General features: G+C 40.3%; 42 protein-coding genes (1 of these 42 running past the window's edge). 22 read left to right on the top strand and 20 right to left on the bottom strand.

Annotation, left to right across the window (positions count from 1 at the left end; translation table 11 throughout):
- A protein-coding gene (locus tag H6G79_RS25360) for a glycosyltransferase family 39 protein (protein ID WP_190592885.1) crosses the window boundary here: on the bottom strand, positions 1–898 show its 5' end (the start). The gene continues 1025 nt to the left of window position 1, outside the view; 898 of the gene's 1923 nt are visible here — the first part of the coding sequence; its start codon is at positions 896–898; its stop codon lies beyond the left edge, outside the window.
- A gap of 171 nt (positions 899–1069) precedes the next feature.
- The gene (locus H6G79_RS25355; RefSeq protein ID WP_190592846.1) at positions 1070–1696 is read right to left on the bottom strand and encodes a hypothetical protein; all 627 of its coding nucleotides are present in this window, start codon (positions 1694–1696) and stop codon (positions 1070–1072) included.
- Between the two features lie 613 nt (positions 1697–2309).
- On the opposite strand from H6G79_RS25355, the gene H6G79_RS25350 reads away from it, so the two are divergent.
- Both H6G79_RS25350 and H6G79_RS25345 read left to right on the top strand, forming a co-directional pair.
- Positions 2310–2642, top strand: a complete 333-nt coding sequence (locus H6G79_RS25350) for a DUF565 domain-containing protein (RefSeq protein WP_190592847.1) — start codon at positions 2310–2312, stop codon at positions 2640–2642.
- Positions 2643–2679: 37 nt separating this feature from the next.
- Positions 2680–3723, top strand: a complete 1044-nt coding sequence (locus tag H6G79_RS25345; RefSeq protein WP_190592848.1) for a glycerate kinase — start codon at positions 2680–2682, stop codon at positions 3721–3723.
- 167 nt (positions 3724–3890) lie between these two features.
- On the opposite strand, the gene H6G79_RS25340 is transcribed toward H6G79_RS25345, so the two are convergent.
- The 4 genes from H6G79_RS25340 to H6G79_RS25325 all read right to left on the bottom strand — a co-directional run bounded on the left by H6G79_RS25340 (position 3891) and on the right by H6G79_RS25325 (position 12985).
- Positions 3891–4874 (bottom strand): diguanylate cyclase domain-containing protein, encoded by a 984-nt coding sequence (locus H6G79_RS25340; RefSeq protein WP_190592849.1) that lies wholly within the window; start codon positions 4872–4874, stop codon positions 3891–3893.
- Entirely contained in the window at positions 4871–9568 is a 4698-nt protein-coding gene (locus tag H6G79_RS25335; RefSeq protein ID WP_190592850.1) for a PAS domain S-box protein, read from the bottom strand. The genes H6G79_RS25340 and H6G79_RS25335 overlap by 4 nt, the downstream gene beginning before the upstream one ends.
- An 859-nt stretch (positions 9569–10427) precedes the next feature.
- Positions 10428–11885, bottom strand: coding sequence for a YdiU family protein (locus tag H6G79_RS25330; protein ID WP_190592886.1), 1458 nt, complete (start codon positions 11883–11885; stop codon positions 10428–10430).
- Positions 11886–12115: 230 nt separating this feature from the next.
- Complete coding sequence (locus tag H6G79_RS25325; RefSeq protein WP_190592851.1) at positions 12116–12985, bottom strand: endonuclease/exonuclease/phosphatase family protein; 870 nt, start codon at positions 12983–12985, stop codon at positions 12116–12118.
- A 548-nt stretch (positions 12986–13533) separates the two neighbouring features.
- Here H6G79_RS25325 and H6G79_RS25320 point away from each other — a divergent pair.
- The 5 genes from H6G79_RS25320 to H6G79_RS25300 all read left to right on the top strand — a co-directional run bounded on the left by H6G79_RS25320 (position 13534) and on the right by H6G79_RS25300 (position 19265).
- Positions 13534–14913, top strand: coding sequence for a CmpA/NrtA family ABC transporter substrate-binding protein (locus H6G79_RS25320; protein WP_190592852.1), 1380 nt, complete (start codon positions 13534–13536; stop codon positions 14911–14913).
- A 95-nt stretch (positions 14914–15008) separates the two neighbouring features.
- Complete coding sequence (ntrB, locus tag H6G79_RS25315; protein ID WP_190592853.1) at positions 15009–15848, top strand: nitrate ABC transporter permease; 840 nt, start codon at positions 15009–15011, stop codon at positions 15846–15848.
- 112 nt (positions 15849–15960) lie between these two features.
- Positions 15961–17964: a nitrate ABC transporter ATP-binding protein gene (locus H6G79_RS25310; RefSeq protein ID WP_190592854.1), complete on the top strand. Its 2004-nt coding sequence runs from the start codon at positions 15961–15963 to the stop codon at positions 17962–17964.
- 21 nt (positions 17965–17985) lie between these two features.
- The gene (locus H6G79_RS25305; RefSeq protein WP_190592855.1) at positions 17986–18306 is read left to right on the top strand and encodes a hypothetical protein; all 321 of its coding nucleotides are present in this window, start codon (positions 17986–17988) and stop codon (positions 18304–18306) included.
- A gap of 98 nt (positions 18307–18404) precedes the next feature.
- A complete protein-coding gene (locus H6G79_RS25300; RefSeq protein ID WP_190592856.1) occupies positions 18405–19265 on the top strand; it encodes a nitrate ABC transporter ATP-binding protein in 861 nt (286 codons plus the stop codon).
- A 177-nt stretch (positions 19266–19442) separates the two neighbouring features.
- Here the strand turns inward: H6G79_RS25300 and H6G79_RS25295 are convergent, their stop codons facing one another.
- Positions 19443–19685 (bottom strand): EF-hand domain-containing protein, encoded by a 243-nt coding sequence (locus H6G79_RS25295; RefSeq protein ID WP_190592857.1) that lies wholly within the window; start codon positions 19683–19685, stop codon positions 19443–19445.
- Between the two features lie 553 nt (positions 19686–20238).
- On the opposite strand from H6G79_RS25295, the gene H6G79_RS25290 reads away from it, so the two are divergent.
- Positions 20239–21378, top strand: coding sequence for a hypothetical protein (locus tag H6G79_RS25290; RefSeq protein WP_190592858.1), 1140 nt, complete (start codon positions 20239–20241; stop codon positions 21376–21378).
- Between the two features lie 896 nt (positions 21379–22274).
- Positions 22275–23189: an ion channel gene (locus H6G79_RS25285; protein ID WP_190592859.1), complete on the top strand. Its 915-nt coding sequence runs from the start codon at positions 22275–22277 to the stop codon at positions 23187–23189.
- Positions 23190–23262: 73 nt separating this feature from the next.
- On the opposite strand, the gene H6G79_RS25280 is transcribed toward H6G79_RS25285, so the two are convergent.
- Positions 23263–23541: a hypothetical protein gene (locus H6G79_RS25280; RefSeq protein WP_190592860.1), complete on the bottom strand. Its 279-nt coding sequence runs from the start codon at positions 23539–23541 to the stop codon at positions 23263–23265.
- A 539-nt stretch (positions 23542–24080) separates the two neighbouring features.
- On the opposite strand from H6G79_RS25280, the gene H6G79_RS25275 reads away from it, so the two are divergent.
- The gene (locus H6G79_RS25275) at positions 24081–29873 is read left to right on the top strand and encodes an ATP-binding sensor histidine kinase (protein ID WP_190592861.1); all 5793 of its coding nucleotides are present in this window, start codon (positions 24081–24083) and stop codon (positions 29871–29873) included.
- A 102-nt stretch (positions 29874–29975) separates the two neighbouring features.
- Here the strand turns inward: H6G79_RS25275 and H6G79_RS25270 are convergent, their stop codons facing one another.
- Positions 29976–30653, bottom strand: a complete 678-nt coding sequence (locus H6G79_RS25270) for a rhomboid family intramembrane serine protease (RefSeq protein WP_190592862.1) — start codon at positions 30651–30653, stop codon at positions 29976–29978.
- A 198-nt stretch (positions 30654–30851) separates the two neighbouring features.
- A complete protein-coding gene (locus H6G79_RS25265; RefSeq protein ID WP_190592863.1) occupies positions 30852–31571 on the bottom strand; it encodes a rhomboid family intramembrane serine protease in 720 nt (239 codons plus the stop codon).
- Positions 31572–31951: 380 nt separating this feature from the next.
- Between H6G79_RS25265 and H6G79_RS25260 the strand changes: the two genes are divergently transcribed.
- The 3 genes from H6G79_RS25260 (at position 31952) to H6G79_RS25250 (ending at position 34894) form a co-directional block, all read left to right on the top strand.
- A complete protein-coding gene (locus H6G79_RS25260; protein ID WP_190592864.1) occupies positions 31952–32572 on the top strand; it encodes a hypothetical protein in 621 nt (206 codons plus the stop codon).
- A 521-nt stretch (positions 32573–33093) separates the two neighbouring features.
- Complete coding sequence (locus tag H6G79_RS25255) at positions 33094–33894, top strand: SDR family oxidoreductase (protein ID WP_190592865.1); 801 nt, start codon at positions 33094–33096, stop codon at positions 33892–33894.
- 85 nt (positions 33895–33979) lie between these two features.
- A complete protein-coding gene (locus tag H6G79_RS25250; RefSeq protein ID WP_190592866.1) occupies positions 33980–34894 on the top strand; it encodes a TauD/TfdA family dioxygenase in 915 nt (304 codons plus the stop codon).
- 349 nt (positions 34895–35243) lie between these two features.
- Here H6G79_RS25250 and H6G79_RS25245 read toward each other — a convergent pair whose 3' ends face one another.
- Complete coding sequence (locus tag H6G79_RS25245) at positions 35244–35399, bottom strand: hypothetical protein (RefSeq protein WP_190592867.1); 156 nt, start codon at positions 35397–35399, stop codon at positions 35244–35246.
- An 82-nt stretch (positions 35400–35481) separates the two neighbouring features.
- On the opposite strand from H6G79_RS25245, the gene H6G79_RS25240 reads away from it, so the two are divergent.
- Complete coding sequence (locus H6G79_RS25240) at positions 35482–36840, top strand: AAA-like domain-containing protein (RefSeq protein WP_190592868.1); 1359 nt, start codon at positions 35482–35484, stop codon at positions 36838–36840.
- A 24-nt stretch (positions 36841–36864) separates the two neighbouring features.
- Positions 36865–38919, top strand: coding sequence for a carotenoid oxygenase family protein (locus tag H6G79_RS25235; protein ID WP_190592869.1), 2055 nt, complete (start codon positions 36865–36867; stop codon positions 38917–38919).
- An 81-nt stretch (positions 38920–39000) separates the two neighbouring features.
- On the opposite strand, the gene H6G79_RS25230 is transcribed toward H6G79_RS25235, so the two are convergent.
- The 5 genes from H6G79_RS25230 to H6G79_RS25210 all read right to left on the bottom strand — a co-directional run bounded on the left by H6G79_RS25230 (position 39001) and on the right by H6G79_RS25210 (position 44182).
- Positions 39001–39447, bottom strand: a complete 447-nt coding sequence (locus tag H6G79_RS25230; protein ID WP_190592870.1) for a thioesterase family protein — start codon at positions 39445–39447, stop codon at positions 39001–39003.
- A gap of 58 nt (positions 39448–39505) precedes the next feature.
- Positions 39506–40597: a T3SS effector HopA1 family protein gene (locus H6G79_RS25225; RefSeq protein WP_190592871.1), complete on the bottom strand. Its 1092-nt coding sequence runs from the start codon at positions 40595–40597 to the stop codon at positions 39506–39508.
- Between the two features lie 64 nt (positions 40598–40661).
- A complete protein-coding gene (locus H6G79_RS25220; protein WP_190592872.1) occupies positions 40662–41900 on the bottom strand; it encodes a phosphotransferase family protein in 1239 nt (412 codons plus the stop codon).
- 993 nt (positions 41901–42893) lie between these two features.
- Positions 42894–43760 carry an Rpn family recombination-promoting nuclease/putative transposase gene (locus tag H6G79_RS25215; RefSeq protein ID WP_190592873.1) on the bottom strand — a complete coding sequence of 289 codons (867 nt, stop codon included), beginning with the start codon at positions 43758–43760 and terminating at the stop codon, positions 42894–42896.
- A 104-nt stretch (positions 43761–43864) separates the two neighbouring features.
- The gene (locus H6G79_RS25210; RefSeq protein ID WP_190592874.1) at positions 43865–44182 is read right to left on the bottom strand and encodes a TMEM14 family protein; all 318 of its coding nucleotides are present in this window, start codon (positions 44180–44182) and stop codon (positions 43865–43867) included.
- A gap of 87 nt (positions 44183–44269) precedes the next feature.
- Here H6G79_RS25210 and H6G79_RS25205 point away from each other — a divergent pair, with 87 nt between their 5' ends.
- From H6G79_RS25205 to H6G79_RS25195, 3 genes are all read left to right on the top strand, one after another.
- Entirely contained in the window at positions 44270–45634 is a 1365-nt protein-coding gene (locus H6G79_RS25205) for an ATP-binding protein (RefSeq protein ID WP_190592875.1), read from the top strand.
- 154 nt (positions 45635–45788) lie between these two features.
- The gene (locus tag H6G79_RS25200; RefSeq protein ID WP_190592876.1) at positions 45789–47060 is read left to right on the top strand and encodes a tellurite resistance TerB C-terminal domain-containing protein; all 1272 of its coding nucleotides are present in this window, start codon (positions 45789–45791) and stop codon (positions 47058–47060) included.
- 55 nt (positions 47061–47115) lie between these two features.
- Positions 47116–48444 (top strand): ATP-binding protein, encoded by a 1329-nt coding sequence (locus H6G79_RS25195; RefSeq protein WP_190592877.1) that lies wholly within the window; start codon positions 47116–47118, stop codon positions 48442–48444.
- A 24-nt stretch (positions 48445–48468) separates the two neighbouring features.
- Here the strand turns inward: H6G79_RS25195 and H6G79_RS25190 are convergent, their stop codons facing one another.
- Both H6G79_RS25190 and H6G79_RS25185 read right to left on the bottom strand, forming a co-directional pair.
- The gene (locus H6G79_RS25190) at positions 48469–49464 is read right to left on the bottom strand and encodes a WD40 repeat domain-containing protein (protein ID WP_190592878.1); all 996 of its coding nucleotides are present in this window, start codon (positions 49462–49464) and stop codon (positions 48469–48471) included.
- 110 nt (positions 49465–49574) lie between these two features.
- Entirely contained in the window at positions 49575–50816 is a 1242-nt protein-coding gene (locus tag H6G79_RS25185; RefSeq protein ID WP_190592879.1) for an OFA family MFS transporter, read from the bottom strand.
- 189 nt (positions 50817–51005) lie between these two features.
- Here H6G79_RS25185 and H6G79_RS25180 point away from each other — a divergent pair, with 189 nt between their 5' ends.
- On the top strand, positions 51006–51917 hold the full coding sequence (locus H6G79_RS25180; RefSeq protein WP_190592880.1) for a cation diffusion facilitator family transporter: 912 nt from the start codon (positions 51006–51008) through the stop codon (positions 51915–51917).
- Between the two features lie 302 nt (positions 51918–52219).
- Positions 52220–52453 carry a Nif11-like leader peptide family natural product precursor gene (locus H6G79_RS25175; protein WP_190592881.1) on the top strand — a complete coding sequence of 78 codons (234 nt, stop codon included), beginning with the start codon at positions 52220–52222 and terminating at the stop codon, positions 52451–52453.
- A 71-nt stretch (positions 52454–52524) separates the two neighbouring features.
- Here the strand turns inward: H6G79_RS25175 and H6G79_RS25170 are convergent, their stop codons facing one another.
- Positions 52525–52758 (bottom strand): hypothetical protein, encoded by a 234-nt coding sequence (locus tag H6G79_RS25170; RefSeq protein WP_190592882.1) that lies wholly within the window; start codon positions 52756–52758, stop codon positions 52525–52527.
- 484 nt (positions 52759–53242) lie between these two features.
- On the opposite strand from H6G79_RS25170, the gene H6G79_RS25165 reads away from it, so the two are divergent.
- Positions 53243–54376, top strand: coding sequence for a saccharopine dehydrogenase family protein (locus H6G79_RS25165; protein WP_190595315.1), 1134 nt, complete (start codon positions 53243–53245; stop codon positions 54374–54376).
- A 285-nt stretch (positions 54377–54661) separates the two neighbouring features.
- On the opposite strand, the gene H6G79_RS25160 is transcribed toward H6G79_RS25165, so the two are convergent.
- Positions 54662–55960: a sodium:proton antiporter gene (locus H6G79_RS25160; protein WP_190595314.1), complete on the bottom strand. Its 1299-nt coding sequence runs from the start codon at positions 55958–55960 to the stop codon at positions 54662–54664.
- Positions 55961–56111: 151 nt separating this feature from the next.
- Here H6G79_RS25160 and H6G79_RS25155 point away from each other — a divergent pair, with 151 nt between their 5' ends.
- Positions 56112–57479, top strand: coding sequence for a cytochrome P450 (locus H6G79_RS25155; RefSeq protein WP_190595313.1), 1368 nt, complete (start codon positions 56112–56114; stop codon positions 57477–57479).
- Positions 57480–57671 lie beyond the last annotated feature (192 nt).

Here is a 57671-nt window from a genome sequence, read left to right as displayed (position 1 = left end):
GGTAGCCAAAAAACGAATTAATATAATTCCAGCCATTGCGCCAAATTACCAAGGCATACCAAGGAACTGCTAAAGCAAAGATTATTAACACCCCCACAAACGCCCGCATTTCGCGCATAACTTCGCGGAACTTGCCCAAGTACAGCAAAAAAGCCACAATTACGATCCCCGGTAAGACAATACCCACCGGGCCTTTAGTTAAGATGGCCCCAGCAATGAGAACATAACAAGCTAAATACCATTTATTAGGGAGTAGGGAGTGGGAAGTAGATAGTGGTGTAACTTCTCCTCCACTCCCGACTCCCGATTCCCGACTCCCAGTTTTACTTGCATAGCCCAGAAAGAAACATAACAAAGCGGAAGCTATGCAGCCAGTTAGTAACATATCTGAGACACCTGTTCTACCCCAGACAATCATCTCAGGATTGAGTGCCATGACAGCTGCTGCGATCGCGGCTGTGAGGTAACGACGGGTAGGACGCTGAATCTGTTCGGCTGCATCTTGCTTTGCCAGATGCCACTGTACAGTATAAAAAGCCAAACTAATAACCGCAATTGCGGCGATCGCCGAGGGGAGGCGCACCGCCCATTCATTGACACCTATGATTGAGTAGGCAAGTGCCTGACACCAGTAAATTAAAGCAGGTTTATCAAACCGAGTCACACCATTAAAAAAAGGTGTAATCCAATCACCAGTGACAAACATTTGTCGGGATGCTTCCGCAAACAGTGGTTCTGTTTCATCCACTAAGCCCACATTGCCTAAATTCCACCCATAGCCGATCCAACCAATCAGCATCAACCACAAAACCGATAAAGTCACTACTAGAGATGGACGCTGTGCTACCTTGTTGAACCATTGGTCAACAATGTGGAAATTACTCAATTTCATCCTCATTTGGTTATTAGTCAACAGTCAATAGTTATTAGTCGTTAAAAAGAGGGATTTTGTTCTTAACAGAGAGCAGTAAGTGTAGTCAGAACCCCAACTTTTTCAAGAAGTCGGGGTTCTAGCAACATCAAACAGTCATCAACTAAACACTATCATCTATAGACTATCGGCTTTTGACTATGGACTGAGTACCAACAGCCATTCTTTCGTTTCAGCATTCCAAGTTGGTAAGGAACTTTCCCCCACAACATAAGGCCCCCAGTAGCGCCGAGAACCATCTTGAGCAAACGCAACTAAAATATCGCCTTTTTCTAGCTTCAGGTTGCCATTGGGTAAAGAAAGCAGCAAACCTTTACTACTGCCTTCTTGTGGTGCAAAATCCCAATGGGCAGGAATATCGGTCTTACTAGTAGTTGGACTTTTACCTTTTAATTGCCTTGCCAACAAAGCTAGACGCACAGGCTGATCAGTTTGATTACTCATCCGCAAAGTACCTTGGTTTTTGGTATTACCAGCCCCATTCGGGCGATTGACCAAAATAGCCTGGACTTGACTAGTACTTGGTTCTACTTGGTTAATGGGAATCGTTGTATTATTAGAAACATTTGTCGAAGTAGTTGTAGCATCTAAAATCGGCAATTCTGCATCTTTGTTTGACTGCGGAGTATTAGTAGATGCTGTATCAGATGTATCAGGATTTGTAGTCTCAAATGACACACTTAAATCTAAACATCCCATCAGCAATCCAAGCAGCCCCAAGCAACAAGCCGTAACAGCAGCCTTACGATACACCTGAGATTTCATTTTGATATTGGTTAGAAATAATTATTTGTTTAGTCTTGGCCAAATCTTAGCCTATTCTCTACCTTGAGGAAGAAAGAAATTTGCTGACTTGTCTACAATAGATTCTCGTGAAATGACGTGATGCAATGTATCCTACTTATCATTTCTCTGAAATCACCATTGGCATGAATGATTACTTTAATTTTACTGAAAGACGCTGGCTATATGTGATTGTTCCGTGAGCTTTTCCCGTGGGTTCTCAATTTTAAGCAAATGATATTACATAAATCTAAATATGAAACAGTATAATTACAGATAAAAGTTTTTTGCTAGGGCGTAGTCTGAACAACAAGATATCTGTTGTCAAACCCTGAGAAATTTGGGAGGAAAAATATTTACATTTTTTAACAATTCTTGATTCAGGATGGCAGAGTCTTTCTGTTCAGCCTTTCTTCCCACTCCCCGACTATATTAATCGTATTTGATTGGTGAAAATCGAGAGGCTCAGATCCCCGACTTCTTCAAGAAGTCGGGGATCTTTTGGTTCAGTAATGATTTAGGACTGCTATATTAGGAAATCAAACCGGATTCAGATAATATTCAATTAATCTGAATAATTGAGAATATTTGATGAATGCAAAATACACGAATTAATAATTTACTAGATGCTATTGCTAGTAGTCTCAGCCAAATATTTCGGAATCCTTGGCGTAGATTGTCGCTACTAATTATTAGTTTTTTGTTTGGCTTTTTTCTAGGAACAGCTATTTCGACAATAGCAGGACAAAAAGCAGAATTAGATATTTTTGTTGCAGCGTTTCTAGTGATGTTAACCGAGGTTACTAGCAGAATATTTTACAGTCGGGGCTTGTTTAGCAGAAGGGCGCTTTGGGTAGATTCTCTAAATACTCTCAAGGTGGGTTTTACCTACAGTTTGTTTGTCGAAGCCTTCAAGTTAGGCTCATAGAAAAATTGGTCATTGCTGCTTTTGAGGAAAATTATCGATGTATTCTTGGTTGGGGGAGATTATAGCAGAGGAGGTCTCAGAATCAACTTGGCAGCAAGCAAAAGCCGCAGCACTAGCTGATATTTCAAGGGCGAAAGCATTTGGGATCACATCAGCAAATGTGGATGTGATGATCCAAGCCCGATCGCAGTTACTCAAATCTGTACTGCCAGATTTTCGGCAATTTTACCAAACTAACTTGCGTGCCGACTATGAAGCCATGTTAGCGGTGTTGTGGGATTTATGGCTACCTCTGGGAATGAAATTAGCCGCACACCGTCAAAGCCTCAACCGTCCTTTGATTCAAGGAATTTTAGGAGTCCAAGGTACAGGCAAAACTACTATGTGCCAAGTTTTATCCTTGATTCTCCAGCATTTGGGATACCGCAGTTTAAGTTGGTCGTTAGATGACTTATATAAAACTTATAGCGATCGCCTAATTTTATTACAGCAAGACCCCCGCTTGATTTGGCGGGGGCCTCCAGGAACCCATGATGTAGATTTGGGGTTAAATGTTTTAGAACAAATTCGTCAAGGCAAAACTTCGGTTACGGTTCCTCGGTTTGATAAATCCCTTTATGCAGGCGCAGGCGATCGCACCACTGCCGAAATTGTTACCAATATAGATATCGTATTATTTGAAGGTTGGTTTGTTGGTGTCCGATCCATCGATCCCAAAGCCTTTGAGAACGCACCACCACCAATAATTAGCGATGCAGACAAAGCATTTGCTCGTGATATGAATCAGCAACTGAGCAATTATCTGCCATTGTGGGATTGCTTAGATAGCTTGATTTTGTTGTATCCTACCGATTATCGCAGTTCCTTAGAATGGCGTAAACAAGCAGAACAACAGATGGTAGCGGCTGGTAAATCGGGAATGAGTGACTCACAAATTGAAAAATTTGTCAACTATTTTTGGCGATCGCTCCATCCAGAATTATTCCTCAAACCGATGCTGCGATCGCCTTCAGTTGCTGATGTGGTAATTGAAATTTGTCCAGATCGGACTTTTGGTGCAGTTTACCAAACTGAATGCTGAGTTGTGAGTGCTGAGTGCTGAGTGCTGAGTAATAAACTATTTACTTCTACCTTCTGCCTTGTAAGGATGGTGAAGAAATCTTTCCCCCCACACTTCCCACACTTCCCACACTTCCCACACTCCCCACACTTCCCACACTCCCCACACCTCCTGCCTTCCCACAAATATCATGCACCCCAACGAGGCAGCGAAAAATTAGCAGATACTTGCTTGGTAGACTGGCGAAAGCGATCGCGTCCTTCAATTTTGGCTTGATATAAAGCGCGATCGGCGGCAGAAATTATCTCTTGAAAGTCAGAACCCGGTTGAGGGATATCCTCAGCGACACCAGCACTAATGGTTACATAACTACTAACTTGGGAATTGCAATGGGGAATTGCCAACTGTCGCACCACGGAGCAAATTTTGTCTGCCAAAATTGCGGCTCCCTGCATCTCGGTTTTGGGTAGAATCACAGCAAATTCTTCCCCACCATAACGAGCGACTAAATCGGCGGGGCGTTTCACACTGTCTTTGATAGCTTGTGCTACTTTTTGCAGACAGCGATCGCCTGCCCGATGTCCATAGGTATCGTTGTAAGATTTAAAGTAATCCACATCACATAAAATCAAAGATAACGGTAATTGCTCCCGCGCCATTCGCTGCCACTCTTGGGAAAAATATTCTTCAAACTTTCTCCGACTGGCAACTTGAGTTAAACCGTCAATGGTGACTAGTCTTTGTAATTCTTGGTTAGCGGCTTCGAGTTGTTGTTGTAGCTGAGATTGTTTAATCAAGCGTTTGACTCGTTGGCGCAACACAGGCCAGTGAATTGGTTTAGTCACATAATCAATAGCACCTGCATCAAAGGCATGATCAACTGATTCTTGATCTTCCAACCCCGTAATCATTAATACTGGTGTATGCTTGCCTGGCTCGAAAGATTGCAACCGCAGACAACACTCAAATCCGTCCATACCGGGCATAATGGCATCTAGTAATACTATCTGGGGTTGCAGTTGCTCAAACAAGATTAATGCTTCCACACCATCACGGGCTTCGGCAATTTGATAGCCTTCTCGCTCTAAAGCTAGTCGTAGTTGGGTACGGATAAACGGTTCATCGTCAACAATCAAAACTAGAGATTGGTTTTTTTGAAAGATGGTTGTCACGATCCCGCCTCCAGTTCTAATTGCAATTCTGTTTTGACTTGCTCATACTCTTGCTGAAGTTGTGACAAGATGTCTGCACATCCTGAAAAATCATGACTTCTGCCTTTAGCTTCTAACTGCTTACACAGTCGGCTAAGATTGGTTGCGCCCACAGAAGCACTACTAGACTTGAGTTTGTGAGCAGTTTTCCACAAAGTTTCGGCATCTTCAGCTACTACAGATGCTTGAATTTCTTGGATGAGTTTGGGGGCTTCGGAAAAATAACAGTGCAGAAGTTCCTGTAATGCCGCCTGATCTCCTGCTAACATCTGACGCAAAGACTGTAAAACTTTGTGATCAATTGCAGATATTACTAAATTTGGTGTTTTGGGTTGGCGGGGGCTGAAATTTTGGATTTGTTTTGGTGCTTTGATCAACGCGCTCGGCTGACATTTACTCAGGGCTTGGACTAACTCTGCCATTTGTATGGGCTTGCTGATGTAATCATTCATTCCCGCCGCCAAACAAGCTTCGCGATCGCCGCGCATCGCGTTGGCTGTGATTGCAATAATATAAGGACGAACACTCGCTGCCCATTGCTGAGAAATAATTTTACTGGTTTCTAGTCCATCCATTTCTGGCATGTGAATATCCATCAACACTACATCATAGGGTTGATGTTGTAAGGCTTGAATCACTTCGCGCCCATCTGCTACCACATCTGCTTGGTAGCCCATTTTTTGCAACATCAATATTGCTACTTTCTGGTTTACCAAGCTATCTTCCGCAACTAAAATCTTGAGAGGGACTTTTTTTGCTAAAGCATCACACCCGTAACTCTGAGAAGGTGCAGTATCAGCTGTTAGCAAGCGATCGCCACAAGTATGAGTCAAAATGTAGTGGAGTTGGGATTGTTTGATTGGTTTAGTCAAACACACTACTAACCCCAGATCATCAAATTCTGGACTAATTTCTGGTGAGCCTAAAGCAGTTAATAATATTAAGGGCAGATTTTCTCCCCCAGGCTGTTGCCGAATTGTTTGTGCTAATTGAAGCCCGTCAATATTGGGTATGGGTAGATCCAGAATGGCAACATCAAACTGAGTTCCCTGGGACAGCAAACTTAAAGCAGCCTCACCGGATTCGGCAATATATGTTTGCATTTGCCAAAACTGCACTTGCAAGCTGAGGATTTTACTGTTGGTAGGATGAGCATCTACAATTAACAGCCGCTTACCAGCCAACGGAGTCAAGGCTGTTGTGATTTCTCGTGATGCGTCATCGGTAATAATTTTGCTGGTAATGGTGAAGTAGAAGGTAGAACCATCATCAAAGGAAGTCGCAGAAACAGGCTTGTTACTCTGCCATCCAGAATCGGGATGACCACCAATACAACCACGACTCTCCACCCACAAACTACCATTCATCATCTCACTTAGGCGCTGGCTAATCACCAGTCCCAGCCCTGTACCGCCATAAAGTCTCGTCATTGAGGGGTCAGCCTGGGTGAAGGGTTGAAACAGCCTTGCCATTTTCTCTGGGCTGATCCCAATACCTGTATCTTGGATGCTAAAGAGAATTGAGCAGCTAGTTTCTTGATTTTGAGTTTCTATGTGGTTGGCGTAGACAGAAAGTACCACTTCTCCTTGTTGGGTAAATTTAATGGCATTGTTGAGCAAGTTCATTAAAACTTGGCGCAAGCGGGTGATGTCGCCAATGATTTGTGTGGGAACCTGGGGATGGATGAGATAAATTAGCTCAATTTGTTTTTGGGCGGCTTTGGGCGCGAGAATGTCAATGACTTGTTCTACACAAGCTTTTAAGTCAAAGGGTTTTTCTTCGAGTTCTAGTCTGCCGGATTCAATTTTGGAGAAGTCCAGAATATCGTTGATGATGGTGAGTAACGCGTCTCCACTGGTATGCACTGTTTCAACAAAGTCGCGTTGTTGGGGATTTAAGTCTGTATCTAATAACAGTTCTGTCATCCCAATGACTGCATTCATGGGGGTGCGAATTTCATGACTCATCATGGCCAAGAATTCACTTTTGGCTCGGTTGGCGGCTTCGGCTTGACGTTTTGCTTGTTCTAGAGCAGAGTTTTTCAGGGAGAGTTCTTGGCGTTGGCGGGTTTCTTGTTCTAATAAATGGGCTTGGGCGAGGGCAATGCCGACTTGGGCGGCGACTGCTTCTAGTAATTCAATTTCTGCGGTTGTCCATTGGCGAAAATAGCTGCACTGATGTAAGCCGATCGCACCATTGGGTTCTCCTTGATATGATGTGCGGACTGCTAACATAGACTTTAAGTCCATTTCTCGACACATTGCTTGGGCAGTTTGGAGTAAAGGATCAGCGTACACATCATCAGAAGCGATCGCTTTATCCTCTCGCATCATCTGTTCAGTATGAGGATTACCAATGACAGCAATTTCCACTGTTTCCTGACAAGTGTAGGTGGGAAAATTATTATACTCTGCAACCAAGGGAATATTTGGTGTAGGTTCACTTATATAAGCGTGAATTAGGCAACGTTCCACTTGAAATGCTTGGCCAATCTGCACGGCGGCGGTGGCAAAAATGGCTTTACTATCGAGGCTTTGGCGGATTTGTTGGGTGATTTGTTTTAATAGCAGTGTTTGATGCAATTGTCGTTGCAAGGCTTGTTGGGCTAATACTCGTTCGGTGATGTCATGGTTAAAACTCACAATGGCAATGGGTTCGCTTTGCTCATCTTGTAAGAAAATGACTGTAGTTTCACAAATGCCTTGACTGCCATCTTTACGGATAAATTCGATTTCTCCAGACCAACGGCCATGTTGGTGAATATCTGGCAAAATCTGGGGTATGACTTTGGCAAAGGCGGCTGGTGTATACAAAATACTGGTGGTTTTGCCTAAAATTTCCGCTTTGCTATAGCCAAACATCCACTCAGCTGCACCGTTCCAGTCGATAATTTTGCCTGTTAAATCGGTGATGATTACGCCATCGTACATGTTCTCAAAGATCAGGGCTTGGCGCTGTAGGTTTAATTCGGCTTGTTTGCGATCGCTAATGTCGGTGTGAATCCCAATAAAATGAGTTAGCCTACCAGTCTCATCGTGAATTGGGGAAATACTCAATTCATTCCAAAATAAGCTGCCATCTTGGCGGTAGTTCCGTAACAAGACTTGGCAACTCTTACCTGTTTTCATCGATGCTTGCAGCTGTTGAATGGCTGGCTGTTGGGGGTCTGTACCAGGCAAAAAGGCACAGTTATAGCCAATAATTTCTGTCGCACTATAGCCTGTGATCATTTCAAAGGCCGGGTTGACGTAGATAATTGGTTGATTGGGCAGTCTCGCATCTGCAATTGTAATCCCATCACTGGCCGCCGCTAAAGCACGTTCCCGTAATCTTAAAGTTTCTTCTACAAGCTTTAAATCGGTAATCTCAAACATAAACCCCCTAAGTATCACGGGGGTTCCAATGTTCTTGACCACATTCACAATATTTCGCAACCACACAACTCGCCCATTGGCGGTTAACATTCGGTATTCAAATTCCCGATTTTCTCCCTTAGCTACAGTTTCTTGATAAATTCCCATCGCTTGTTCCCGGTCATGGGGATGCAAATGATTTAGCCAAAAATTTTCTTGGTACCATTCTTCTATGGGATAGCTTAATAAAGCTTCTACCTGTGGCCCTACATAGGTAAATCGCCAAGTTTTGATATCAAATTCCCAAGGAATGACTTTGACGGTTTCCAGCAATTCTCTGAGGTGGTTTTCACTGGCGCGTAAGGCAATTTCGGTTTTTTTCTGCTCACAAATGCGGTTGGCTAGTTCTTGATTGATGTTGGCTATGTGCTGATTGCGTCGTTCACTACTCTGAGCAAAATAAATCAATAATGTTAATGTGCCAGCAATTATTAGCCCAGAAACTAAGACAACTAATGGCAGTGGCGATCGCAAGTTAGTTAATAATTCTAAAGAAGGATAAACTATCAGTTGCCAGTTGACTCCATATAAGTCCAAATTAACTGTTTTTTGCCAATCTAATAGCTGTGTTGGTAAAAAATTCTGTCCGTAAATTAACTTGCTATTCTCGAAGATTTGAATTTGATAACCTTGGGGTAAATGCAATATTGCATTTATTAACGATTGCACTTGAAAAACTCCAACAATCAAGCCATCAAACTGCTCCCCAATCCACAAGGGTAAATATGCAAAAAATCCTGGCTTGTCTTCAAAAAGCTCAAATGTCGGTGTAAAAATTGTTTGGCGGCTGTTGCGTGCTGTTTCTAGTGCTATGCGGATTTGAGGTGTTGGGCTGGTTATGAAAGTCTGGGTAACTTGATGGCTGACTTCGGGTACAGTCCATTGCAGACGCAATAATGGATCAATCCATCCCAAGGTTTGATAGCCACCGAAGTCTTGTATGTAAGCTGCTGCTTCGGTTCGCCAATTTTGCCGATCTAAAGCCTCATGCAGTTGCCAGTGTTTTCCCATGCGCTCTAGTGCTAAAATCCGCATATTTACTTGGGCAGTTAATTCGGTTTTAATGGCGATCGCTTGTTGTTGAACCATCTGCTGAATATGGTATTGCTCTTCAACCACTAGCCTCTGCCAAAGCACAAATACTGCAATTGATACAACAATCCCCACTAGGAATGGCAGCAACTCTCGTTTGCTGAAAATTTCTCTTGCTGGAAATTGATGATATCTGTGCTGCCTAACCACTTATTCATCCTCTAGCACTTTCAGCATTTGTTTGAATGATTATTACTTTAAAATTTATGAATATTTATTTTACAATATCGACATTTTTTAAAATAGAATTTTATTGTATTTTTGTAATCCAATAATTAAATTTTGCTTACATTTTTCCGTCGGAAACAACCGAATTTTCCTCTGGTAAATAAAAAGATTTATTTTTAATAAAAAAATATTAACAAAACTTTATTGTTCGCAATTAGTATTTTTTATTTTTGTTAAACTCGGCATTTTCACAACAATACCTATCATGTTATTAACCATATATTTGCTCAGTTTGACTAATAAAACTGAGTGAATTGAGTTTATCAACTTGATAATTGCTGTTAAGTTAAAAGGTAAAACATGAAAAGCAAATTTAAGAGTTAAGACGCAAAATCCATGAAAAAATTGTCTTGATGTCTAGCATATTTACTACATAATTTACCAGACTATTCCGATTTATCATACCTAAATTCATATATTTTGAAGAAGAAAGCATAACAATAAATCTTTGTAGTGAGTTCTTAGCTTTCTACCTCATTACTTGGGAAAATACTGTAGCATTAATAACAATATACATATAACATCCGGTGTGATTGCCAAATTTACTTGTGTATGTTTAAGAAGTCAGGAGTCAGAAGTTGGTAAATCAAGGTTTATCTAGACTATAAGTCATAACACTTTGACTACTTCTGACTTCTGTATCTGTGTAAGTATTCAGTACCCAGGAGTCAGAAGTCATAATTTAGAGGTATTTAGTAGATTAGTAAATTGATTCATCAAATAATTCACATCATTCTTCAACCCTTCTGGCTTCTGGATTCTGACTCCTGAATTCTTACTTCTATTGTTTAGTTTGAATTTGATCAATTAAATCTCTAAAAGATTGCCAGTCATCTGCCTCAACTATTGGTTGCCAAATCGATTCAATTACAGGTCTAAGTAGTACAGTTTGAGGATTGTGCTGAGATAGATTCTGGGCTATATTTACCATTTCATCTAAATCAAAATGATTTAAGATTTTATGGTAGAGGATACACCAACTATCAAAAATACCTGAAGTATCTGCGGTGGGTACAATTTCTGAATTGTTAAGTACACCTGCTGGGTCATCTCGCCATTTAGCAGAAAAAGTCCGAGCCATTTCAAAGAAAAATAGATGATAACCAACTTGACTTTCTTTTAAGAATTTTATTGTTAATTCTAAAAGCTCATCAGCTTCGGGATGATTCAACTCCTCAAAACCTAACTTTTTCAACATTAAACGGCGATATTCTGCACCATAATAATGATCAAAGCTGGCTAATCCCGCTTGCATATCAGCTATATCAATAATTGCCTTTAATGGTTCTTGCAACATTTCTAAATTCCATTGACAAATACCTGGCTGATAACCGTAACAATAGCGTTTGTAATAGTCGAAATATGCCGCAGTAAAATAGGGGTCGTAGGTGGGAATAAAAGCATAAGGGCCATAGTCAAAACTTTCCCCAGTAATTGACATATTGTCAGTATTCAGCACACCATGACAAAAACCGGCAGCCATCCACTGCGCCACTAGTTCAGCAACTCGCTGGACTAACTCTGCATAAAATAAGGCGTATTTATCTGTTTGATTGACTAAGTGGCGATAGTAATATTCAATTACATGGTCTAAGAGCTTTTGAGTTAAATCAGGACGCTGTAAATAATGGAATCGCTCAAACGTACCGAAGCGAATGTGAGAACTACTCATTCTCACCATGACTGAGGAACGGGTGGGGGAAGGTTCATCACCACGCCACAAAGATAAACCAGTTTCAATCATACTGAGACAGCGTGAGGTACGAACTCCCATTTGATGTAAGGCTTCGGCTGCTAAAACTTCCCGCACCCCGCCTTTGAGTGTCAGCATTCCATCACCACCACGAGAGTAAGGTGTTCTACCAGAACCTTTAGTCCCGAAATCGTATAATTCGCCGTTAGTAGCGCGGACTTGACCGTAGAGAAAGCCTCTACCATCGCCTAGTTGCGGGTTATAGGTACCAAATTGATAACCGTGATAGCGTAGTGCTAATAAAGGTTTGCGTCCTTGAAATTTGCCAAAGGCGGTAATAAAATCCTCATCGGTCACGGCTGGAGGATTTAGCCCTAAATCAGATAACAGTGCATCATTCCGCCAACGCAAAATATGTTGGGGAAATTCCTCTGCTGCTACTTCGTCGTAGTAATCATCACCCAAAGATTCTAAGGCTGGTTCGTAGTTGAGGGTGAGCAAAGGATTAAGAGAATTTTCTTGGTTGGGAGTTTCAGCCAGAGTCATTACGCGCCAATTTAAAAGGATTATTCTCTTCATCCTACCTCTAGCTTGAAAGTGCTGAGTGCTAAGTGCTGAGTGCTGAGTAAAAATGCTAGTCCCACTTTCAGGCGATGAAACTTGTTTCATTGGAACTAGCTTAAAAGTGCTGAGTGCTGAGTAAAAATCCTAGTAGCCAATTCTTTCATGTTTGGTTGTGAGATTTTCTCATGAGTTGCTGACATCAGCAGAGGGTGTTATCTCGTTGCTTTGAGAACTGCACGCAGACCAAAATGATCGGATGGATAGATTTTCCCGGCTGTACCTGGGACTGGTTCACAAGCGAATAAGTCAATTGACTGTGGTTGCCAATCATGGTTTTGATTTCGCAGTAAAATGCGATCGAGCCTGGCGGGTATTCCTTGTAAACTCATCAATGCTGCTAAGGCGTTGCGTTGGGGATCAAATGTGTAACCTGGTGTATGGGGGTTGAGTTGTTGCCAGATATCGATACACCCAGCACTTGTTATTATGTCTTCTTGTTCGTTACCGCGCGTATTAAAGTCACCAGCTATTAAGCTACTTCCGGGGAGGGTTTGGAGATATGCAAGTATGGTGGTTAGCTGATGTTGGCGTTTTTCTAGGGCATTTTGAGAGCGATCGCTTGTTAAATGCACAACGGCAATATGCAATAATTGGTCATTAATTTCACAACTCCCTACCAATACCCGCTTGCGTCCCCAAAATTGATGCTCAACCATTGTAAAAGGCAGACGCGATAATAATAAGTTACCGTAAGGTCGCACTGTTACGGCTGCACTGGATTCAGAAATGTAATAATTGCTTACCCAAGTTTGTGATAAAAGTAACTCTAATAAATTTGGTGTCGCTTCTTGAATAGCAATAATGTCAGCGTTACATTGACTTAACTCCTCAACAATTACTGGTAATCTTTTTTCGATAGCGATTTTATCTTTTTCGTAGAGGTCACAAAGAACGTTAAAACTGGCAATTGTCAAAGTTCCTAAATTGACGGCGGTGGCTTTTTGTGTATTTGGTTGCCAACCTGGAATATCGTATTTATAAACGGGTAGTGGCGTGAATATCTGCTTTGCTGGTTTTGACATCTGCGCTTTTTCCCCATTATCTATAGACAGAAAGCAATCATTAGCATCAATAATTATCAATTATTTCAAGTACATTTCATTGTGAAGCCAAAATATAAGATTTAGACAATAGTACGCATTATAAATTATTGATGGTTAATGACATAAATTAAGCTTTTCTAGGTTCATCATTGAATCAAGTGAATTGTTATCATCAATAACCTCCCATACATTGCCATTATTCGTTGACTTGGCCGCCCATAATAAATTTTTACTTATATGATCAATCTAATATTTATTTAAGAATCAGGGGTTAAGAGTTAACCAATTTGGTTTTAAAACCTGTAAACTAAGTTTCAACGAATCAAGTGATACCCAAATCACCCTCTGAAAACCAAGTAATTATTTCTAGTTAGTTATCTCAGCCTTTGATTAGAAATAGTCGGTATGAGTTAACTAGTTTGAATATAGCTCGAAATTATTTTGTAATTACCACAAGCGAGATTATCTTCGACTTGCGTTAATTGTCATGCCTAAAAAATTTTAAATTCACTTTTGAGGAGACATATATGACAGAATTTTTTAACCAAATTTCGCGGCGAAAATTTATCGTCACTGCTGGGGCTTCTGCAAGTGCGGTATTTCTCAAAGGCTGTTTAGGAAACCCCCCAGATAGCTTGACTGGTGGTAGTTCTCAGTCTGCGCCAACTGCTCAAACTGTGGCAAATATTAGCCCAGACCAAGCACCAGAAACTGATACTGTTAAGTTAGGATATGTGCCGATTGTCGAGGCTGCACCATTAATTATTGCCAAAGAGAAAGGCTTTTTTGCGAAGTATGGGATGACCAAAGTAGACCTTTCTAAACAAGCTTCTTGGGGTTCTGCGCGGGATAACGTTGAAATTGGTGCTGCGGGTGGTGGGATTGATGGTGGACAATGGCAAATGCCCATGCCACATTTAATTACCGAAGGTTTAATTACTAAGGGAAATCAAAAAATCCCGATGTATGTTTTGGCGCAGTTAATTACACATGGAAACGGGATTGCGATCGCCAGTAAACATGCTGGTAAAATTGGTCTGCAAGTTGCTCAAGCTAAGTCTTTATTTGCAGAACTCAAATCTTCTACACCATTCACGGCTGCATTCACCTTCCCCCACGTTAACCAAGATTTGTGGATTCGTTATTGGTTAGCGGCTGGTGGTTTAGACCCCGATGCAGATGTCAAACTCCTGACTGTACCTGCGGCGCAAACTGTCGCCAACATGAAAACCGGGACAATGGATGCGTTCAGCACCGGCGACCCCTGGCCTTATCGCATTGTCAGAGATAAAATCGGTTTCATGGCAGCGTTAACCGCAGAGATTTGGAAAAATCACCCAGAAGAATACCTAGCCATTCGGGCTGACTGGGTTGATAAAAATCCCAAAGCCACCAAAGCAATTTTAAAAGGCATTATGGAGGCGCAACAGTGGTTGGATAACTTTGACAACCGCAAAGAAGCCGCCGCAATTCTCGCAGGGAGAAATTATTTCAACTTACCCACACCGGAAATTTTAGCAGACCCATATCAAGGTAAATATGACATGGGTGATGGTCGGAAAATTGACGATAAATCAATGGCTGCTTATTACTGGAAAGATGAAAAAGGTAGTGTGTCTTATCCCTACAAGAGTCATGATTTGTGGTTCATAACTGAAAACGTGCGTTGGGGATTCTTACCCAAAGATTACCTCGCCAACAATGCAGCGAAGGCTAAAGAACTAATCAATAAAGTTAACCGCGAAGACATTTGGAAAGAAGCGGCAAAAGAAGCAGGTATCGCGGCGGCGGATATTCCCACAAGCACATCTCGCGGCGTAGAAGAATTTTTTGATGGGGTGAAATTTGATCCTGAAAATCCAGAAGCATACCTCAAGAGTCTCAAGATTAAAAAAGTAAGTGTTTAACAATTTTAGATTTTAGATTGAATAGTTCCTCAATCCAAAATCAAAAATTTAAAATCTAAAATTCGGAGAGTCATTAGTTAATTGAGAGAAAAATCATGACAATTGCACAGAAAAGACCAAGTAGCCCCAGATTAGATAATAGTTTTATCGCGCAACTGCAAAAACAATTGCCGAATATTGTACCGCCGACGATCGCAATATTAATCTTCCTCGGACTGTGGCAATTATTTGCTTGGACTCCTGGTGCCACATTGCCAGGGCCAATTCAGGTAGTGCAAGATACTTGGGTACTCATTTTCTGGCCTTTCTATGACAGAGGTGGTATTGATAAAGGTCTATTCTGGCAAATTTTAGCTAGTTTGCAACGGGTAGCTATTAGTTACACATTAGCGGCGATTGTTGGTATTGGTTTGGGCATTTTGATTGGTGTGAATCAAACCATGTCCAAAGCTTTAGACCCACTGTTTCAACTATTAAGAACTGTACCGCCTTTGGCTTGGGTTCCTATTTCTTTGGCTGCATTGCGCCAAAACGAACCAGCAGCATTATTCGTAATTTTCATCACTGCAATTTGGCCCATCTTAATTAACACTGCGGTTGGTGTAACTCAAATTCCCCAAGATTACAACAACGTTGCTAAAGTTCTGCAACTCAGCCGCAAAGAATACTTTATTAACATTTTGATTCCGGCAGCGTTACCTTACATCTTTACTGGCTTAAGAATTGCGATTGGTTTGGCTTGGTTAGCGATTATCGCGGCAGAAATCGTTATGTCTGGTATCGTCGGTATCGGTTTCTTTATCTGGGATGCTTACCAAAACAACGACGTGAGTGAAGTAATTTTGGCTCTGGTTTATATCGGTGTCGTTGGTTTATTACTCGACAAGTTCATGGCTTGGTTACAAAACCTGATTTTACCAGCAGAACAAAAGTAGGTTACAGGTTAGAGGTGACAGGTTACAGAGCAAGAATCTATAACCTGTCACCTGTCAACTGTCACCTTTCCCCATTTCACACTTCAGACTTTATACTTCAGACTTTAAAGCCATGTCAGTATTCGTTGCTGTTGATCAAATTGATAAGGTATTTAATTTAAGTGGCGGTGGTCAATATATTGCTTTAAAAGGTATTGACCTGCAAATTAAAAAAGGTGAGTTTGTTTCTTTAATTGGTCACTCTGGTTGCGGTAAATCCACATTATTAAATATGATTGCGGGTTTGGATTTGCCGACCGAAGGTATTGTGACACTGCAAGGACAAAAAATCACCAAGCCAGGGCCAGACCGGATGGTGGTATTCCAAAATTATTCGCTGTTACCTTGGCGGACAGTGAGAGAAAATATTGCCTTGGCGGTAGACTCGGTAATGAATGGTTTACCTGCGGCAGAACGTAAGGGAATTGTTGACAAACATATAGATATGGTGGGTTTGCGTCCCCACGCCGACAAACAGCCAGGAATGTTATCCGGGGGACAGAAGCAACGGGTAGCGATCGCACGCGCCTTGGCAATCCGTCCTAAACTATTACTGTTAGATGAACCCTTCGGTGCGTTAGATGCTCTAACACGGGGTAACTTACAAGAACAGTTAATGCAAATCTGCGAAGAAAATGAAGTCACTGCGGTAATGGTGACTCACGACGTAGACGAAGCTGTGCTGTTGTCTGACAGAATTGTGATGTTGACCAACGGCCCCGAATCGAAAATCGGCGACATCCTAGAAGTTGATATCCCCCGTCCCCGCAAACGCATGGAAGTAGTGGAACACCCAAGCTACTACAGCTTGCGGAGTGAAATGATTTACTTCCTCAACCAGCAAAAACGCATTAAGAAACTCCGGGCGCGGAAAACAGCCGCCATTTCTCGCCACGGTTTAGAAAAAGTTAACTTAGAAATTGGCTTCCTACCCCTCACCGCCTGCGCCCCCCTCGCTGTCGCCAAAGAAAAAGGTTTCTTTACCAAGCATGGTTTAGATGAAGTTAACTTAGTCCGGGAAACTAGCTGGCGGGGTATCGTTGACGGGATCACAGGCGGTTATATAGATGCAGCCCAAATGCCTTCCGGGATGCCAATGTGGTTAACCTTGGGCGGGTATAAAAACCAACCCCTCCCCGTTGTTACCGCCCTCACCATGACCCGCAACGGTAACGCCATCACCTTAGCCAAACGCTTTTATGATGAAGGTGTCCGCACCTTATCAGACTTCAAAAATTACCTCCTCCGCACCCGCGAACAACGCCACACAATGGGCGTAGTTCATCCCGCCTCCATGCACAATATGTTGCTACGTTATTGGTTGGCGGCTGGTGGTATTGACCCGGATACGGATGTGGATATGCACATTATTCCACCCGCCCAGATGGTCGCTGACTTGCAAAACAAGAGTATTGACGGTTACTGTGTGGGTGAACCTTGGAACTATCGCGCCGCCGTGGAAAATGTCGGCTTTACCATCGCCACAGACTTAGAAGTTTGGTTAGGACACCCCGGTAAAGTTCTCGGTGTGCGGGAAGATTGGGCAGAAATGTATCCTAATACCCATATTGCTTTAACAAAAGCATTGTTGGAAGCCTGCCAATACTGTGCAGATCCCCAAAATACCGAAGAAGTTAGAAGAATTGTGGCGGGGAGAGATTACGTCAGTACTGATTTAGACTACATCCAGCTAGAAGACCCGGATAACCTGACTTGTGACATAGATCATCCCCTACGAGACTACGCCCACCACCAGTTTTACTCTGATTCGGCTATTAACCGCCCCAGCCGTACAGAACAAATTTGGATTATGACTCAGTTGGCGCGTTGGGGTGATACTCCCTTCCCCAGAAACTGGGTAGAAGTTGTAGAACGAATTTGTCGGGTGCGCGTCTTCAGTACCGCCGCGCGGGAATTAGGTTTAGATATCAGCTACACTCGCCAACCAATTCAATTATTTGATGGTATGCCCTTTAATGCTGATGACCCTATCGCCTACCTCAACAGCTTGACCATTAAACGCGACTTTTCTATTGCTGAAGTCATCCTCGATGCGCCCATTAGAAGAATTGCGTAACTGACGGTTGAGCCTCCGAGCTTGAACGATGAACCTCAGAACCTCATCGTTGAACATAAAAGGTTCAACAATGAGCCTCAAAGGTTGAACGATGAACCTTGGATCTTCATCGTTGAGGATAAAAGGTTGAACGATGAGCCTTGGAACTTCATCGTTGAAGATAAAAGGTTCATTCACCAAGCTCAGAACCTCATCGTCGAACCTCAAAGGTTAAACAATGAACCTCAAGACCTCATCGTTGAAGATAAAAGGTTCATTCACCAAGTTCTGAACTTCATCGTTGAAGATCCCCCCGCCTACGGCGACCCCCTTAAAAAGGGGGTAATCAAAAAAGATGATTAGCCCCCCTTTTTAAGGGGGGTTGGGGGGATCTAACAAAAATTAAAACGTTACGCTACATTCCCCCAACCTACTTCACCCTTCACACCCCATTCCCCGCCATGCAAAACCGCAATTTGTCCACCGTCACCGGCACTTCCAGAAGACCATTACCAACTATCAGCGATAACAGCAGAGCTTTCCTCGAAATCAGAGATGTTAGCAAAGTTTACCCTACCAAGAAAGGCCCCTTCACTGTTCTTGATGGTGTTAACCTCAGCGTTAACCAAGGTGAATTTATTTGTGTGATTGGTCACTCTGGTTGTGGCAAATCTACACTGCTAAACATGGTGTCTGGGTTTAACTTTCCTACAACTGGACAAGTGTTACTGGAAGGTCAACCCATCACTAAGCCAGGCCCAGACCGGATGGTTGTGTTTCAAAACTACGCCCTGTTACCTTGGCGGACTGCATTTGAAAATATTTACTTAGCGGTGAATGCAGTTTACCCCAACAAAATAGAAGCGGAGAAAAGAGCAATTGTTCGTGATCATTTGGCAATGGTGGGACTGGCTGACGCAATGGAGAAAAAGCCAATGCAAATGTCCGGCGGTATGAGACAGCGCGTTTCTATTGCACGGGCGTTGGCAATTCGTCCCAAGGTGCTAATTTTAGATGAACCTTTCGGGGCGTTAGATGCGATTACTAAAGAAGAATTACAGGAAGAACTGCTGAAAATTTGGAATGATAACCGTTGCACAGTGTTAATGATTACCCATGACATTGATGAAGCGTTGTTTTTAGCAGACAAATTAGTGATGATGACCAATGGCCCTCACGCCAAAATTGGTGAAGTCATGGAAATTCCCTTTTCTCGTCCCCGCGATCGCGCCCGCATCATGGAAGATCCACAATATTACAAGCTGCGTAACTATGCCTTAGACTTCCTCTTCAACCGTTTTGCTCACGATGATGTAGGTTAAGAGTCAAGTTTTTTTGGGGTGGGTATATTATGCCCACCCTACTACTATCAGGTAATAAGCAAGATTTGGGGGATTCTCCCCCACACCCCCTGTTTTACCGTAGGTAAAACAGGGGGTGTGGGCGTTTCGTTTTTGACTCGCTTACATCCCCTCCCTGCTGATGCTGAGGAAGGGAAATTACGCGAAATCTGTTAAATTACTTGCTTCTTGGACTGCTTGCTTTAACTCTTCAAAGGTAATACTACCGTCTTTGTCTGAATCATACTGTACTATCAATTCTTGAGGACTAGTGGCATTTGTTTGTGATGAGATGACTGCACTTAAGCCAGGACTTAAAAAAAGCTCATTCAGGGATATTTTACCGTCTTGATCTCCATCTAGGGTATTAAAAAGAGATCGAAGTTCTTGCTCGGTTGTCATAAGTTTTTATCTGAATTAATCTTTTACTTTAATCTTTCAAAAATAAACAAACTTATATCAAAAGGCTGAGAAATGGGTATCGCTGGGGCTGATACTAATTCACAATTCGAGGCAGACGCTCCTTCTCCCAAAGAGAGACGCTACGCGAACGTCGCTAACGCTGCGAAGATCGCAATTAAAAAAATTAGATGCAGCAAAGCCTTCAGAGTTTACATCTGTATCGAACTTTTCGTGAAATGGTATTACGCACAAAAATTGTCTGTGGAGACTGGGTGTAAGGGTTAAGGGGTGTGGGGTGTAAGAGTTTTGGATACATACACCCCTATACCTCTGAACCCTGATACTCTTCCCAAAACCCCTAGTTTTTCGTCTCACTGCGTAAGTAGAGACTTTGTATACAACCTCTCTACAAATTTGGGATTAAAATTCAGCAGAAATTGTTTACATAAAAGTAAAAAGCCGGAATTCATCATAAATTTTATACAGTGGCAGGGTGAAATTACACCTCTGACTCCTGACTTCTTCTTTACCCAGTTATTACCGCCAAATACTTATGTTTTCAGCATTTGATCCATCTTTAGCGAGTGCCAGAATTGACAAGTTTTGGGAACTATCCGCCAGATTTGGACAAGAGGATAGTGCAAAAAATATCTACCTCAATGAAATTGTTAGCGATCGCTATACTCTGGTGAATGGTCTGCAAATACTCCGAGATGAATTACAATTTGCTGGGGCGAGTATTTCGGATTTAAAAGCTTGTGCGGCTGATTTGAGTTTACCGAGTGTTGTCACCACCTTGGCATATACTAACTGTGGCGATCGCATTCACCAAGGCGAGTCAACTAGAACTTATCGTGATGTGGTTGCTTCCCGGTTTGCCACTTTATCAGAAATTGGTGAGTTAAAAACAGAGACGTTTTTCCCCACAGGCGGCGGTACTGATGATGGCGCAACCTTAGCCCACGTTACCATCGCCCATCAATTAGATGAAACTTGGCGCACTCAAATTTATGCAGGTAATTCTCAATCTTTTATTCTCGCCGCCCTCGATTTAAAAACCCATGTCGGACGTTTAGATTTAGGTGAACAATTAATCTACGGCAAAACCCAAGAATCTTTGTGGCGCGAACCCCGTGCGGCTTGTGGGGCAATTGTTGGCGCACTAACACATTACAATCCCCGTAACATCGTCCATCAACGCCTACGCCGTGACATTGGCGAAGAAAATTACGAGTTTCTTTCATCCCAGAAGATTTTAGCTGATGATGGTACAGATATTACAATGGCTGTGGCAGCTGCGATCGTGGCAATTCGCGGACTAGAAAAAACTGCGATCGCTTTAGGCAAGGAAATGGACGAAAGAGGGATGGCGCATCTCACCGCTACAACTACCGTCAATGTCCCCTTTCGTGATGACCCAGTAATTTATTTAGCCAGGGCGACTGTATTTAATGGTTTAATTCGCATCCAAGGTTTAGGTGCAGATGCCAGTAAATACAGTGGTAAGATATTCCATCATCTGAATGAAAAGCATTTACAGCTAATTTACGATGACCTCGATAACGATAACTTGGCGATCGAGGAAATTCCTTACAGAGTCAGAAAACCCGTTGTAGAAACCCATGAACCACAGTTAGATATTACTGTTTTAGATTTGGGGAGTGGGGAATTGGCAGTTGAGCATGAGGTGTGAGTGATGAGTAATGAGTAAATACCCATGACTTATCAAGACCTACGCAAAATTATGAAAAAACTTGCGCTGTTTGGTTGCCCTGTTCACTTTTTTGGCGATTTTCAGGTAAAGTAGCAGTTTTATTTTTGAAAGCCTTGCAGGGCAAGGCTTTCAAAATCTACGTAGCGACTAGTGACAAGCTCGCTACTTTTACTTGTATTACACGGAGAATTACGTCCATCTTCTCCATGTGATACACGGTAGATTCACTTAAATTTTATTGTTGGCGATATTTAGGGCTTTTTACCAACCCGTTTTGTGGCAACCAAAGGGTGTCACAAAAAATTTTGTATTTGCAGGATTGAAACTCATGATATTTCTCCTAATTTAACGTGAGTAAAATTTACGCATTGACCAGCAGAACGAAAAGTGAACAATGCGAATATAGAAAAACGAGTGATTGGCAAGTCCTCTCCCACTCGCTGCTAATTATTCAGCGTTTTTGCCATTGCAATCAGCGTATTAGCTAATGTTTGTCTATGGCTGGAAGTGGCTTGCCACAATTCAAAGTATCCTTGACTTTTACAATCAATAATTCAGTTAAATTCAGGACTCTAAAAATTCAGTTAAATTCAGGTATAGCAGTAGCCAAGTTGGTTAGGACATCGATAAATAATAAAACTTAGACACCACAAAGCTTTTAACTCTGTCACCTATCACCTGTCTCCTGCTATATGCAAAAACGTAAATATAGGTAGTTAGATGTCTAAGTCAGGTAAGAACTTGTTGCGAATCATAGGGCAACCCCGGATTTCTCACAAAGAGACAAAAAAAGGGGGTCAAAAACTGCAAAGAATGTAAACAAGGGCTTGTCACCCTAGTGATCATCATGATTTGCCGTTATTTTAGCTACACCAATGAAATTTCCATTTAAAAAACCTGTACGCCAGCCAAGACAGCGTTCACAACCCATTGTCCATCTCAAGTACCGCAATGGTAATGTTGAGATTATGGGTTTGGGTGTCTGGCACTCCTATTGGCGCGATCCCTATCATTTACTCTTAACAATTCCCTGGTCTGGATTTGTACTAGTAATTTTTGCGGTTTACGTAGCTATTAATACTCTATTTGCGTTGGCGTATTTATTAGGCGGAGATTGCATTGCTAATGCCCGTCCTGGTTCTTTTTTAGATGTTTTTTTCTTTAGTGTGCAGACTCTGGCATCGATTGGTTACGGGGCAATGTATCCCAAGACAAATTACGCCAATATTATTGTGACGATTGAAGCGATCGCAGGTGTCATGGGAATTGCTATGATGACGGGGTTAGCCTTTGCCCGGTTTTCTCGGCCCACAGCCCGTGTCATTTTTAGCCGTGTGGCCGTCATTGTTCCCTATGAACAAGCCCCAACTCTCATGTTTCGCACCGCTAACCAGCGACGGAATTTAATTTTAGAAGCCCAGATGCGGGTTTATTTAATGCGTGATGAAATTACCGCCGAAGGTGAGTTTATGCGTCGTATTTATGATCTTAAACTTTTGCGACAGCAAACCCCAGGCTTTGCCTTAAGCTGGTCAGTTATGCACATCATTGATGAATCTAGTCCTTTATATGGTGTGACACCAGATTCTTTAATTCAAACCAATAGTGTATTGATGATCTCTTTAACAGGCATTGATGAAACCGTTGCACAAGTTGTTCATGCACGTCATAGCTATGGGACTAATGAGATTTTATGGAATCATCGATTTGTTGATATCCTGCATCACACCTCCGATGGTCATCGTTACATCGACTACAACCATTTCCATGATGTTTTGCCGTTGGAGTAAAGCCGAGTGCTATCAGTTTCAACGCAAAAGTTAGCGCCGAGGAACAAAAATCTTTTTTATTAAAAATGATTGACTATTGTTGAGGATTATTGCTACCAAATGCCTCTTTGGTAATTTCTAGTTGTTTTTTGGCATGTTTTAATTGTTTCCACAAAGTTCTGATTTGCTGGTAAGCTTCTTCTGGTGAAAGTTTACCGTTAGTTTGCAGGTTACTAATGTAGCTGACTCTTTGAGCAAATTCTTGTAGACTCGCGTTAAATACTAGGTATTCTGGTTTGAATTGACCATAATAGCAACTGCGAGGATAAAGAAAATCAGAGAGATTTGAGAGAAAATCTGATTGATCTGCCATAATTATTTAAATTTTGCGAATGTAATAAAAACCATTAGTTGAGAAACTCTAGCATACATTGTGTAAAGACAAAGTAAGCACAGATACAGGTATGCGGAATCTTCGGATGATGCTAACTGTAGCGAAGTGCTGAGTGCTTTACACAGAGATACTTGTAGCAAATGAAGAGTGCTGAGTTAAAAAGACCACCCACACTTCGACAAGCTCAGTGCATCGCCAGGGGTGGGGTATCAACCTTCTCTCGGTAATAGGATTCCGCTTAACATCGGGCGGGGCTTTGACCATAGTGCAGAAGTACTTCCTTCCTCTTTCTTCTTACTCAGCACTCAGCACTCAGCACTCAGCACTCAGGACTGAGCGTTGTAAATTCAAGGCCAACAGAATTTTAAGTACTGAGTAGAAATCCAGTATTCTCAGGTTGTTCAAAGATACGTAATCAGACTGAAAATCGTCAAATAGGCAGGTAATTTAAACTCGCCGGTAAAATATTGTCTGTATCTGGGAATACTAAAGCCAGAGATTTTAAGGCTTTAATAGGTATGATAACTACTCTGATCAGTATTCCTGGATATCAAATCACAGAAGAAATTTATAATGGTGCGAGAACATTGGTTTACCGGGGATATAGAGAAATTGACTCATTACCTGTAGTCATGAAAGTGCTGAAAAATCCTTATCCCAGTTTTAGCGAACTCTTATCATTTCGTAACCAATACACCATCACAAAGAATCTCAACTCACATTTAATTGTTCAAACTTATAGTTTAGAAGCATATCAAAATAGTTATGTCTTGATACTAGAAGACTTTGGCGGAATTTCTCTGAAACAGTGGCAAATGAGAGAACCCCGAATATCTCTCCAGCAATTTTTAGAAATAGCGATCGCACTCTGTAACATCCTAGACTTACTCTACCAAGAAAGGATAATTCATAAAGATATTAAACCCAGCAATATCTTAATTAACCCCCAAACCAAACAAGTTAAATTAATTGACTTTAGTATTGCATCTTTATTACCACGAGAAACCCAAACCTTAATTAAAACTAATGTCTTAGAAGGAACATTAGCCTACATTTCTCCAGAACAGACAGGGAGAATGAATCGAGTGATTGACTACCGCACAGACTTTTATTCCCTCGGTGTAACTTTTTATGAATTACTCACGGGAGAGTTACCATTCTCATCTAATGATGCGATGGAATTAGTACATTCTCATCTTGCTAAAACAGCACCGTTAGTAAATGAAATTAATCCAGATATCCCTTCAGTTATCTCAGAAATTGTCAGGAAATTAATGGCGAAAAATTCTGAGGACAGATATCAGAGTGTGTTGGGATTGAAATTTGATTTAGAAAAATGTTTAATTCAACTCAAAGAAACTGCTGAAATTCAAAGCTTTGAGATTGGACAACGGGATGTGTGCGATCGCTTCATCATTCCTGATAAACTCTATGGCAGAGAAACTGAAGTAAATACCCTACTAGAAGCCTTTGAGCGAGTAACTGAGGGTGCAACAGAAATGATGCTGGTGGCTGGGTTTTCGGGAATTGGGAAAACAGCCGTTGTTAATGAAGTACATAAACCCATTGTTAGACAACGCGGTTATTTTATTAAAGGGAAATACGACCAATTTAATCGCAATATCCCTTTAAGTGCATTTGTCCAAGCCTTCCGGGACTTAATGGGGCAATTATTAACTGAAAATGATGTCCAAATTCAGCAATGGAAACACAAAATATTAGAAGCTGTTGGTGAAAACGGTCAAGTAATCATTGAAGTCATCCCTGAACTAGCCAAAATTATTGGCGAACAACCCCCAGCAGTAGAATTATCAGGAACAGCCGCCGAAAATCGCTTTAACTTATTATTTCAAAAATTCACTCAATTATTTACCAGTGCAGAACATCCCCTAGTGATGTTTTTAGATGATTTGCAATGGGCAGATTCGGCATCATTAAAATTAATCCAGTTATTAATGGCTGATACCAGTCATCTGTTATTAATTGGTGCATACCGTGATAACGAAGTCCTACCAGGACATCCATTAATGTTGACTTTGGGCGATTTGCACAAAAAACAAACACAGATTAATACAATTACTTTAAAACCACTAACTCAAAACACGGTCAATCAGTTAGTTGCCGATACACTCAAATCTCCAGAAGAATTAGCAGAAAATCTTTCTGAACTAATCTATCAAAAAACTCAAGGAAATCCATTTTTTGCCACACAATTTCTCAAAGCACTACATCAAGAAGGATTAATTACATTTAATTTTGAGTTAGGATGCTGGCAATGTGACATCACCCAAGTAAAAACTCTAGCAGTGACAGATGACGTTGTTGCTTTTATGAGTTTGCAACTGCAAAAACTACCAAAATTAACTCAAGATGTATTGCAGTTAGCGGCTTGTATTGGTAACTCATTTGATTTAAATACTTTGGCTATTGTTTCCCAAAAATCTCAAATTGAAACTGCATCTGCATTGTGGAAAGCATTACAAGAAGGTTTGATTTTACCAATTAATGAAGTTTATAAGTTTTATGTCGGACAAGAAACCCAATCACAGACATTAGAAAATCAAGAAACTGTCACCTACAAATTTTTACATGACCGAGTACAACAAGCAGCTTATTCACTGATTGCTGACGAGCAGAAACAAAGCACTCACCTACAAATCGGTCGGCTATTATTACAAAATTCTCACCCCAGTGAAAGAGAAGAACGATTATTTGATATCGTCAATCATTTAAATTTCGGTATAGCCCTAATTACTACACCCCAAGAGCGAGAAAATTTATCTGAACTAAATCTCGCAGCTGGACGTAAAGCTAAAGTTGCCACCGCCTATAGTGCAGCCATTAACTATTTAGGCACGGGGATAGAATTGTTGCCTGTAACTGCTTGGGAAAGTCATTATCCCCTGACTTTGGCACTTTATGAAGAAATTGCCGAAGCCAGCTATGTCAAAACTGATTTTGAGCAGATGGAACAGTGGGCAAGTGTGGTGTTGCAACAAGCAAAAACCTTACTTGATACGATCAAAATTCAACAAACTCGAATTTTAGGAGCTAACGCCCAAGGAAAACTCCTAAATTCGTTGCAAATGGGGTTAAATTTGTTAAATTCCTTGGGGATTGAATTTCCCGAACAACCCACCGAAGCAGATATTGGCCAGACATTTGGCATAACGCGGTTACTCTGGGGAGACAAAGATCCCAGCAGTTTCCTACATCACCCAGCTATGACAGATCCCCAGCTGGTAGCAGCAATGGAAATCTTGACAGCTTTGATACCTCCTGCTTATATGGCTGCTCCCAATCTCATGCCATTGCTAATTTTCAAGCAGGTAGAATTATCTATCAAATTTGGTAACTGTCCTGTTTCTGTATTTGCTTACGGTGATTATGGGTTGATTTTATGTGGCGTTATTGGCGATATCGAAAACGGTTATCTGTTTGGAGAATTAGCATTAAACCTGCGAGAAAAATTCCAATTGACATCATTAAAAACCCGTAACTTGTATATAGTTCATCTCTGCATTAAACATTGGAAAGCTCCTCTTTCTCAAGTGCTTGCTGGACTAGAAGAAACCTACTACAGTGGGCTAGAAATCGGAGATATTGAGATGGGTTGCCGAGGTGCTTCTTCGTACTGTTATTACGCTTACCATACAGGGCTAGAACTAACAGAACTTGCACAAAAAATGGATGTTTATCGTCAAATTATTGATAGATACAAACAAGAAATCGTCTTAGATTGTCAAGAAGTTTATCAACAAACTGTACTAAATTTGTTAGGGCAAGCAGAAGTGCCACATCGCCTGAGTGGAAATATTTTTAACCAGGAATTGTCTCTCCCTCAACTACAAGCTACCAATCAAAGGTCGGCGTTGTGTATGTGGCATCTCAACCAAGCATTTCTCTATTATCTCTTTGGAAAAAATAGTGAGGCATTTCAAGCATCTACTCAAACTGGAAAATATCTAGATGGTTGCGTCGGGCAATTTATGGTTCCCCTTTACCATTTTTATGATGCCTTGATTCAATTAACCCAGTATTCAACAGCATCCACACAAGAGCGTCAGATAATCTTGCTCACAGTGCAACAACATCAAGACAAATTACAGCATTGGGCAACTTTAGCGGCTTGCAATCATCGCCATCGCTGGGAATTAGTCGCAGGCGAACATCATAGAGTATTGGGTAACAAAGTTGAAGCGATTGAATGTTATGACAACGCTATTTCTCTAGCTAAAGAAAACAAATTTGTTCAAGATGAAGCTTTAGCTAACGAACTGGCTGCTAAATTTTATCTCGATTGGGGTAGAGAAAAATTTGCCATTTTGTATATGCAGGAAGCTTATTATTGTTATGCCCGTTGGGGAGCAAAAGCAAAAGCAGAGGATTTAGAAAAACGCTATCCCCAGCTACTCAAACCGATCATCGAACAAAAACAGATCAACCTTAATCCTTGGGAAACTATTACTTCCCTTCCCCTTCCTTTAAAATCTGTATCGACTCAAGTTGATATTACTAGCACGAGTATTTCCGATGTCCTGGATTTTACCAGTGTACTCAAAGCGGCTCAAACTATTTCTAGCAATATCGAATTAGATGAGTTAATTACCAACCTCACCCAAATTATCCTGCAAAATTCCGGTGCTGATAAATCTGCATTAATTCTCAATCAGGATGATGTTTTACAAATTCGTGCCATTACCTCAATTAAGGTAGGAATAAATTCTCCACAAACAACAATTTCTACACAATTACTTGATGATTGTCGAGATATCCCTGTAAACATTATCAATTATGTCAAAAATACGCAACAAACAATTGTCATAGATAATTGCCAAACAGAGATTCCGGGGATAATTGCCGAATATATGCTCATATATCAACCCCAGAGTGTCTTATGTACACCGATTATTAAGCAAGGTAATTTGGTAGGCATACTATATCTTGAAAGTATCGCCGCAGCAGGAGTATTTACTAAAGAACGTCTCCAAGTTGTTCAGATACTTTCGGCTCAAGCTGCCATAGCATTAGAAAATGCTCGGCTTTACCAACAAATGCAACAAGCTCTGGAAAAGGCATTACTCAATCAAATTTCAATTGATCAGACGACTATTTCTGTCTGGTGGCTTGAGCCAGATGGTCGGATTTTCTATGTCAATGATGCTACTTGTAAAGGGTTGGGATATAGTCGAGAAGAGATGATTGGTAAATACGTTTTTGACATCGATACCGTTTTTTCTCAAGAATTATGGGCAGAACATTGGCAAGCAATTCGCAATCAAGGTTCGTTCACTATTGAAAGCTACCATCAGCATAAATCCGGCAATATTTATCCTGTTGAAGTCAATGTTAACTATGTAAAATTTAAAGATAAAGAATACAATTTTGTCTTTACAAAAGATATTAGCGATCGCAAGCAATCCGAAGCTGAAATTCTCCAAAAATCCCAAGAATTAGCTACAGCATTACACGACTTGCAACAAGCGAATTTACAAATTGTCCAAAGTGAGAAAATGTCTGCCTTGGGGAATCTTGTGGCTGGAGTTGCTCATGAAATGAATAATCCTCTCGGTTTTATTTCTGCAACCTTAAAGCAAACTAAACCTGCCTTTGCAGATATTGTTGCACATCTGAAACTATATCAAGGAGTTCTATCAAATCCCGGCGATGACATCAGAGATCATGCGGAAGGAATCGATTTAGATTACACCTTAGAAGATTTGCCGCAAATGCTTAATTCAATGGTCATGGCTTGCGATCGCCTGAAAAATATCAGCACTAGTCTGCGTACTTTCTCACGAGCAGATAAAGATTACAAAGTACCATTTAATATTCATGAAGGCATTGACAGCACAATTTTAATCCTCAAACATCGCCTCAAAGCTAACGAACAACGTCCAGCAATTGAAGTTGTGACCAATTATGGTGATTTACCCCAAATAGAATGTTTTCCTGGACAGTTAAATCAGGTGTTTATGAATATTCTTGCCAATGCTATTGATGCTTTAGATGAATCAAATACTGGTAAGAGTTTTGCAGAAATTCAAGCTCATGCTAACCGCATTACAATTACAACATTGATAGCAGATAAATACGTCAAAATCTCAATTGCTGATAATGGTAAAGGAATGAGTGAGTCAGTGAAGCAAAAAATCTTTGACCATTTATTTACTACTAAAGGAGTCGGTAAAGGGACGGGATTAGGATTGGCTATAGCTCGACAAATAGTCGAAGATACTCATGGTGGTAAGTTAAGTTGCAATTCTGTTTTAGGCGAAGGTACAGAATTTATGATTGAAATTCCAGCGTGAGCTAGAAAAAGGGTGTAAGGATTTTGAATACCTAGGGCTTGCTGAAGTTCACGGCGAAGCCCTTACACCCTCTATACTCAGCAATCAGTACTCTTGATAGTCCTATTCATAGTCACGTTTAAATAAACCAAACAAGGGCGCAAGTATAATTCCAAACACAAAGCCACCGATATGCGCCCAATAAGCAACGCCCCCAGTTTGGACACTCATATTAGCAGCAGCTTGCAGGCTGGCGAGACCAGAGATGACATTTTGTATAAAGAAAATGCCAATGACTACCAGTGCGGGAACGCTAATTGTAGTCACAAAAAAACCTAAAAATACTAAGGTTGTAATTCTGGCATGAGGAAAGCGAATTAAATATGCACCTAAAACTCCAGAAATTGCACCACTAGCCCCCAAAGAAGGAATAGGAGACTCAATTCCTATCGCCCACTGGGACAAAGCGGCTAAAGCACCGCAAGCCAAATAAAAAATCAGATATTTGAAATGACCCAAACGGTCTTCGATGTTGTTGCCAAAGACCCACAAGAAGACCATATTGGATATTAAGTGCCACCAACCACCGTGGAGAAACTGCGATGTAATTAAAGTTATCCACTCACCGGAAAAGTTGTAGGTTAACTCTTGGGGTACTACAGCATACTCGCGGAAAAAAAGATTCAACTGGACATTAGACAAACTCACTTCATGAAGAAAAACTAAAACGTTCATGCCAATCAAACCGTAAGTGAAATACGGTTTGATTCGCGTTGGGTTTTCGTCATAGAGTGGAAACACAGGTGTTTTTCCTAATTATCAATTAACTGCAATATAGCTTGTGTAGCTGGCAGTTGAAAAATTTTGATAATTGCACCTGGGAGAAAGTGGGGAGTGGGGAGTGGGGAGTGGGGAGTAGGGAGTAGGGAGTGGGGAGTGGGGAGTGGGGAGTGGGGAGTGGGGAATATTGCTTGCTAAAATCAACAATCCAAACTTGTGTTAGCTGTACCACGATTCTTCGGGGGATTTGTCGCTAAATAAACCCAAAACTGGGCCAAGAATAGCCCCAAAGATAAACCCGCCAGCGTGCGCCCAGTAAGCGATACCGCCGCTTTCCATCCCAATATTAGTAGGTGCTTCTAAACTAGCAAGTCCGTAGAAGGATTGTTGAAGAAACCAAAATCCTAAAAAGAAATAGGCGGGAACTCGGAAAGTTGGGAAGAAAATGCCTAAAGGTACAACACCCAGAATTTCGGCTTTGGGGAACCGGAGAATATATGCGCCCATCACTCCGGCGATCGCACCACTAGCCCCCAAAGATGGAATGTTAGAATCTTGGGAGAAGTACCACTGGGTCAAAGACGCTAACACACCACAAGCTAAATAAAACAATAAGTATTTGGCATGACCTAATTTATCTTCAACGTTGTTACCAAATATCCACAGAAACAACATATTGCCAGCCAAGTGCAGTAAGCCACCATGCAAAAACTGTGAGGTGATTAAAGTTGCCCACTCTGGTACTGTTTGATGCAAAGACACCCCAGCAAAGCTTAAACTCAGTTCACGGGGAACTACAGCCGCCAGATGGAAAAAACTATCTAATGCTTGGGGTGGAAGGCTACTTTCATAGATAAATGCCAGAACATTAGCAGCAATTAAGCCATAAGTTACATAAGGGGTAATTTCTGTAGGATTATTATCTCTAATGGGAACCACGGGCGCTTTTCCTAATTTTTGATAAACTAGCCCCAAATTACCGAATATTGCTGGTTATTTCTTCTACCTCTTGGCTGGGATATTAATCAGGACTTACGCAAAAAGAGTTATGAGTTATGAGTTATGAGTTATGAGTTATGAGTTATGAGTTATGAGTTATGAGTTATGAGTATAGGGCTTACGTAGAAACTCCCTCAAACTCTTTAACTTCGTATCCTAGCCGTTCTTGTAAAATTAGCCCCTATTACTTCTATGCGTCCTTTGCGGTACTCTGTGGTAAGTCATGTGCAAGTCTACGTTTTTTCCTAATTCTGTGTAAGTCCTATTAACTCATAACTCATAACTCATTACTCATCGCTCATTACTTAAAATAACTATCCATGTTTTTCAGCAACTCTTTAGAAAATCAACTTCAAGATTGGGATGATCTAATTCGCCGTCAACCAAATAATCCCAAAGCTTATATTCGGCGGGGTATGGTGAAATTTCAATTAGCTAACATTGCTGAATCAATTCAAGATTTCGACACGGCTGAAAATATCGAACCTCGGCTTAAACCATATCTCTGGCAACGAGGCTTATCTTACTATTATGCAGAAAGATTTGCTGAAGGCGCTCAACAGTTTGAAATTGATTTAACGGTGAATGCTAATGATGTTGAAGAAACTGTGTGGCGCTATTTATGTATAGCTCGTTGGCAAGGTAAAGAAGCCGCAAGTAATTCTCTATTAAAAGTCAAAAATGACCCCAGAAGAGTTATGCGATTTGTTTATAATTTATTTGCTGGTGATTGTACTCCTGATGAAGTTTTAAAGATTGGTGAATCAGAAGGAATTAAGGGTAAATTTTATAGTCATCTTTATTTAGGATTATTGTATGAATCAGAAAATAATTTGAATTTAGCACAAGAATATATAGTCAAAGCTGCTACTCAATATCAAATTGATGATTATATGTGGTACTTAGCGCAGGTACATCAAAAACTACGCGATTGGTTGTAAGTTCATCAGTATTATCACTTTCTTGATTCTGCTGAGATAAAACTTGTAATTTATCACCTATTATCAAATACATAAAGGGGTAGATGACATTCGCTTGTGACGAAGCACCTACCCCCTGATAGCTGCCCAGATGACTAACCTGGAACCCTATAATTTGGTATCTTATTTACCCAGTATCAACTGATAGATAGGGAATGTCATTGGGAGACATACTGATATTGCCAATATTTGTGAAAACATTGTAAAGATTTTGGATGTCTACACCTCTTCACCCTGTCCCCCACTGTTAATTTTTCATTTTCATCTGTAAGTCCTAGTCAGGTTAAATCCGAAATCTCTAGGGGTCTTGCTTCTGGAGGTTGTCTTATGATAACTTTTTCTACATTAAATACGGTAAATCGATAGATTTATAGTACTTAATAAATTTAGTGCATTTAAAAATCAACAACAATCAGTGCTGAATCAGCAATATGAAGAGTTGTTGGAAATTTGATGTTTCCCCAATTGGAGTATTAATTCTTATGAGCTTAGAGTTACACCTAGCAGGGAAAACAGCGATCGTCACTGGTGGTAGTGCGGGGATTGGGTTAGCCGTTGCGAAAGCTCTTTATAGTGAGGGTGTGAATGTTGCGATCGCAGCTCGCAACCAAGAACGACTAGAGAACGCCGTCAGCGCCATTCAATCTCTACCCACTCCAGGCGCGAAAGTAATTGCTATCAGTGCTGATCTGACTCAAGCAGCCAGTGTAGATACAGTTGTTTCTACAACCTTGGCGCAGTTTGGTCAAATTGATATTTTAATTAACAACGCTGGTTCAGCCCGTGCAGGTTCCTTTCTCGACCTCAACGATGATGTCTTTCTCGATGCTTGGAACTTAAAGTTATTGGGCTACATTCGTTTAGTGAGAGCTGTTGTCCCCCATCAAAAAAATCGCCGTGATGGTCGAATTGTCAACATCATCGGTGGTGCAGGTAGAACACCCCGCCCTGGTTTTCTGCCCGGTGGTACAACTAACGCCGCCTTACTCAACTTCACACGGGGAATTTCCAAAGAATTAGCTCAACACAACATTCGGATCAACGCAATTTCACCCGGTGCAACAGCCACCGAACGCGCCGAACGTTTAGCCGAACAGAATGCCCAAGCACGGGGAATTAGTGTAGAACAAGCCAAGGAAGAAACATTGCAAGGAATTCCTCTAGGCAGAATCGTACCACCAGAAGAAATTGCTGCACTCACATTATTTTTAGTATCTGACTTAGCCGCTTCTATTACAGGCACAGAAATTCTGGTGGATGGCGGTTCTACCCCTGGCGTTTAGAACTAAATCTGCTCATTAGGAATCCTCAGACATCAATCTGAGAGCAAGTTTTAACTTACGAATTTTTCTGGAGTCTAGAATCATCATGAGTTCTCAATATTTTGATATCAAACCAGTTGCTGGACGTATCGGTGCAGAAATCATTGGCATTGATTTGAGTGCAAACCTCAGCGATGAGTTAATCAGCGATATTCGCCAAACCCTCGTCCAATACAAAGTAATTTTCTTTCGTGGTCAACAACTTGATGCTAATGGACAAGTAGCTTTTGCGCGGCGGTTTGGTGAAATCACCACAGCTCATCCCACCGTTCCTTCTTTAGAAGGACACCCAGAAGTTCTTGACCTTGATTACAGCCGTACTTCCAGCCGTGCTAACAACTGGCATACTGATGTGACATTTGTAGACCGTCCACCACTCGGCTCTGTTTTGCGGGCGTTGGTGATTCCTCCAAATGGTGGCGATACCATTTGGGCAAACTCAGTAACTGCATATCAAGATTTACCAACTCCACTACGTGACCTGGCTGATCAACTTTGGGCTGTACACAGTAACGCCTACGACTATGCCGCAGCTGTGATTGATTTACCAGAAGATGTATTAGCCCATCGGGCGGTGTTCACTTCCACCGTATATGAAACCTTACATCCAGTTGTACGTGTCCATCCTGAATCGGGAGAACGCGGCTTGTTCATTGGTGGTTTTGTGCGCCGCATTCGTGGTTTATCACAGAATGAATCTGATGAAATTATCAAATTATTGCAAGCATACATAACTCGCCCCGAAAATACAGTGCGTTGGCGTTGGCAAGTTGGCGATGTTGCTTTTTGGGATAACCGCGCTACACAACATTATGCAATTGCTGACTACGGCAACCAACCCCGTCACGTTCAGCGAGTCACGATTGTGGGTGATGTTCCTGTTGGGATTGATGGTAAGCACAGCGAAGCCATTAAGGGAGATGCTTCTGTATACAATCGACGCGAACCTGCTCTTGCTTAATTGAGCTTTTGAGTCGGAAACAGTCAGTTTTTATACCTCCCATCTCTGTATTTCCTGAAGTAGTCAATATTTTTGTGGCAGTCTGCAAACTATATATGCAGCTGCCTTTATCTATAGCAGTTCTTACTTCCTTGTAATACAGTTGGAACCCCACCCCCAACCCCTCCCCGCTTGCGGGGAGGGGTTGGGGGTGGGGTTGAAATGTACCTCATCCAACCGAGAACCGCCATATTTGTAAACTATGAAACTCTTCTACACACCTAACTCTCCCTACGCACGTATAGCAAGGGTGGCTGTATTGGAACTAGGATTTAGCGATCGCATCGAAATACAAAAATTACAAAAATCATTAAACATCACGATTCCGGGGAAAACTAGGCAGATCAACAGCAATATAAGCCCAAGGAACTGCTGAATCAGTCCAGATTTGATGCACTGGTTTAATAGAGATATGATTGTCAGCCGATTTTCTCATGAACACAGAAACGAATAAAGAACTAAACATAACAAATCATGCTGAATTTGCGAAAATATTGAACAGAACTTTTAGTTCTTTTTGATTGTGCTGATCAGGCTTGATAATAACAATGTACGCAAATAAAGCTCGACGCAGACGAGGTGTACTTCTAACACCTCAAGGATTAAAGAAACTTCAAACAGCTAAGTCTGAAGCAGAGATTCGGGAAAATAATGGTCATCGGTATACTCTGGAAGCATTGAGCGATCGCACAGGTTTATCAGTCGATTCAATTATGAAGATATTTGCTTGTGAAGTAGGAGTAGACAAGCAAACTTTAAAGTACTGTTTTCAAGGGTTTAATCTAGTTTTAGAGCAGAGTGACTATTGTCTTCCAGAATTACCACAGCGAAATCAAGCTTTAAGTACTAACTTGTCAGCAGCAGAACCAGAACCAGAAATACCAGAAGGTCAAGTACCGCTTGATTCTCGATTTTATGTAGAACGCCCTCCCGTTGAAGCTAATTGTTATAAAGCTATTTTGCAACCAGGAGCATTAATCCGAATTAAAGCCCCAAGACGGATGGGGAAAACTTCATTGATGTCCCGAATTCTTCAGTCTGCCAATAATGAGGGTTATCATACTGTATCTTTAAGTTTTCAACTGGCTGATACAGCCATATTTCAAGATTTAGATAAATTCTTACGTTGGTTTTGTGCAAGTATCAGTCTGGGTTTGGATTTACAAAACCAACTAGCAGACTATTGGGATGAGCTATTTGGAAGCAAAATTAGCGCCAAAATTTATTTTGAACATTATATTTTAGCTAAAATAATTAACCCAATTGTTTTGGGTTTGGATGATGTCGATCGCTTATTTCAATATCCAGATTTAGCTGATGATTTTTTTGGGTTGTTACGCGCTTGGCATGAAGAAGCTAAAAATCGAGAAATTTGGAAAAAATTACGGCTAGTTGTAGCCCACGCTACAGAAGTATATATTCCCTTGAGTGTGAATAAGTCACCTTTTAATGTGGGTTTACCAGTTGAATTACATAACTTCAACAAAGAGCAAGTTCAGACTTTAGGCGATCGCTATGGGTTGAATTTTGGAGAGCAATCATTAGAAAAACTTTTCGATTTGGTCGGTGGTCAACCCTACCTTGTGAGATTAGCTTGTTATTATTTATGGCAACACCGTATCAGTGTAGAAGAGTTGTTATCAACTGCTCTGAGTTCGGATGGCATTTATCGTGAACATCTGCAACAACAGTGGTGGAATCTCCAACAAAATCCAGAACTAGTGGACACATTTGCACAGGTGATTAAATCCCCTCAACCAGTGGAATTACATCTACAGCAAGCGTTCAAGTTGCAAAGTATGGGGTTGGTTAATCTCTACGGAAATCAAGCTACACCTAGCTGTAGGTTGTATGCCGAATATTTCTGCGATCGCCTGCATTACCAGCCAGAATCAATTGTTTCCTAAAATCATCAGGTGTAATAAATATCTATGTCTACCAGTAATTTCCAAGACTCTCCACCAGTTCCACCATCAATAAGAAATGCTAATCAATATGAATATAACCAGCTACCCTTGCAAGTCCTCGAAGGAACTCTCCCCACGGATGTGCAGGGGCATGTTTTTATGGTTACTTCCATAGGAACTGTTAATTCTGGCGGCTTACCCTATCCTGATGGAGATTCTTTATTGTGCGGCGACGGGATGATTTATCGGCTAGATTTTGATACCGAAAATCAAGTGAAATTAACTACGCGCATAGCCAAACCACCTGATTATTATGCTGACAAAGCAACTGATTCTGTCTCTCAGTATCAAAAATTTCGTTTTAGTAATCATGGACTGACGAGATTTTCCTTTCCATTGGGTATTCGTAACCAGCTAAACACAGCTTTTCTCCCGATGAAGTTTTCCGAAGATGCACCAGCAAGGTTACTAGTTACCTACGATGCTGGCCGTCCTTATGAAATTGATACTGAAAGTCTCGATGTTGTTACCCCAGTAGGATCTAATCAAGAATGGCAATCAGAAGTACAAGGATATAATGCTCCTTTTCAACCATTTTTGAGTACTGCCCATCCTGCTTTTGACCCTCATAGCAAAGAGATGTTTACAGTTAATTATGGCAGATCATTATTTAATTTTTTAGACTCAATTGCTGTTATTCACTTGATTGACCAATGGCTACACAATATCTGTAACTTGTGGCAACCGAAACTGCTTAAAAGTAGTTTAAATGCTGTATCTCAATCTTTATTATCAATATTTGGCTATCTTTATGGCAATTACTTCAAATGGTTCAATAAATCACCAATAAAAATCAAAGACTTTGTTTCTGTTATGTGTTGGGATGGGGCAACATCTTTAAAACAGTGGCAATTAGTTTTACCTGATAGTTCTCCCGTAAAAATTGAACAAACTATACACCAAATCGGGGTCACGAAAGACTATATCGTGATTATGGATACATCTTTTACGATGGGGGTAGAACAAGTCTTAAATAATCCTTTACCCCATTATAAACGCCTGGAAAACATACTCAGAGATATATTAGAAGAACCGCCTTTGCCATACTCGGCAGTTTATATTGTGCCACGGAATCAGTTGCAACCAAATACTAAAACAGTAACAGTCAAAAAAGTTATCTTGCCATTAGAAGCAGCACATTTTTTAGTAGATTACGAAAATCCTGAAGGAAATATTACACTGAATGCCGCGCATATTGCTGGTATGGATGTCTCGGAATGGGTAAGACAATATGATGTTTCTGCTTATCCTCAATATAAACCAGAAGATTTGTGTGGAATGGTACCTGGTCAAGTTGATCTTGGGCGAATGGGACGTTATGTAATTCATGGAGAAAGCGGAAATATTCTCCAGTCGCACATTATTTCTGATGCTAAATGTACCTGGGGTACAGACCTTTATACTTATCCTGACCAAGATTCTCAAGGACAACCTTTAAAATATCTAGATGATATTTATTGGTGTTCTTTTGGGCTATGGAAAGACTTAATGACCAAATTTGTTGTCACTCAGTATCAAAATTACAAAAATCGCCTAATTCCTCTTGAAAAAGTCTTAGACATGGCACGTAGTGGCGTACCAGCATACTTGTTTAGACTTCATGCTTCATCCACAGAATCACCAGCAATTGTTGATAGCTACGAACTACCACCAGGATATGTAGTGCTTTCGCCTCAGTTTATGCCATATCGTGGTGCGGAAAAACCCACAGATGGTTATATTGTCTGCACAGTTTGGCATGGCCAAGAAAATGAATATTGGATTTTTGATGCCAATCATTTATCTAAAGGCCCTGTATGTAGATTATCCAGTCCCCCATCTCAACAGCCACTTCATTTTGCGATGACTTTGCATACTGCTTGGCTACCAAAAATTGGCAAACGCCAAGCAAGTTATTATCTTGATGTCCGCCAAGATTACCAAGAATTAGTAGCAAAGGCAGCCAAAAGATGTCCTAAGATTGGTAAATTATTTGAAGATTATGTTTACCCTAATTTTGAGCAAGCGAATAAACCGTAATCACTTGTAGTAACAGAGACAAGGAAGACAAGGAGGATGGGATAGATAAGGGAGAGAGATGTTATTTAAAATTGTCATCTATCACATTACCTCCCGTGATTTCCTCCTCTCCGCGCCCTCTGCGTCTCTGCGGTTCGTTTCCAACCACTGCATAATTTCCGCAGATAATTCTTGCTTAGTTCTACTATTCACATCAATACAAACATGGCGAGTGATAGCTTTAGCCACTAACACATCTGCAATTGTAATTTCGTAAGCAATTTCAAATTTATCAGCACTTAATTTCTGGGGAATTAAACTAATATTCAACTCATCTCCGCAATACATCGGTCGGAAAAAATCGACATTGGCGTGAACAATTGGAAAAGCCACTGAAGGTTTAGTAAAAAAAGCTTTGAGATTCATTCCCGATGCGTTGAGAGATGCTTCATAAGCTTCATGACAAATGCTCAAAACATTAGCAAAATAAACTACACCCGCCGCATCAGTATCTGCAAAGCGCACAGTACGGTTATAAATAAAAGACATTTTTGTCTAATTAAAAATTAAAAAACAAAGTAGCAAGCGAATAACTTGCCATATCAAATTATCTCACTGTTAAGGGGTAATATATATCTTCAGAACTAGGGTTTAAGTAAGGGCGTTGTAAGTCAACTGAGTGGAGGGCAAAGTGTTTTTCAATTGAGTTCATTCTTTCTTCTATGGCATCTTTACCTTTTTGCCATACTTCTAGTAAAGCATGAGCAACAATTTGGCAACGGTTCATCCCAAAAGTTTCTTGAATGGCGAATTTTTGAATTGGTTCTTCGGCTAAACTTAGACCTGGGGCTAAAAACTTGGTAAATAAAGGTATTTGTGGCTGAAAATGCGATTGATGTTCTTTATATACAGCCTGGAGAATTTGGTGAATTGCTGGGTAGTCTTCCCGTTCAAAGTACAGTAAGCCGGAGTCGTAGCGTCCGTAGGCTCTAGGATTGTAAAGCACTTGAAAGGTAAAAGGAAGAGACGCTTGGTTGAGGTGTTGCGTCAGACTATCCATCAGTGCGATCGCTCCATCTGCCGTAATATTAAAATAAATTCTGCCTATTCCCAATTCTGCATCTACACTCTGCTGTTCTTGTCCTACATCACTTACCGCCACGTAACAGCCATTTTGCAAATGATTTTTTGGCATCCAAATAGACACTGACTCACCCGGTTTAGCAGATTTGCTGTGAGGTTTGAGATGACAATCTGGTTCAATATATAATGTCAAACCAGATTTTGTTACCGCCATACTTCCATCAGGTTCCTGACGTAACACTTGCCAACTAGAGTCAAAATATCCTTTACCGTGGTTATTCGCGTGCAGTTGGGCGTAAAATTCCCAATCAATACCCAAATGAGAATTGTTCGCTAAATTTTGCTGTGGTAAGCAATGAGGCGTATTAGCATTCACCGCTAACGCATTTTGCAAAGAACCGTTGTAATAAATTCCATAAAGAAAATTACGCAGTAGCAAAGTCAGATATTTTTGCTGTAACGCCGCAGAATTTTGCCGAAATCTTTCTGCTACCTTCGCGGGTAAGGCAAAAGTTTGATACTCAGGGTGATGAATGGAAAAGTTAGATTCTATCTGGATATTTTTCGCAATATCAAACAGAGAATTTAACAGAGGGTTGGTAGAGGTGTCTAGCATTTTGAGTGGGGAGTAGGTAGATAAGGGAGACAAGGGAAGGGAGATGAAGAGAAAGGACAAATTTTTAACAGCCGCGTAAACGGGTTTTTTCGTAATATAAGGGAATTAATTTTTGTGATTTTTGCGGTTGGGTAAGCTGGTGCTGTGTAGCCATCGGTTGGATAATTTCTGCTTGAGTAACACCGAAAACTGTGTTTACAGATTTTTCGGGCATGGTTAGCAAATTCTGTGCTACTTGTAGGGTACACATATCAGTATTACAAAATTGCTGCTGATAGTTAATTTTTGCTTGAATGTGGTGAATCAGTCCTAACCCGGCAAACTGGATGACACGCTCTACAAAGTCTGGGCGGTGTTCTAAAATAGCGGGAAAGGTATTGAGATAAGCTTGAATTAAAGTTAATAATGAAGGTTGAATCGCTTCTAGTGGGATAATCGCTAACTGTAAGGATTCTTCTAATTCCAGTGTGACATCGATAACTAAACTAGAAAGCCAAATATTTAAATAACTGGCGATTAAAGTACCTAAATCAAATGCGGGATCTCCCCAAGCGCAGGCTTCCCAGTCGATGAGGCGCACTAAGCAGTTATCTAATTTATCCCAACGGGAATGTAGCAAAATATTATTTAACGTCAAATCGTTGTGAGTTAAACAGCAAGGTTTCCACTCATAAGCTAAATCTGCGATCGCAGATTCTAAACTCTCATCACGCTGATAAACAGTATAAAATTGCCATGCTGATTTCGGCACTGCACCAAAAATATCTGGTGTTAGTGATTCTATACCCTGCGCTGGGTTGTAAAAGTTATAGCGATACTGTCCTTGTGGCGCTGTAGCCATAAAATCACGATATTCGCGGCGCTGGAAAGTGGCGCGATGCAAAGCTGCTATTGTTGTCCCAATAGCAGTGGCTATCTCTGTCGGAAAGCTATGGTGATGTTGATAAAAGCCACCTAATTCCAGATATTCACTTAAATAATTGCGGACAAGGAGGGAATTTTCCTCATCGTAATGTACTACTAATGATGCGATCGCTGCAATATTACCTAATACTGGAAACTGCTTGAGTAATTGATGAAACAGCCATTCATTAAAAAAATCATGCAGGTTTCCCGCATTTTCCTGGTGCTGTTCTTGTTTAATTAGCAGTTGCTGATTATTTCCCAGAGTCACTAGTAAATTGAAATTCTTTTTGCTACTTCCTGGCAACTGAGATAAGTCTAAATTGCTATCTTCTAAACTACACAGCCCTGCTGCGTGCAGATATTGGGTAACATTTTGAGAAGATAATTGTAATAACATATTTTATTTCCTATTTCGTAAAAGTGCTGAGATAATCAATTACTTATTTTCAGGATTATTGTTAATTGAGCAATTTAAGTAGATAACTATAAGTATCTAAATATCGATTATTCTTTCTTCTCCACTAATATCTTATTTCTGATATTTAGAACTGCCAAAATGGCATTAATAACTTTATTTTTGCTTTAAAAATTACCATTATTTACTATCGAATCTTTAAAATCATAATATACAATTGTGGAAATTACTAGCCTTATTTGTTGCAGTGACATTTTCTGATTTAACAAAAAAACAAAAAGTAATTTAAATTACTGATTGCTATTTTTTTTTAATAGCAGCGTTAAAATCATTAAATATAACAATACATAAATCAGTCACAAGTACTGCTATATAAGGCATATGGCGTTTATTGATACCTGATGAATATATCACTTTTGAGTTAATTTAAATATCAGCATAAATATTCAGTAACACCAAAAATATGATTTCTTAGTTATCTCACGATCATGAGGTAACTAAACCTGATGACTGGAATAACTCATCCATCCACAGCAATAATTTAAGACTTGTCTATAAATAACTGTCTCAAGATGGATATTACTGAAAAATTAGGATGACAAACTGATTCAGGATGTTAATTATTCCTGAAATGAGGTTGAAATAAATATGCAGAATTCATCAAAGTGATATGTAAAAATTCACGAGTCAGAATTCAGGAATCAGAATTTTGTGCTGAATAATTATTTCTGACTTCTGACTCTTGGATGCTGAATTTTTACTTGAACATGAACGCATAAACCCCGGTTGCTGAATGGGTAAACTCTCGACTGTACCCAAAAATATCAAAATTACATGCAATCTTATTTTTATTTATCACTGGTGAATCAGCAAAACCGGATACTTTGGCAAAAGGATGATGACTTTTTTCCAGCCAAATATTAGTCATTATTTATGACATTCAGCAACAAGCTAAGTTTTTAATAATACTTACTTTTACTTTGAGGTGGCTGCTAACCAAGAGAGTAAATCAGCCATACTGGTAAAATCTAACAATGCTACGCCCAAGTTTTCTAATTGGTCTAGGGAGAGAGTTTCCACTTGTTCGCGCACATCTTGAGATAATTCTCCCACACGACGAGTTAGTTGACGCAGAACAAGCGATCGCTCTCCTGCGGTTCTTCCTCTTTGTTCTCCCTCTTGCAGTCCTTCCTCTTTGATTTCTCGGTAAACTCGTGTTTCCTTGAGTGTAATTCCTAGCATTGCTTCTACCTCTGTGCGACTTAGTTGCTCAAACTTGTACACCATGATTGTTGTAACTAACTCAATTATGGCGCGACTGGTGGTTTCTGGTTGCTCAGTTGCTGAACGCTCTACCAAATATCTGGCTTCGGAGGGTGCAATTTCTTCATCTATCGTTGTCAACACCATCAATGCTACCCAAATTGGTAAAGCACGAATATCACCCAATTCATCCAAATATACCCGATGTAATTGGTCGCTATTGAGCCAGGCACGATAAGGATAAGTGTCAGTTTGTTCGATGGTGCGCGATGGGTAAATAATCACTGCTTGCCAATCACTAAATCTGTCGCGGTTGCGGTAGAAATATAATGCTGATTCAGCAAATACCCGTTCATATAGCCTTTCGTCTTTCTGGAATTGCACTTCGCAAAAATACACTACACCCTGACTGACGCTTTCTGGTGGGAGAAATACGCCATCAATTTCAAATTTGGGTTCTTTGACAGCCACAGAGTCAAATTTGTATTCATCCGCATTTGCTGGTGGATTTGTCAATAATTCAAATAATAAACTAGGGTATTGTTGGAATAGTTTATAAAAAATTGAGTCTCGTCGCATTTAGACATTCAAATAAATAGATTTTTCCTGATCAAAGTATTTGTAGCGATCGCCACAGCTATACAATAATATAAATGTACTACAACAGGAGACTCATCTATATGTTATTTAACCACCAACTGATGCACCATCAACACCAGTGCCAGCGCCCCTAAAACAATCATTAGTCCCGCAGGCATAAACTTGCGTGTCTTGGCAAACCTCAAAGCAAACACAACCACTAAAACCCCAGCTACAAAAGCAGCTAGAGTTAAACCCCAAGGTTGTCCTTGCAAGTACCAGTAAGCAAATAAAATCAGTAACAAACCACTAACACCACCACTCAGAAGTGAAACCAGACTACGCGCTTGCACGTAGCCAATAATTCCACCAACAATTGCGAAGATACCGTAGGCAAAAGCAGCAATTATACCTAAATTCATTGTTAAAACCTATGTAGATTTTGACTTTACAGCCAAGGTCGGCAGACAATTTACCATAGCTATTTAGCTATTTCACCTAGTTGATTGATGGATATTCCCGCAATGCCAACGGCAAGTACTTCGTCCTATGTCCAGGTGCAATTCCTCCAGCGTCAAGCAGCATCTCTTTTACTTTATCAATCTGTCCTCCAAAGCGAAGCCGCGATCGCCTTTCTGGAACTGTTGCAAGCAATACGTTACACTGATGCCGATGGCAGGAGTTGTCTGCAAGCCTATGGCAATTACTTCCACGCCTTAGCCGCAAGCCGTCAAAATTGGGAAGACCATTTAATTTCCCAAATACTCCTGGCGGAAAACCCCTTTAGCCGACTGGCGCAGCAACAAGATTTTCGGGAATTACCCCCGGCTTTAATTGCAGCCGCTCAACATGATTTACACATCTTACAAAGCCTTTACGAATGCAGCACAGCATCTCTCAGCGAGTGGGTACAAGCTGTAACTCATTTGCCAGTTTCGCCTGTTGTTTGGTATCAAGAACACAATCCTACCACCAATCAAACCCTGCATTTGCCAGATTGGGATAATTGGGCTGATGCTGTGGAAGAATTAGCTGCTTATTATCAAAAATTTGGTGTAGGTTTATTTGCCGAGTATCGCGCCTTGCGTTGGCAAGATGGGCAGTTTGTTGGTATTCCTTATCCTGACCCCATTAAGTTAAGTACACTGGTGGGTTACGAATGGCAGCGAGATGCTTTGCTGAAAAATACAGAGTTTTTACTAGCGGGTGAAACAGCATTGCATGTATTACTTTATGGTAGTCGCGGTTCGGGGAAATCTTCTTTAGTCAAATCTTTGTTGAATGAGTATAGCGATCGCAACCTGCGTCTACTAGAAGTTGGCAAATCTGATTTACATGATTTACCAAAAATTGTCGAACAGTTACGCGGGTTGCCACAAAAATTTATCATTTTTGTCGATGACCTCTCCTTTGAGGAAGATGACGACGCTTTTAAAGCTCTTAAAGTAGTTTTAGAAGGTAACTTAACAGCACGACCACAAAATGTAGTTGTCTATGCTACCTCCAACCGCCGTCACCTAATTCGAGAGTATTTCGCTGATAGACCCACCCCCAAGGATAATGAAGAAATCCATGCTTGGGATACGATGCAAGAGAAGTTATCATTTAGCGATCGCTTTGGTTTGACATTAACCTTTGAGCCAGCAAATCAAAATACTTATTTAACAATTATTCGTCATTTAGCCACACAAGCCAAAATTAATCTCAGCCCAGAAGATTTAGAATATCAAGCATTACAGTGGGCAACCCGTCATAATGGCCGTTCTGGACGCACAGCACGACAATTTATTGACTTTTTAAAAGCAGATTTATCTCTCTTTGGTACAACTAATAATGAAAGAATCCAGAATCCAGAATCCACAAGTCAGAATTGAACACAGTATAATGACTCATACTTCTCAATTATTAGACTCCCTACCTAGAACAATATTGATTAATCATTCTGCATTCTGAATTCTGACTCCTGAATTCTTACCTTATAAATCTGATCCTCAGCCCCAATCTTAATTACGAATTCACACCAGCAATATGCAAGCAGTAATGGTCAGTAATCGATTTCTTCTAGGTGTAGTTGCCTTTAGTGTAAGTTTTGGGCTTAGTCTGGTTCCGAATTGGAATTTTGGTCAAGCTTTCCTAACAGGCATAATTACTGTCCTGGCTACATATACTGCCGCATTATTTGTTGATAAACGCCGGAGACATCATGAAATGCTGGTGTTAACAACCTTACGCAAACGCATTAAAGAGCAAGAATCTTTAAAAAATCGCATTTACAGAGAAATCAAACAAATTGAAGAACATCACAATTTGTTATATGCTGAAAACCAAAAACTGCAAAATCAAATTGCCGAATCTCGCAATCAAAGAGATAGTCTGCATCGAGAATTAAGTAATTTTGCCGGACAAAAAAAGCAATTAGAAGCTGAAACAAATAACCTTAAAAATACCATTCAAACTCTAGAGCAAACTAATACAGAACTTAGTAATATTTGTGCTAACCTCACAGCCGAAAAACGCCGTTTAGAGTTACATAGTAATGTTTCTCATGCTGAAATTGCCCAGTTACAAACTCAACTTCATGAACTACGCCAAGACAAGCAAGAAATTGAGAGTAACTTAACCTTACTAGGTAGACTCAAACCGCAGCTAGAAGAAAAAATGTATGAACTCAGGGTAGAAATTCAAGAGTTAGAAACTGTTGTTCATCAGCAAAATAAATTATTGGCAGATATCACTACAGAAAAGAATAACATCACCAATAGTTTAACTGAATTGCATCAGCAAATAAATGATAAACAATCAGACATCCAACAGTTAAATAGTCAAATTTTAATCTTACAAGGAGAACGAGATTTATTACAAAGTCAAATTTGGGACTTACTGCAACAAACAGAAACGCTCAATTTAGAACCTATACCAATAAATCTTTCCCTAGAAGATGAACCCGAATTATTTCCGTTTGCTGATTTAATTGCACCTTCAGAAGATCCCAGTGAAGACTTACCAGAAGAATGGACTAATTTGTTAGAAAAATTGCCAGGTCATGAAATTGAAGTATTAAAAGCAATATTACAAGCAGATAACCCCAAAGCAAGCATTAAACAAATTGCCGAAGCTAATATTACCATGCCTAATCTCTTGATTGATTCTATTAACGACCGGGCAAATGATACCATTGGGGAATTAATCATCGAACCAGGAGAAGACACTCCCTCAGTGTATCCAGAACATCAGCACAATGTCCGCAAAATGATTGCTATGTACGAAGACTTGATGAGCAGGCAAGCATCATCAAATTAAATTACTTGTTATCGTAAAATTATTATTGCGCGAAATCTAAAATCTAGTGAAGTACATGGCAAAGCTCAAAATCTCGAAGAAAGTTTCCACTGCTTTAATTAATTCCCTGGGTGCGGGAGTAGTACCAAGACTAGGAGTTGAACACATAGCAGTTGGTCGAGAACAAGAACTTAAAAGCCTGATACAAAATCTAGATGACATTACCGAAGGTGTCGCCGCATTTCGCTTTATTATTGGTAATTATGGTTCCGGTAAAAGCTTTCTCCTCCAAATGATTCGCAACCGTGCGATGGAACAAGGCTTTGTCGTAGCTGATGCTGATTTATCATCCGAACGCCGCCTCGCGGGAAGTAATAATGAAGGTTTGGCGACTTATCGAGAATTAATGAGTCACCTTTCCACCAAAACCCGTCCTGATGGCGGTGCTTTAGTTTCAATTTTAGAAGGTTGGATTAATAAAATCCAACAAGAAGTTGCTAAAGAAACTAATATGCGTCCCAACGACGAAGGTTTTGATGACCAAGTAGAAGCCAAAATCAGAGAAGTTGTGCAGTATATTGAAGACTTAGTTCATGGTTTTGATTTTGGCAATGTGATTATTGCTTATTGGCGTGGTTATCGATTAGATGATGATAATTTAAAAAATGCGGCTTTGCGGTGGTTGCGGGGTGAATTTAGCACCAAAATTGAAGCTAGGTCGGCTTTGGGTGTGCGGGTAATTATTGATGATGAAAGTTGGTACGACTACATTAAATTGTTAGCTAAATTTGTGGCTGAAATTGGTTATAAAGGTTTGTTAATTTTGTTAGATGAAGCGGTAAATTTATACCAAATATCCACCACAGTTACCCGCGAGAAGAACTATAACAGACTGCTGGCGATGTTTAACGATACCATGCAATGTAAAGCCGAACATCTGGGGATTTTTATTGGTGGTACAACCAAATTTTTAGAAGACCAAAACCGGGGACTATTTGCTGACCAAGCTTGGCGCAGACGTACCAAAGAAAGTCGCTTTGCTACCCAAGCGAATGTTCAGGAATTTTTAGGGCCAGTTATTCGGTTAAACCCCTTGAATGAGGCTGAAATTTTCACGCTTCTACAACGCCTGAAAGAAATTCATGTAACCCACTATGGCTATGATAAAACTTTGAGCGATCGCAACTTACAAGAATTCTTACAAGAAATCGTTAGCCGCTTAGGTGCAGAAGCCTTACTCACACCCAGCGAAATCATCCGCGACTTTATTAGCGTGCTGAATATCTTACATCAAAATCCAAAAATGACATTCAGCGAATTAATTCATGGTTCTCAATTCAAACCTACAGCCGTTGGTAAAAATTCAGCTATTGATGAAGATGACGCAGCAGAATTTAGTTTGTAATCAAAGATAGAAATATACTAAAAACTAAATTGTTGCTATAGCTGTAGAATTCTTCCAAACCTCAACTGTGTTATTAGATTGTGCATGACCTACTAAAGTTTGTCCGTCAAAGCTAAGTGCGATTGAGCTAAATCTTAGCTCACTTGGAAAAGTATAGATATTTTTACCAGTTTGCACATTCCATACCTGAATTGAGCCATCACTACCACTACTAAATAGCATATTTTCATCAGGACTAAACACAAGACTATTGATGAAATCAAGATGAGAATGAAATTGTATATTCTTAAATTTATCTATTGTTTGAACTTGCTTTCCTGTTGCAATTTCCCAAATTTTTATTCCATCGTAACCACCTCCTGCTAAAGTTTCACCATTAGGACTGATAGCAAGTTTATGAACTCGGATATCGCCTTTATTTTCCATTTCTTTTATTATACTGCCTGTATTCAAATTCCAAATAGTTACATTATTAGTAGTTCCATTTCCTCCAATAAAAATTTTACTATCTGGACTAATGACAAAAGATAAAATACAGTCATATTGACCAGTGCGCTGATAAATTTTTCTACCCTTATGCAAATCCCAGATAATAGTTGTGGGACTTCTTCCACTTCCATGAGTTATTAGTTTTGTCATATCAGGACTAATGACGTTACAAATAGCACCTCTGCTTTTTAAAGTGCGAATCTTATTTCCAGTTTCTAAATTCCATATCTGAATTAACCTACCACCACTTACTAAAATTTTATTATCTGTGGATATAGCAACAGATTCGACTGTGTTTGACAGTCCATGTAGAAGCTCATCAGGTGCAAACATCCAAGTTCTAATTAATTTACCTGTGTTGGTATCCCAGACACTTATTTTTTGGTCATCAGCTCCACCTGTTACTAGAGTATTTCCATCTGTGCTAAGTGCGATCGCATTCTGGCGTTGATTAAATTTTATTGTTAATTGGTGTCTAAAAGCTTCATACATATTAATCATTTTTAATTCGACCGGACTAAAATATTGCATTAGGTTTAGATCAAAAACAGCAGATAAACGTAGATAAAAAAGATTTATGATTACAAATCTTTTTTATCTGCTTTTATCGACGGTTTTTCCGCCAAATCTAATGCGCTACTTTAGCCTGCCACGCTAGTAGAAGTAGAAAAGCTACGTTTGAGCATAAACACAGCTAACACAATTCCTAAAATTGCCAGTGCTGTCGTTGGGTAAAAGAAAATTGTATAACTGCCAAAAATATCTCGAATTCTGCCAGCTAACAAAGTTCCACCTAATGCACCTGCGCCGTAAGCCGTGAAAACTAGACCGTAATTTTTGGCATAGTCGGCGGATGAGAACAAAATTAAGGTGGTAGTAGGAGCGATCGCTAACCAGCCACCAAAGGAAAAATAAAATAGGGAAAATGCTACTAAATAAGTAGCGACAGTTCCTTGTCCAGCTTTTAGCATCATCAGCGATGCAATTAATACTAAAGTAAAAGAAACAATTGCTGCTAACTTCGGGCTAAAACGATCAGTAAACCAGCCAAAAAATATTCTTCCTAAAGCATTAAACACAGCAAATAAAGAAACTGTACTTGCGGCTGTGGTTGCATCTAGTTTAATGATTTCTTGAGCTAAAGGGCTAGAAATACCAATGGCCGCCAATCCTGAAAATGTACCGATGGTGTAGCACAGCCACAAACCGTAAAATGCTGGTGTTTGCAACATTGTCTCAGAATTGGTGAGTGCTGTACTTCCCGAAACTGCAACATTGGGATTCCAATCGGCTGGTTTCCAATCTGGAGGCGGTGTTTTTAAAACAGTGGCGATCGCTAAAATAATCAGTGTAAAAATTATACCTAAAATCACAAAAGTTTGCCGCACTCCATAAGCATCAATTAGTGATTTTGCTAAAGGTGCGGTAATTAACGGTGATAGCCCAAAACCAATCACAGTTAAACCCACTGCAATACCTTTTTTATCAGGAAACCACTTAGCAATTACAGCTAACGGTACACCATAAACTATACCGACACCCGCACCAGCGATCGCACCATAAGTCACAGTTAATAATTGTAAATTGCCATCCAGACTCGACAAAATATAACCCAGTCCCATAATTACACCACCAACTGCGGTAATCGTCCGAGAACCGAAGCGGTTAATGTAAAAGCCAGTAATTGGCATCAATATGGCAAACATGATCAGCAAAACCGTAAATGGCAACAAACTTTCTGTTGCATTAATATTCAGTAATTTTTCGAGAGGTTTTCTAAAAATACTCCACGAATAAACAGTGCCAAGACAAAGTAAAACAATTGCACCAAGAGGAATTAGCAACCATCTGCCTTTGTCTACGGGCATACCAAAAAGCCGCATATATTACATCTATCCTGTGAAATTATTTTTTCAACAGTATCTCACTTTTTGGTATGGAAAATAATGTGAACCAATACTTCTCAAACTACTTCCTTGCCTGTGCTTAAAAAAACCTAAAAGTCTGGAGATAGATAAAACTAACAGCTAAATTTGTTACAGTTACCTAGCAATCACAGTTAAGTAGTCTGAATGAGTAGCCAAACAGCCCGCACCTACGCTTTTTTATCAATTGCAGCCGCAGTTGTAACTATTGGTTTAAAGTTTGGAGCTTACTTATTAACAGGTTCAGTGGGGCTACTTTCTGATGCTATTGAATCATGTGTAAATTTGCTGGCGGCACTAGTAGCATTATGGGCGTTGACTTATGCAGCTAAACCCGCCGATGCCGAACATACCTTTGGACATTCTAAAGCTGAGTATTTTTCGAGTGGTGCTGAAGGTGCATTGATTATTGTGGCAGCTATTAGCATTGCCCTAGAAGCTTGGGGACGCTTGCAACATCCCGAACCACTGACTCAACTGGGCTTAGGGCTAGTGTTGTCATTATTAGCTACAGTAGTCAATGGTGTGGTGGCTGTTGTCTTACTCAAAGCCGGCAAACGCTTACGTTCTATTACCTTGCGAGCAGATGCTCACCATCTACTAACTGATGTGTGGACTTCTGGTGGTGTGATACTCGGAATTGTTCTGGTGCAGGTAACAGGTTGGTTGGTACTTGACCCCATCATTGCCCTATTGGTAGCAGTTAATATTATTTGGGCAGGATTTAATTTACTGCGGGAAACCTTTTCTGGGCTACTAGACACGGCTTTACCAAAAGAAGAACAAGAAATTATCCGGCAGATATTTAGTGAATACGAACATCAAAATATTCAGTTTCATGCTATGCGCTCTCGGTTAGCAGGAACCCGTCGTTTTATTTCCTTTCACGTATTAGTACCAGGAACTTGGACAGTACGCCAAGGACATGATTTATGTGAAGAGATTGAATTGAAGATTATTCAAGCATTACCAGGAAGTAGCATTATTACTCACCTTGAGCCTGTAGAAGATCCTGCATCTTGGAATGATTTGGAATTAGAGCGTCTGAGTCAGCAGTAATATTCGCCGTGAGCGTCAGCCGAACGGTGTAGGAGTATCAGGGTTTTGGTGCTTGTAATCAGGCAATCAGCCATAAGTAGTATGAAAAAACTGAAATGTCGTTAATTTTTCTATCTTACGGTACAAGACATCTCAACAAAAAATAATGCACATTAAAAGTAGTGCGAAAATTCTCAACTGACGATTAATATTTGATTTCTGGAAAAAAGTATAACCGAAAAATACTTTTGCCTACCCTCTACTCTCCACTGACACAGATAATTTCACGAAACAAAATAGATTACTGTAGGAGATGAATTATTATGGCACTACAAAATGCTGCAAGATTTTTTAAGGCAGTCAAAGCAGATCAAGCATTCCAACAAAAACTCAGAGCTACAGCCAATCCTGAAGCATTTGTCAAAATGGCTCAAGAACGTGGCTATGATTTCACAGTCGCAGAATTAGAGGCTGAGATTGATAATTTATCACCAGAAGACTTAGCTGCTATTGTGAATCCAGGCTGGGGGCCAAGACGGCACATCAATCCCAGATAATTCTGGAAATAATGGGCAAAAAGCCTATACAAAGACATAAAGATAGATCACATAGGCTTTTTGTCTTTGATTTATGATGCTAAACGTGCCTGTGCTAAATCACGTATCAACAAAGTCTTAGAATTAATGTAATCTGTCAAATTCAGAGTTTCTTCGTAATTCAGGACTTTGTTGCTTTCAATCTGTCCTAACAACAACTTAACCAAGTCTTTGTCATTAAGCCCAAGAAGAGTACTGCTTTGGGTTTGTTCCACTACAGCCCAAAACTGACGTAATATTTTGGAGTTGACAACGCACATCTTCATTACCATCGCTCCTGGCTGAAATGAACTCAAATCAGTGCTGACACAATCTAAAGAAAATCTTAAATTATGGGGGTTGATAGAATCTCATATATTACAAAAACTTATTAATTATATTTAGATTTACATATTAAACAAAATTTATTCATTAAAACCTTCCTCTTTCGTGAGTACAAGTTACCAATGACTCATGACACCGGGTGAACGAAATTTTGTGTGGGATTTCTAGCTAAGTATCCAAAAAATTACCCTCCATACCCCCCACACCCCCCACACTCCCCACACCTCCCACACCTCCCACACCTCCCACACCTTTTTTCTCTCACCCCATTACACCCCTAAGCCCTTACACCCAGTTTTCACAGACATATTTGTGCGTCAGTGCTGGATTTATCCTCCTATATTGGTAGACGAGTCATACTTGTAACCGATGGCAAAGACTCCCAAAAACTGGTCAAATACAAGTAGTGTGACCCATACCGGAGTAATGACAGACCGCGTTTTAATTCTTGGAGGCAGGGGGCGAATTGGTAGCAGTGTCGCGCAGGACATTGCTAACCATACGCAAGCTAAAATTACCATCACTGGGCGTACTCCAGAGAAGGGAAGCTTGCCTTTGGCACAACGACAGCAGTATTTAGCTTTAGACTTGGCAGAAGTTGATAAACTACGAGAAGCGATCGCTAATTCTGATTTAGTTATTCACTGTGCTGGCCCGTTTCACTACCGCGATGCCAATGTTCTGAAACTTTGTATTGAACAAGGCGTTAACTATATAGATGTGAGTGACCACCGTTCTTTTACCAGCAAAGCTTTAAGTTATCACGAAGATGCTGTTGCGGCTGGGGTGACAGCAGTAATTAATACAGGCATATTCCCTGGTATGTCTAACAGTTTGGTGCGTCAGGGAGTAGAACAATTTGATGAAGCAGAAACAATCAAGCTCTATTATTTAGTTGCAGGTTCTGGTGGTGCTGGTATCACAGTTATGCGAACAACTTTTTTAGGCTTGCAGCATCCTTTTGAAGCGTGGATAGATGGTAAATGGCAGCAAGTCAACCCTTATAGTGAAAGAGAAATTATTAACTTTCCTCGCTATCAACGTAATGGAGTTTACTGGTTTGATATGCCAGAAACTTTCACATTGCCCTATGCCTTTCCTACTGTTAAAAATGTAATTACTAAGTTTGGCTCATTTCCAGATTACTATAATCATCTGACCTGGATAGCAGCACATATTTTTCCTCAGTGGTTAATGCAGCGTCATGGCATGATTGAATTTTTATCTCATGTCAGCCATAAAATGACAGATTTTACTAATCGTTTTAGCGGTATTGGTGTAGCAGTCAAATCAGAAGTTACAGGCAAAAAAAATGGTTCAACAGGTGTTTACACTTCTACTGTGCTGCACGATAATGCTACGGTAGCAACTGGCTGTGGTACAGGTACGGTTGCTCAATTAATTCTTGAAGGTAAACTGAATAAACCAGGAGTTTTACCTGTAGAAAATGCCTTACCAACAGATTTATTTGCTCAAGTCATGGACAGTCGAGGCATTAAAATTGAACATACCTTTTTCAACTCCCCTGAACAGGTTATCAGTTCTCGCGGTCAAGATTAAGACATATTAACAGGATAAAAGCTTGTAACCCTATCACCTGTCCCCTGTAACCTATCCCTAATATCTTCAATGGAAAAACCCCACGGGTGCTGTGGGGTTATTTGATTAGGGTCTCTTGTTATAGTACTAAAGTACTATGCGTAAGTAAAATTTGCAAATACTTTCTTTTTCTTATACCATTTCGTCGAAATCTTGATATTGTTTACACAGTCTGCTTGTCTAGAAATTTATCACATAGCAAGTGAAACCATGTAATTTACCAAGCAAACTATGTGATGTCCTTCTTTACTCAAATTCATCAATGGTAGAAGCAGGTAGCGGTTTTGTCTGTTTAGCAATATGAGCCTCATACCAATTCATTAAAGGAGTTGCACTAATGCCATGTAGAATTACTGATACCACGATAGTTGTATAGGTTATCCAGGCAATTTGTTCAGCAACTTCTCCCTTTAGACCATTGCCAAAAGCATAAGCCAGATAATAGAGGGAACCAACTCCACGAATTCCAAACCAACCAAACAGCCAACGAGTTCCAGGATGTAGATAATAGCGATGGGAACTCAATGGATGTTTACTAATTGTGCTGATCCACGCACCTAAAGGTCGGATCAAGAAGAACAAGAAAATAATTACAACTAAAGATTGCCAAGCATAATCAACCATAGGCTTGAATAGTAGAATTGAGCCTAATAATAAAATTGTGCCAACTTCTAACAGCTTTTCTAATTGCTCGATAAATTCTAATTGAGCTAATGGTTTTTCTGGATTGTGATAACTGCGTTGTACTACTAAGCCAGCAACAAATACTGCCAGAAAACCATAGCCATTAACAAATTCTGTTAAAGAATAAGTCAGCAAAATGATACTAATGCCAACAAAATCTTCCATTAATTTGTCAGCCGAACGACGCTTTTGAATATGTTGATCGAACCAGACTATAATTTTAGGAACTAAAATCCCCATGAATATTGCTGCTGCGATCGCCCAAAATATATCTATCACTATCCATTGTTTAAACCAATTGTTCCAGTTATCATCTTTTAAAGCATAAATACCAAAATAAACAAAGGGAAAAGCTAAGGCATCATTTAAACCACCTTCGGAAGTTAAACCAAAACGTAACTCATCTCTATCATTAGTATCAGTAAGTTGTACTTCTGAAGCTAATACAGGGTCAGTAGGTGCTAAAATAGCTCCTAGTAAGATAGCTTCTCCCCAATTCATCCCTAAAAATAATTTGCCCACAGCCGCCAAGCTAAAAATTGAAATTGGCATTAATATTCCAATCAGGCGAGATGTAATTCCCCAAACTCGCAAATTTAGTGGACTAATGATTTTTAATCCACAACTAAACACCGAAATAATCACAACAAATTCTGTCAGCCTTTCTAGTAATTCCGCGTTGAATACATCATCTCGACGTAATTGAATTAAACCTAAACCATAAGGGCCAAGAAAAATCCCAACCAATAGGTAGATAAGTGCAAAAGATAAAGGTAAGCGGGTAATCCAACCAGATGCTAATGTAACTACCAGTAAAACTAGTCCAATCAAAAACAAGTCGATAATATAAATATCAAACATGGAAATTAGTATAAAAAATCATATCAACTTGCTAGTTTAGTTGTATTATTTCTAGCAATAAATCACCTATAGATAGATTTCAGGAAGAAATAGTCCGGTAATTAATACCGTTCTTAAGTTAGTGAAAATAGCAGTACCAGGAATATTAGTGATGCAACTCCCTGACAGTCCCAAAATCCCCAAATTCATGCAGTTATTACAATGGATTTATCAGCCATTGCAATTAATGGAAAATTCTGCCAAAGTACATGGTGACTGTTTTACATTATGGCTAACCAACAAACAGCCAATGGTGTTTTTAAGTCATCCACAAGCAATTCAACAATTATTTACAGAAAACCTCAGTAATTTAGATTCTAGAGGTTCTGCTCAAGTTTTGCAGCCTTTGTTGGGCGAAAATTCTTTAATATTACTATCTGGTACATCTCACCAACGCCAGCGTAAGTTATTAACGCCGCCTTTTCATGGCGATCGGATGAAAGCCTACGGTAATATCATCGCCGACATTACCAAAGAAGTCATCAGTCAATGGAAATTTGACCAAGCATTTTCTGTCCGCGATTCTATGCAAGAAATCTCTCTGAGAGTGATTTTGCAAGCTGTATTCGGAATAACTGAAGGAGAACGTTATACTCAATTACAAAAACTCTTGGCTTCCATACTAGATTTAAGTGGTTCTAATTTACGTGCCACAATATCTTTTTTGCCAATAATGCAAGTAGATTTAGGTTCATGGAGTCCTTGGGGCATTTTTTTGCGTCAAAGAGAACAAATTGACCAACTACTGTATGCAGAGATTCAAGAACGCAGAAATCATCCCGAATCTTCTGGGAACGACATTTTATCTTTAATGATGTCAGCGCGAGATGAAAACGGCGAACCTATGACCGATGTAGAGTTACGTGATGAGTTGATGACTCTGCTAGTTGCTGGTCATGAAACCACAGCCTCAGCCTTAACTTGGGCATTGTACTGGATTCATCGCCAACCACAAATACGTGAAAAGCTTTTATCTGAGTTAGATAGTTTCGGAAACAATGCAGCTTTAGAAGAAATTACTCGTCTACCTTATCTAACAGCAGTTTGCCAAGAAACTTTACGGATTTATCCCATTGCGATGATTACTATCCCCCGGATTGTGAAACAACCTATAGAAATCATGAATCGTCAATTTGACCCAGGAACATTACTCGTAGGTTGTATTTATTTAACTCATCGCCGTTCAGATTTGTATGCAGAACCACAACAGTTCAAACCAGAAAGATTTTTAGAAAGGCAATATTCTTTATATGAATATTTACCTTTTGGTGGAAGTAATCGTCGTTGCTTAGGTATGGCATTTGCCTTATTTGAAATGAAACTGGTACTAGCAACGGTACTATCCCATGTAGATTTAGCATTAGTAGACGACTCTAGCGTTAAACCAATACGTCGCGGCGTTACCCTAGCACCTTCCAATGGCAAGTGGATGATTGCAACTGGACTGCGACAAAAAGCCGAGACTCCTATTAAAGTGTAGTTATGAAAATGGCGATCGTTTAGCTTATAGATTCATAAACAAAAAAGCCCCCTTTCTTAAGAAAGGGGGCTTTTTTGACTAAAAAGAGACCTGGCGCCGAGCAATTGTGGCAGGAGGCGACCCTCCAACTATCGTAGCCGCAGCAGCGTTTCACCTCTGAGTTCGGGATGTATCAGTGTGGTTCCACCGCGC

The organism is Anabaena sp. FACHB-83, assembly GCF_014697485.1.
Classification (GTDB): Bacteria; Cyanobacteriota; Cyanobacteriia; order Cyanobacteriales; family Nostocaceae; genus Nostoc_B.
This window is presented reverse-complemented; position numbering and strand designations above follow the sequence as displayed.

Coding starts and splice junctions, on each gene's coding strand:
- H6G79_RS25355 (WP_190592846.1), bottom strand. CDS start 1,696: ATGAAATCTCAGGTGTATCGTAAGGCTGCTGTTACGGCTTGTTGCTTG.
- H6G79_RS25350 (WP_190592847.1), top strand. CDS start 2,310: ATGCAAAATACACGAATTAATAATTTACTAGATGCTATTGCTAGTAGT.
- H6G79_RS25345 (WP_190592848.1), top strand. CDS start 2,680: ATGTATTCTTGGTTGGGGGAGATTATAGCAGAGGAGGTCTCAGAATCA.
- H6G79_RS25330 (WP_190592886.1), bottom strand. CDS start 11,885: ATGACTCTGGCTGAAACTCCCAACCAAGAAAATTCTCTTAATCCTTTG.
- H6G79_RS25325 (WP_190592851.1), bottom strand. CDS start 12,985: ATGTCAAAACCAGCAAAGCAGATATTCACGCCACTACCCGTTTATAAA.
- H6G79_RS25320 (WP_190592852.1), top strand. CDS start 13,534: ATGACAGAATTTTTTAACCAAATTTCGCGGCGAAAATTTATCGTCACT.
- ntrB (WP_190592853.1), top strand. CDS start 15,009: ATGACAATTGCACAGAAAAGACCAAGTAGCCCCAGATTAGATAATAGT.
- H6G79_RS25310 (WP_190592854.1), top strand. CDS start 15,961: ATGTCAGTATTCGTTGCTGTTGATCAAATTGATAAGGTATTTAATTTA.
- H6G79_RS25300 (WP_190592856.1), top strand. CDS start 18,405: ATGCAAAACCGCAATTTGTCCACCGTCACCGGCACTTCCAGAAGACCA.
- H6G79_RS25295 (WP_190592857.1), bottom strand. CDS start 19,685: ATGACAACCGAGCAAGAACTTCGATCTCTTTTTAATACCCTAGATGGA.
- H6G79_RS25290 (WP_190592858.1), top strand. CDS start 20,239: ATGTTTTCAGCATTTGATCCATCTTTAGCGAGTGCCAGAATTGACAAG.
- H6G79_RS25285 (WP_190592859.1), top strand. CDS start 22,275: ATGAAATTTCCATTTAAAAAACCTGTACGCCAGCCAAGACAGCGTTCA.
- H6G79_RS25280 (WP_190592860.1), bottom strand. CDS start 23,541: ATGGCAGATCAATCAGATTTTCTCTCAAATCTCTCTGATTTTCTTTAT.
- H6G79_RS25275 (WP_190592861.1), top strand. CDS start 24,081: ATGATAACTACTCTGATCAGTATTCCTGGATATCAAATCACAGAAGAA.
- H6G79_RS25260 (WP_190592864.1), top strand. CDS start 31,952: ATGTTTTTCAGCAACTCTTTAGAAAATCAACTTCAAGATTGGGATGAT.
- H6G79_RS25255 (WP_190592865.1), top strand. CDS start 33,094: ATGAGCTTAGAGTTACACCTAGCAGGGAAAACAGCGATCGTCACTGGT.
- H6G79_RS25250 (WP_190592866.1), top strand. CDS start 33,980: ATGAGTTCTCAATATTTTGATATCAAACCAGTTGCTGGACGTATCGGT.
- H6G79_RS25245 (WP_190592867.1), bottom strand. CDS start 35,399: ATGTTTAGTTCTTTATTCGTTTCTGTGTTCATGAGAAAATCGGCTGAC.
- H6G79_RS25240 (WP_190592868.1), top strand. CDS start 35,482: ATGTACGCAAATAAAGCTCGACGCAGACGAGGTGTACTTCTAACACCT.
- H6G79_RS25235 (WP_190592869.1), top strand. CDS start 36,865: ATGTCTACCAGTAATTTCCAAGACTCTCCACCAGTTCCACCATCAATA.
- H6G79_RS25230 (WP_190592870.1), bottom strand. CDS start 39,447: ATGTCTTTTATTTATAACCGTACTGTGCGCTTTGCAGATACTGATGCG.
- H6G79_RS25225 (WP_190592871.1), bottom strand. CDS start 40,597: ATGCTAGACACCTCTACCAACCCTCTGTTAAATTCTCTGTTTGATATT.
- H6G79_RS25220 (WP_190592872.1), bottom strand. CDS start 41,900: ATGTTATTACAATTATCTTCTCAAAATGTTACCCAATATCTGCACGCA.
- H6G79_RS25215 (WP_190592873.1), bottom strand. CDS start 43,760: ATGCGACGAGACTCAATTTTTTATAAACTATTCCAACAATACCCTAGT.
- H6G79_RS25210 (WP_190592874.1), bottom strand. CDS start 44,182: ATGAATTTAGGTATAATTGCTGCTTTTGCCTACGGTATCTTCGCAATT.
- H6G79_RS25205 (WP_190592875.1), top strand. CDS start 44,270: ATGGATATTCCCGCAATGCCAACGGCAAGTACTTCGTCCTATGTCCAG.
- H6G79_RS25200 (WP_190592876.1), top strand. CDS start 45,789: ATGCAAGCAGTAATGGTCAGTAATCGATTTCTTCTAGGTGTAGTTGCC.
- H6G79_RS25195 (WP_190592877.1), top strand. CDS start 47,116: ATGGCAAAGCTCAAAATCTCGAAGAAAGTTTCCACTGCTTTAATTAAT.
- H6G79_RS25190 (WP_190592878.1), bottom strand. CDS start 49,464: ATGCAATATTTTAGTCCGGTCGAATTAAAAATGATTAATATGTATGAA.
- H6G79_RS25185 (WP_190592879.1), bottom strand. CDS start 50,816: ATGCGGCTTTTTGGTATGCCCGTAGACAAAGGCAGATGGTTGCTAATT.
- H6G79_RS25180 (WP_190592880.1), top strand. CDS start 51,006: ATGAGTAGCCAAACAGCCCGCACCTACGCTTTTTTATCAATTGCAGCC.
- H6G79_RS25175 (WP_190592881.1), top strand. CDS start 52,220: ATGGCACTACAAAATGCTGCAAGATTTTTTAAGGCAGTCAAAGCAGAT.
- H6G79_RS25170 (WP_190592882.1), bottom strand. CDS start 52,758: ATGAAGATGTGCGTTGTCAACTCCAAAATATTACGTCAGTTTTGGGCT.
- H6G79_RS25165 (WP_190595315.1), top strand. CDS start 53,243: ATGACAGACCGCGTTTTAATTCTTGGAGGCAGGGGGCGAATTGGTAGC.
- H6G79_RS25160 (WP_190595314.1), bottom strand. CDS start 55,960: ATGTTTGATATTTATATTATCGACTTGTTTTTGATTGGACTAGTTTTA.
- H6G79_RS25155 (WP_190595313.1), top strand. CDS start 56,112: ATGCAACTCCCTGACAGTCCCAAAATCCCCAAATTCATGCAGTTATTA.